The sequence below is a fragment of the Candidatus Sordicultor fermentans genome, from assembly GCF_012728195.1.
GTDB classification, from domain to species: Bacteria; Atribacterota; Atribacteria; order Atribacterales; family Caldatribacteriaceae; genus Sordicultor; species Sordicultor fermentans.
In genome coordinates, this window is record NZ_JAAYFP010000107.1 from 57,509 (window position 1) to 100,333 (window position 42,825).

The 42,825-nt window shown below is 41.2% G+C and carries 48 protein-coding genes (1 of these 48 running past the window's edge); 6 read left to right on the top strand and 42 right to left on the bottom strand.

Going from position 1 to position 42,825, the window contains the following annotated elements; translation table 11 throughout:
- The 14 genes from mrdA to GXZ17_RS05360 all read right to left on the bottom strand — a co-directional run.
- Positions 1–241: the beginning of a penicillin-binding protein 2 gene (gene mrdA, locus GXZ17_RS05295; protein WP_409376244.1), read on the bottom strand. Its footprint begins 1,514 nt before the window's first position; the window shows 241 of its 1,755 coding nt (coding positions 1–241); the start codon lies at positions 239–241; the stop codon falls past the left edge of the window.
- The gene (locus tag GXZ17_RS05300) at positions 231–719 is read right to left on the bottom strand and encodes a hypothetical protein (RefSeq protein WP_409376245.1); all 489 of its coding nucleotides are present in this window, start codon (positions 717–719) and stop codon (positions 231–233) included. The genes mrdA and GXZ17_RS05300 overlap by 11 nt, the downstream gene beginning before the upstream one ends.
- A complete protein-coding gene (gene mreC, locus GXZ17_RS05305; protein WP_409376246.1) occupies positions 716–1,531 on the bottom strand; it encodes a rod shape-determining protein MreC in 816 nt (271 codons plus the stop codon). Before mreC ends, GXZ17_RS05300 begins: the two co-directional genes overlap by 4 nt.
- 2 nt (positions 1,532–1,533) lie before the next feature.
- On the bottom strand, positions 1,534–2,517 hold the full coding sequence (locus GXZ17_RS05310) for an FAD:protein FMN transferase (protein ID WP_409376247.1): 984 nt from the start codon (positions 2,515–2,517) through the stop codon (positions 1,534–1,536).
- Complete coding sequence (gene amrS / locus GXZ17_RS05315; RefSeq protein ID WP_409376248.1) at positions 2,483–3,484, bottom strand: AmmeMemoRadiSam system radical SAM enzyme; 1,002 nt, start codon at positions 3,482–3,484, stop codon at positions 2,483–2,485. Before amrS ends, GXZ17_RS05310 begins: the two co-directional genes overlap by 35 nt.
- Entirely contained in the window at positions 3,481–4,044 is a 564-nt protein-coding gene (gene amrA, locus GXZ17_RS05320; protein ID WP_409376249.1) for an AmmeMemoRadiSam system protein A, read from the bottom strand. Before amrA ends, amrS begins: the two co-directional genes overlap by 4 nt.
- Positions 4,007–4,453 (bottom strand): hypothetical protein, encoded by a 447-nt coding sequence (locus GXZ17_RS05325; RefSeq protein ID WP_409376250.1) that lies wholly within the window; start codon positions 4,451–4,453, stop codon positions 4,007–4,009. Before GXZ17_RS05325 ends, amrA begins: the two co-directional genes overlap by 38 nt.
- 145 nt (positions 4,454–4,598) lie before the next feature.
- Entirely contained in the window at positions 4,599–6,365 is a 1,767-nt protein-coding gene (locus GXZ17_RS05330; protein ID WP_409376251.1) for an NADH-dependent [FeFe] hydrogenase, group A6, read from the bottom strand.
- Between the two features lie 19 nt (positions 6,366–6,384).
- Positions 6,385–8,019, bottom strand: coding sequence for an NADH-quinone oxidoreductase subunit NuoF (nuoF, locus tag GXZ17_RS05335; protein WP_409376252.1), 1,635 nt, complete (start codon positions 8,017–8,019; stop codon positions 6,385–6,387).
- Positions 8,020–8,029: 10 nt separating this feature from the next.
- Positions 8,030–8,494: an NAD(P)H-dependent oxidoreductase subunit E gene (locus tag GXZ17_RS05340; RefSeq protein ID WP_409376253.1), complete on the bottom strand. Its 465-nt coding sequence runs from the start codon at positions 8,492–8,494 to the stop codon at positions 8,030–8,032.
- Positions 8,491–11,577 (bottom strand): NADH-quinone oxidoreductase subunit NuoF, encoded by a 3,087-nt coding sequence (nuoF, locus tag GXZ17_RS05345; protein ID WP_409376254.1) that lies wholly within the window; start codon positions 11,575–11,577, stop codon positions 8,491–8,493. Before nuoF (GXZ17_RS05345) ends, GXZ17_RS05340 begins: the two co-directional genes overlap by 4 nt.
- A gap of 5 nt (positions 11,578–11,582) precedes the next feature.
- Positions 11,583–11,963, bottom strand: a complete 381-nt coding sequence (locus GXZ17_RS05350) for a (2Fe-2S) ferredoxin domain-containing protein (RefSeq protein WP_409376255.1) — start codon at positions 11,961–11,963, stop codon at positions 11,583–11,585.
- Entirely contained in the window at positions 11,950–12,510 is a 561-nt protein-coding gene (locus GXZ17_RS05355) for an ATP-binding protein (RefSeq protein WP_409376256.1), read from the bottom strand. Before GXZ17_RS05355 ends, GXZ17_RS05350 begins: the two co-directional genes overlap by 14 nt.
- Before the next feature lie 4 nt (positions 12,511–12,514).
- Positions 12,515–13,009: an NAD(P)H-dependent oxidoreductase subunit E gene (locus GXZ17_RS05360; RefSeq protein ID WP_409376257.1), complete on the bottom strand. Its 495-nt coding sequence runs from the start codon at positions 13,007–13,009 to the stop codon at positions 12,515–12,517.
- A gap of 191 nt (positions 13,010–13,200) precedes the next feature.
- On the opposite strand from GXZ17_RS05360, the gene GXZ17_RS05365 reads away from it, so the two are divergent.
- Together GXZ17_RS05365 and GXZ17_RS05370 are read left to right on the top strand one after the other, a co-directional pair.
- The gene (locus GXZ17_RS05365; RefSeq protein ID WP_409376258.1) at positions 13,201–13,746 is read left to right on the top strand and encodes a manganese efflux pump MntP family protein; all 546 of its coding nucleotides are present in this window, start codon (positions 13,201–13,203) and stop codon (positions 13,744–13,746) included.
- A gap of 15 nt (positions 13,747–13,761) precedes the next feature.
- Positions 13,762–14,520 carry a radical SAM protein gene (locus GXZ17_RS05370; RefSeq protein WP_409376259.1) on the top strand — a complete coding sequence of 253 codons (759 nt, stop codon included), beginning with the start codon at positions 13,762–13,764 and terminating at the stop codon, positions 14,518–14,520.
- Here the strand turns inward: GXZ17_RS05370 and GXZ17_RS05375 are convergent.
- Complete coding sequence (locus GXZ17_RS05375; RefSeq protein ID WP_409376260.1) at positions 14,504–15,397, bottom strand: homocysteine S-methyltransferase family protein; 894 nt, start codon at positions 15,395–15,397, stop codon at positions 14,504–14,506. The two genes, GXZ17_RS05370 and GXZ17_RS05375, sit on opposite strands and share 17 nt — an antisense overlap.
- A 413-nt stretch (positions 15,398–15,810) precedes the next feature.
- Here GXZ17_RS05375 and GXZ17_RS05380 point away from each other — a divergent pair, with 413 nt between their 5' ends.
- Genes GXZ17_RS05380 through GXZ17_RS05390 form a run of 3 tightly spaced genes read left to right on the top strand, consistent with a single transcriptional unit; the run spans position 15,811 to position 19,217 of the window.
- Entirely contained in the window at positions 15,811–17,340 is a 1,530-nt protein-coding gene (locus GXZ17_RS05380) for an FGGY-family carbohydrate kinase (RefSeq protein WP_409376261.1), read from the top strand.
- Positions 17,341–17,354: 14 nt separating this feature from the next.
- Positions 17,355–18,032: a flavin reductase gene (locus GXZ17_RS05385; protein ID WP_409376262.1), complete on the top strand. Its 678-nt coding sequence runs from the start codon at positions 17,355–17,357 to the stop codon at positions 18,030–18,032.
- 18 nt (positions 18,033–18,050) lie between these two features.
- A complete protein-coding gene (locus GXZ17_RS05390; RefSeq protein WP_409376263.1) occupies positions 18,051–19,217 on the top strand; it encodes an iron-containing alcohol dehydrogenase in 1,167 nt (388 codons plus the stop codon).
- On the opposite strand, the gene GXZ17_RS05395 is transcribed toward GXZ17_RS05390, so the two are convergent.
- Positions 19,200–20,372, bottom strand: coding sequence for an MFS transporter (locus GXZ17_RS05395; protein WP_409376264.1), 1,173 nt, complete (start codon positions 20,370–20,372; stop codon positions 19,200–19,202). The genes GXZ17_RS05390 and GXZ17_RS05395 overlap by 18 nt on opposite strands.
- 103 nt (positions 20,373–20,475) lie before the next feature.
- Here GXZ17_RS05395 and GXZ17_RS05400 point away from each other — a divergent pair, with 103 nt between their 5' ends.
- Positions 20,476–20,844 (top strand): metallopeptidase family protein, encoded by a 369-nt coding sequence (locus GXZ17_RS05400; RefSeq protein WP_409376265.1) that lies wholly within the window; start codon positions 20,476–20,478, stop codon positions 20,842–20,844.
- Positions 20,845–21,152: 308 nt separating this feature from the next.
- Here the strand turns inward: GXZ17_RS05400 and GXZ17_RS05405 are convergent, their stop codons facing one another.
- From GXZ17_RS05405 to GXZ17_RS05530, 26 genes are all read right to left on the bottom strand, one after another.
- Positions 21,153–21,734 carry an RNA polymerase sigma factor gene (locus GXZ17_RS05405; RefSeq protein WP_409376266.1) on the bottom strand — a complete coding sequence of 194 codons (582 nt, stop codon included), beginning with the start codon at positions 21,732–21,734 and terminating at the stop codon, positions 21,153–21,155.
- 10 nt (positions 21,735–21,744) lie between these two features.
- On the bottom strand, positions 21,745–22,932 hold the full coding sequence (locus GXZ17_RS05410; RefSeq protein ID WP_409376267.1) for a tetratricopeptide repeat protein: 1,188 nt from the start codon (positions 22,930–22,932) through the stop codon (positions 21,745–21,747).
- Positions 22,932–23,606, bottom strand: coding sequence for a tetratricopeptide repeat protein (locus tag GXZ17_RS05415; RefSeq protein WP_409376268.1), 675 nt, complete (start codon positions 23,604–23,606; stop codon positions 22,932–22,934). Before GXZ17_RS05415 ends, GXZ17_RS05410 begins: the two co-directional genes overlap by 1 nt.
- An 8-nt stretch (positions 23,607–23,614) precedes the next feature.
- Positions 23,615–24,700, bottom strand: coding sequence for an LptF/LptG family permease (locus GXZ17_RS05420; RefSeq protein WP_409376269.1), 1,086 nt, complete (start codon positions 24,698–24,700; stop codon positions 23,615–23,617).
- A 147-nt stretch (positions 24,701–24,847) separates the two neighbouring features.
- Positions 24,848–25,327: a ribose 5-phosphate isomerase B gene (rpiB, locus tag GXZ17_RS05425; RefSeq protein WP_409376270.1), complete on the bottom strand. Its 480-nt coding sequence runs from the start codon at positions 25,325–25,327 to the stop codon at positions 24,848–24,850.
- A 120-nt stretch (positions 25,328–25,447) separates the two neighbouring features.
- Positions 25,448–26,812, bottom strand: coding sequence for a magnesium transporter (gene mgtE, locus GXZ17_RS05430; RefSeq protein ID WP_409376293.1), 1,365 nt, complete (start codon positions 26,810–26,812; stop codon positions 25,448–25,450).
- Positions 26,813–27,478: 666 nt separating this feature from the next.
- A complete protein-coding gene (locus GXZ17_RS05435; RefSeq protein WP_409376271.1) occupies positions 27,479–27,790 on the bottom strand; it encodes a hypothetical protein in 312 nt (103 codons plus the stop codon).
- Between the two features lie 12 nt (positions 27,791–27,802).
- Positions 27,803–29,221: a DUF342 domain-containing protein gene (locus GXZ17_RS05440; protein WP_409376272.1), complete on the bottom strand. Its 1,419-nt coding sequence runs from the start codon at positions 29,219–29,221 to the stop codon at positions 27,803–27,805.
- Positions 29,222–29,233: 12 nt separating this feature from the next.
- Positions 29,234–29,995, bottom strand: coding sequence for a sigma-70 family RNA polymerase sigma factor (locus GXZ17_RS05445; RefSeq protein ID WP_409376273.1), 762 nt, complete (start codon positions 29,993–29,995; stop codon positions 29,234–29,236).
- The gene (locus GXZ17_RS05450) at positions 29,973–30,215 is read right to left on the bottom strand and encodes a hypothetical protein (RefSeq protein WP_409376274.1); all 243 of its coding nucleotides are present in this window, start codon (positions 30,213–30,215) and stop codon (positions 29,973–29,975) included. Before GXZ17_RS05450 ends, GXZ17_RS05445 begins: the two co-directional genes overlap by 23 nt.
- 2 nt (positions 30,216–30,217) lie before the next feature.
- Complete coding sequence (locus GXZ17_RS05455; RefSeq protein ID WP_409376275.1) at positions 30,218–30,694, bottom strand: chemotaxis protein CheD; 477 nt, start codon at positions 30,692–30,694, stop codon at positions 30,218–30,220.
- A gap of 1 nt (position 30,695) precedes the next feature.
- Positions 30,696–31,292: a chemotaxis protein CheC gene (locus GXZ17_RS05460; RefSeq protein WP_409376294.1), complete on the bottom strand. Its 597-nt coding sequence runs from the start codon at positions 31,290–31,292 to the stop codon at positions 30,696–30,698.
- A 36-nt stretch (positions 31,293–31,328) separates the two neighbouring features.
- Positions 31,329–32,117 carry a CheR family methyltransferase gene (locus GXZ17_RS05465; RefSeq protein WP_409376276.1) on the bottom strand — a complete coding sequence of 263 codons (789 nt, stop codon included), beginning with the start codon at positions 32,115–32,117 and terminating at the stop codon, positions 31,329–31,331.
- A complete protein-coding gene (locus tag GXZ17_RS05470; protein WP_409376277.1) occupies positions 32,118–33,176 on the bottom strand; it encodes a chemotaxis response regulator protein-glutamate methylesterase in 1,059 nt (352 codons plus the stop codon).
- Positions 33,145–33,819, bottom strand: coding sequence for a flagellar brake protein (locus GXZ17_RS05475; RefSeq protein WP_409376278.1), 675 nt, complete (start codon positions 33,817–33,819; stop codon positions 33,145–33,147). Before GXZ17_RS05475 ends, GXZ17_RS05470 begins: the two co-directional genes overlap by 32 nt.
- 11 nt (positions 33,820–33,830) lie before the next feature.
- Positions 33,831–35,879 (bottom strand): flagellar biosynthesis protein FlhA, encoded by a 2,049-nt coding sequence (gene flhA / locus GXZ17_RS05480; protein ID WP_409376279.1) that lies wholly within the window; start codon positions 35,877–35,879, stop codon positions 33,831–33,833.
- Positions 35,872–36,951: a flagellar biosynthesis protein FlhB gene (flhB, locus tag GXZ17_RS05485; protein ID WP_409376280.1), complete on the bottom strand. Its 1,080-nt coding sequence runs from the start codon at positions 36,949–36,951 to the stop codon at positions 35,872–35,874. Before flhB ends, flhA begins: the two co-directional genes overlap by 8 nt.
- Before the next feature lie 78 nt (positions 36,952–37,029).
- A complete protein-coding gene (gene fliR / locus GXZ17_RS05490) occupies positions 37,030–37,797 on the bottom strand; it encodes a flagellar biosynthetic protein FliR (protein ID WP_409376281.1) in 768 nt (255 codons plus the stop codon).
- A 3-nt stretch (positions 37,798–37,800) separates the two neighbouring features.
- Positions 37,801–38,070, bottom strand: a complete 270-nt coding sequence (fliQ, locus tag GXZ17_RS05495) for a flagellar biosynthesis protein FliQ (RefSeq protein WP_409376282.1) — start codon at positions 38,068–38,070, stop codon at positions 37,801–37,803.
- A 15-nt stretch (positions 38,071–38,085) separates the two neighbouring features.
- A complete protein-coding gene (fliP, locus tag GXZ17_RS05500) occupies positions 38,086–38,913 on the bottom strand; it encodes a flagellar type III secretion system pore protein FliP (protein ID WP_409376283.1) in 828 nt (275 codons plus the stop codon).
- Positions 38,840–39,298, bottom strand: a complete 459-nt coding sequence (locus GXZ17_RS05505) for a FliO/MopB family protein (protein ID WP_409376284.1) — start codon at positions 39,296–39,298, stop codon at positions 38,840–38,842. Before GXZ17_RS05505 ends, fliP begins: the two co-directional genes overlap by 74 nt.
- A gap of 1 nt (position 39,299) precedes the next feature.
- Entirely contained in the window at positions 39,300–40,289 is a 990-nt protein-coding gene (gene fliY / locus GXZ17_RS05510) for a flagellar motor switch phosphatase FliY (protein ID WP_409376285.1), read from the bottom strand.
- Positions 40,290–41,270 (bottom strand): flagellar motor switch protein FliM, encoded by a 981-nt coding sequence (fliM, locus tag GXZ17_RS05515; protein WP_409376286.1) that lies wholly within the window; start codon positions 41,268–41,270, stop codon positions 40,290–40,292.
- Positions 41,271–41,279: 9 nt separating this feature from the next.
- Complete coding sequence (fliL, locus tag GXZ17_RS05520; RefSeq protein WP_409376287.1) at positions 41,280–41,753, bottom strand: flagellar basal body-associated protein FliL; 474 nt, start codon at positions 41,751–41,753, stop codon at positions 41,280–41,282.
- A gap of 14 nt (positions 41,754–41,767) precedes the next feature.
- Complete coding sequence (locus tag GXZ17_RS05525; RefSeq protein WP_409376288.1) at positions 41,768–42,487, bottom strand: OmpA family protein; 720 nt, start codon at positions 42,485–42,487, stop codon at positions 41,768–41,770.
- Positions 42,488–42,492: 5 nt separating this feature from the next.
- Positions 42,493–42,825, bottom strand: a 333-nt coding sequence (locus GXZ17_RS05530) for a motility protein A (RefSeq protein ID WP_409376289.1), incomplete at its 5' end; no start/stop codon positions are given.

Below are 42,825 nucleotides of genomic sequence, written 5' to 3' on the forward strand. Positions count from 1 at the left end.
AGCGGAAGCGAGGGACATCTTCAGCTAATACTTGATTATTGCGATCATAAATGCTACCTCTAATGGGAGGAAGAGAAAAAATTCTTACTCGGTTTTGTTCTGATTTTTGTTTGTACCAATCCCCTTGCAAAACACTGAGATACCAAAATCGAAAAGATAAAAGTATGAGTATAATTAAAAACAAGCGAGAAAGATAAGTAATTCTCTGGTTCACCCGCTCCTGTATTTCGTCATTCCACATACTCTAAACCTCGGCGTGTTTCTCTTTTTTGCCACCAGTAAAACAAAAAAATATTAAGAGGAATGCTCAGCAATTTAGCTCCCAAAAGAGGAAGAAAGGGCAAAGTTGTTTCTCCCAGAGCAGCCACTACCCATTCCAAGCCCAATTCTAAAAGAGGAAGGCAGAAGAAAATAACTGAAAGAGAGACAAAGCTGGTAGAAAAAAACTTCACCCACAAATAAGTAAAAAGAGCAAGGCTCGACAAAATAAAAAGATATGCTCCCCAGGGGGAAAAAAGTAAAAGGTCAGAAGTTATTCCTAAAAGCAAAATAAGGAGAAAATCCAGAGTACTTTCTTTTCCCTCCCAAAACAAAGAAACCATCAAAAAAGAAAAAATATGCAAATGGCTAAGAGGAAACCAAAGATACACCAGAAAGGAAGAACTTATCCACTCCCATAAAAGGGGGAGAAAAAAAAAGACACCAATTTTCTCAATCATTCCAATTTCTCAGAGAGAGCTTTAATTACAAAAACCTTGTCCAATAGAGAAAAATCACAACTGGGTTCTACTATTACATCCTTGAAAAGACTGCCATCATCCTCCCCTATCTGAGACACTCTTCCCACAACAACTCCTCGAGGAGTATTTTCTCCCCAACCCGAGGTTATAACTATATCTCCTTCTCTAAGGTCGGAAGTTCGATAAATATATTTCATGATGCACAAACCTTCTCCGTTTCCAGTAACTACCCCTAAATCCCGGGTTCTTTGAACCAAGACTCCTACCGATAGAGAAGGGCTTAAAAGAAGTCTTACCACTGAATGATGGGGGTAAGCTTCCTCTATTTTGCCCACCATACCCTGGTAGGTAACTACTACCAACCCCTCACCCACTCCTTCTTCTTTTCCTTGATCAATAATGGCTTTACCCCACCAATCGTAAGGGTCACGTCCTATCACCTGAGCCGGTATCACCTCAAAAGGTAGCTTTTCTTCCATTGCCCCAGCTTCTATTTTTATTTTCAATTCCTCTATCCTCTCCTGTAATAAAATGTTATCAGCTCTAAGTTTCTCTAACTCTTCTTTGAGCTTCTGATTTTCTTCTCTCAGAGATTTTTGGTCCTGGAAAAATTTCCCCCATCCCCAAAAAATATCTTTTATCCACTCACTCCCTCGATAAAGAGGAAGAAAAAAAGAGTGGAGATTCTCTATTTTATTATCCTCAGCTCGAACTGCCCAGATTAAAATCTGAGATGATATCACCACTAATACTATCAGTATCAAAAGTTTTTGGTTTCTGTTTCCATTCATTTTCACTCAGTAAAAAAAACTTTCTCCATAGAAGGAGAAAGATAAACATTACCTCCCTCTTCTACCGCTAAAATTTTTATCTCCGGAAAATTTTTCTCTACCACTACTAGGGCCTCTCTTCCTCCTGCCATAATAACAGTGGAGAGAATATCAGCAAGAGTTGCCTTTTTGCTAACCACTGTCACACTCCAAAAGTCTCTTCCCGGATAACCGGTGAAAGGATTTAAAATATGATGATAACGCACACCTTCTTCCTCAAAAAACCGATAATAATCTCCAGAGGTAGATACTGCCTCATCCTTAATTATAATATAGCCCAGAAGTTTTTCCTCACGAGGATGACGGACTCCTGCTTTAATTTCTTTTCCCAGGGCAAAAATTTCTCCTCCTGCATTGATTAATGCTTGAGAAACTCTCTCCTTCTGCAGCAGAGAAACTATTTCATCTATCAGGTAACCTTTAGCTATACCACCTAAATCTATCTGGCCTTCTCCTTCAATAAATACTCTTTTACTTTCTTTCTCCAGATGCAGTTTGCTCTTTCCTATTTTATCCACTGTTTCTTCTATTTCTTCTTTTCCAGGAATAGAAGGTTGCCCAGGGAAACCCCACAAATCCAAAAGAGGAGCAATCAAGATATTGAAAAACCCCTGAGTTTCTTCTCCTCCCTTTTGTGCTTCTTCTAATATTCGAAAGGTATCCTCATCCACTGAAAGAGGAAAGGAAGAGTGGTTTATTTTAAAAACCATACTCCGAGGAGAAAAACGATTCCAGAGTTGATCCAGATGAGTAACTAAAGAAGAAATCCGGGGGAAAAGAAGAGCACTATCCTGAGGAAGTTCCACTTCTATCCAGGTATCAAAACCAAAAAAAGTTTTCTTTTCCTCTTTATCTCGAAAGGAAAATCCCGAGAACAAAAAAATAAAAAACAAAAAAACTAACAATATTTTTTTATGTTTCATGGTAAAAGGGCAAAGAAGAACCACAAAAGCGACAACGATTTCCCAAAAGCCCTGAGGTGTCTACTTGATATCCTCTCCTTATCACCACCTCCCTTCTACAGGTGGGACAAAAAGTAATATTTCCTTTTCCTCCTCCTATATTACCCAGATAAACAAAAGGTAACCTCTCCCGAGCAAAATGGTAAACTTCCTCTAAAAAAGAAACCGGAGTGGGAGGATTATCAAGTTTGTAAGTTGGAAAGTAGCGGGAAAAATGCAGAGGAATACTGGGATTCAAATCATAAATCCAGCTCACCAGCTTTTCAATTAGATCCCAGCGATCATTTAAGCCCGGGATTATTAAATTGGTTATCTCCACATGAGTGCCCTCTCGAACAGAAATTTCAATGGTCTTCAAAACAGGCTGAAGAGTTCCTCCACAGTAACGGCGATAAAAATCATCATCCATAGATTTGAGGTCCACATTCATAGCATCTATCCAGGGTAACAACTCTCGGAGAGGTTCTTCTTCCACATAACCATTGGTAACCAGCACATTTTTAAGTCCTTCTTTTCGTATCAGCTGAGCTGTATCATAAACAAATTCCCACCAGATGAAAGGCTCGTTATAAGTATAAGATAAACCTATAGAACCATCTCTTTGAGCCCGGCGAGCTAAATCTTCCGGACTTATCTCTCGTAAAGAGAAATTATCCGGGTTAGTTTGAGAAATCGACCAGTTCTGACAAAAAGAACAATGAAGATTACACCCCACACTCCCTACTGAGAAAATGTTTCTTCCAGGATAAAAATGATAGAGGGGCTTTTTTTCTACAGGGTCTAAGGCGAAGGAAGAGATTTTCCCATAAGTCTGAGCATACAATACTCCCCCATCATTTTTTCTCACCCGGCAAGTTCCATTTCTCCCTTCAGCAATTATGCACCGGTGAGGACAGAGAAAGCATTGTACTCTTTTATTTTCTAAGTCAGTGAAAAAGCGAGCTACTTTCAATCTTCTTCCTCATACCTATCCACGGTAAAGCGATAAATAGTAAATTTCTCTTGAGGGGAAATTCCTGCTTTAGCCAGAGCAATACGAATTTGCTCATCTACGGTATCTACTCCCTCAATGTCGGGAAGCAATAACCCCCTTTTCCAACCTTTTTCCACGATAACTCCATATTTTTTAGGGTCTAATTCTTCTAAACTATTCACTTCTTCGGGATAAGATAAAATATCTACCGACACACTTACAAAAGGCAACTCCTCCTCCTGAAGAGGGGGAAAGCGGGGGTCTTGAGTGGCAGCGCTAACTGCGTTATGAATTATTTCTTGTGCTATATTTTCATATCTGGGAATATAAGTGCCAATACAGCCCCGTAATCTTCCTTTCTTTTTCAAAGAAACAAAAACCCCTCGCTTCTCACTGATAAGATAAGAAGGAAGCCCGAGGGGAAGAGGGAGATATTTCCCTTCTTTCAGATAATATTCTATAGCTCTACGGGCCAAAGAAGGAATAACTTTTCTTAATTCACTATTTTCTTCCATTTTTTTCACTCTTTTTCTGATCAAGATAACGTCTTCCTATCACCACTGCCTGCCAATCATCGAAAGGCGCATCGGGATAGAGAAAAGAAAGGGGAACAATCTTTCTCCAACCCCGAGGGGGATGAGCCCGAAAATACAATTTTCGGGCTTCTTCAGAGCTATTACGCTCATCTACCAAAGCAAACGCGAGACCCATTTTTCTCAAGATCTCCAGAATTTTCTCTTTACCAGTGCTGTCTCCCACTACTATTTGAGAATATCCATACTGCTTCTTGAGAATCTGAATTTCTTCCTCTACTTCTTCTTCCGTTAATATCTTCCGAAACCAGACCTCTCCTTGCGATGAGAGAACCGCCACCCCTACTTTTTCTTTTCCCGGGTCGATGGAGAGAATCACCTCTTCTTCGGAATTGTAGTTAACTGCAAAAATCATATTAATAACACCCTTTTTAGTTAATAATGGGGGATTCCCCTATACTGAGTAAGATTCTTTTCCTTCCTCAGTAGTATTCAAATTTTTTAAGTTTCTTGCCTTTCCTCCTTTCGAGGGTTATAAGGGGTGCTGCCCCTTTATAGTTCTACATTTTCTCCCGAGGAAGATAATGGGTATGTAGCAATTGATGGGCTTTTTCTCCATTGGGCTCACCCAGAAATTCCTCATACAATTGTTTTATTGCCGGGTTTTCATGAGACTTTCGCAGAGAAAGATTTTTATCTACCTGGTAGATAGCCTCAATTCTCTTCATTCTAATATCCAGATCGGTGGGTATAGGTTGCCCTCCTCCACCGATGCATCCCCCCGGACAGGCCATGATCTCAATAAAATGGTATTTGGAGTTTCCTTCCTTAATTTGGTCCAAAATTTTACGGGCATTACCTAAGCTGTGAGCTACGGCTACACCTACCTCTAAACCATCAATATTAACTGTAGCTTCCTTCACTCCTTCCATTCCCCGTACATCATAGAAATCCAGACTCTCTAAAGTTTTACCACTAACTATTTCATAAACTGAGCGAAGAGCAGCTTCCATCACTCCTCCTGTAGCACCAAAAACCGCTGCTGCCCCGGTAGAAATACCCAGGGGGTCATCAAATTCTTCTTCCGGCATCTCTCTTAAATCGATACCTTTTTCTTTAAGCATTCGGGCTGCTTCTCGAGTGGTGAGAGAATAATCTACATCCTGACAACCACTGGATTTCATCTCTTCCCGCTGACATTCAAATTTTTTAGCCGTACAGGGCATAATGGAAACCACTACCATATCCTGAGGATCTATTCCTAATTTCTGAGCATAGTAAGTTTTAGCTACTGCTCCAAACATTTGCTGCGGAGATTTACAGGTAGAAACATTCTCCATTAGCTCAGGATAAAAATGCTCCATAAACTTTATCCATCCTGGACTGCAAGAAGTTATGAGAGGTAATTTCCCTCCCTTTTGCAAACGATTGATAAATTCCGTCCCCTCTTCAATAATGGTGAGGTCGGCAGCAAAATTAGTATCAAACACCCGGTCAAATCCCAATCTCCGGAATGCTGCTACCATTTTACCAGTAGTCACTGTTCCCGGGGGTAAACCAAAAGGTTCCCCAATACTTACTCTTATAGCTGGAGCAGTTTGCAAGATTACAAATTTTTCTGGATCTTCTAAGGCTTCCCATACCATTTCCACATGAGAAACTTCAGAAAGTGCTCCTGTGGGACAGGCCAGAATACACTGTCCACAGTTAACACATACGCTCTCTCCTAAGGGAAGCCCCAGCGAAGGACTGACTAAACTATCAAATCCTCGATTAGCAAAATCGATGGCAAAAACTGCCTGTATTTCCTGGCAAGCTCTGATACAGCGACCACACAGGATGCAGCGGTTAGCATCTCTCTTAATTGAAGGGCTGCTTCTATCCACCTCGTAAGTCTTTTTCTCTCCAGGAAAGCGGATTTCTCGCACACCAAACTGATAGGATAAATCCTGTAACTCGCAAGAACCATTGCGGTCACACAATTGACAATCCAGAGGATGATTAGAAAGCAAAAGCTCGAGATTAGTTTTACGAGCTTCTCTCACTTTTTTAGAGGAAGTTTTGATTTTCATACCTTCTCGCACGTCAGTAACACAGGAGGCCACAAGATTAGGTTGTCCCTCTACTTCCACCATGCAGATTCGACATCCTCCCCAGGGAGTTAATCCCTCAAAATAACAAAGGGTGGGAATTTTTATACCTTCCATATTGCAAGCTTCTAAGATACTAACCCCTTCTGGTACCTTCACTTCTCTCCCATCTAAATAAATAGTAACCAACTTTTTTTGACCCGTTCCTTCTTTCATTTCCTCTACTATTTTAGCCATGGGCTCTTCAACTCCTTATTCAAATCAAAATTTTAGTTTTAGTTTTCATAGAACAAGTATCCACAGGACACCTTTTCTCTTCCAGGTGAGCTCTAAATTCCTCCTCAAAAAAACTTAAAGAGCGCAAAAGAGGATTAGGAGCAGCCTGTCCTAAACCACAAAAAGATGTACTTTTTATATGTTCTCCCATATAGCGTAGATTTTCAAGATCGGAGGGTTCTCCTCTGCCTTCACTTATTCTATTTAGAATTTCCACTATCCTCTTAGTCCCCACCCGGCAGGGAGTACATTTCCCGCACGATTCATAAAGAAAAAACTCCATAAAATTTCTAACCACATCTACGATACAGTGAGTATCATCTATTACCGTAAGTGCTCCCGACCCTAAAGCCGAATCGTAACGGGAAAGAGTATCAAAAGCCATCGGAACATCTAAAAGGTCAGGAGTCATAGTACCACCTGAGGGACCACCAGTTTGAACTAATTTCAGGTTATGACCCCCCCGGATACCTCCTCCCACCTCAAAAATCAGTTCCCTTAAGGTAATACCCATAGGAACTTCGATTAAGCCCAGATTGTTTACATTACCAGTCAAGGTAAAAACTTTAGTACCTGTACAGGTGGGAGTTCCAATAGACCGAAACCAATCTGCGCCCTGTAATATGATAGGAGGAATATTGGCCAGAGTTTCCACATTGTTAATTACTGTTGGTTTCCCCCATAATCCCTCTTGAGCAGGATAAGGAGGCTTGTTTCGAGGTATTCCTCTTTTCCCCTCAATGGACTCTAAAAGAGCAGTCTCTTCTCCACATATGTAGGCTCCTGCCCCTTTACGAATACGCACTTCAAAACTAAAGGAGGAACCCAATATATTTTCCCCTAACAAACCATATTCTCGGGCTTGCTCAATGGCTATTCTCAAATGGTTAATACTCTGGGGATATTCTCCTCGCACATAGATGTAACCCTCTCCAGCTCCTACTGCATAACCGGCAATAGCCATGGCCTCAATTATGGAATGAGGGTCACCTTCTAAAATAAGTCGGTCTTTAAAAGTTCCTGGCTCTCCCTCATCAGCATTGCATACTATATATTTTTCCACTCCTTCTGCATTTTTAGTAAACTCCCACTTTAAGCCCGTAGGGAAACCTGCTCCGCCTCGACCCAGAAGACCTGACTTTTTAACTTCTGCTATTACTTCCTCAGGAGTCATCTCAGTCAAAACTCGAGAGAGAGCTAAATATCCGTCACGAGCGATATATTCTTCAATGTTAGTGGGATCAATCTGACCGCTATTGCGTAAAACCACCCTTTTTTCTTTAGTCAGTGGAAAATAAGGTAAAAAAACACCAATTTCTCTCCGTTCTGAAGGAGAGAAAATCAAATCTCCCACTGGTCTTCCTTTCCAGAAATGCTCTTCTACAATCCTTTTTACATCGCTCACTGTAACCGGAGCATAAACGATGTTATCAGGGTAAACCACCACAAAAGGAGAGGGAAGGGCTGCCCCAAGGCTACCAGTTTCCAGAACTTTAATTTCTTTATCTAAACCTAACCTTTCAATTTCTCTCTCCAGTCTCTCTTTAATTTGAGCTGCTCCCCGAACCAGAGAATTACTGGTCATCTCCACTAAAACATGACTGCGATAAAACATACGCGTCCTCCTACCGGTAAAGGGCTAAAATCTCTCGGATTCTGTCTTCTGAGAGATTGCCATAAGTTACATCGTTAATCATCATAGCGGGAGCAACACCACAAACTCCCAAACAGCTGGTCGTCTCCAGAGTAAATTTGCCATCTCGGGAAGTTTCCCCTTCTTTAATACCTAACTCCTTTTGCAAGGTTTTCAAAACGTCCACAGAACCATTAACATGACAGGGAGCATTGCAACAAACTCTGATGACGTATTCACCTGCCGGTTCTGTTTTCAGAAAGGAATAAAAAGTGGCTACTCCCCATACCATACTGGACGGAACATCTAATTTCCGGGATACATATCCTAGAACATCCCCGGGGAGATATCGCCATCTCTCCTGTATCTCTTGCAGAATAGAAAGAAGAGGAGTTTTCTCCTCTTGATGTTTCCCGATAATTTCATCTATCTCCTCATAAACTGCTAATCCAGTCATTGAACCTCCTCCTCAGCCATAACTATTTCCTGGTATTTTTTCAATACTTTTTCCAGATCGCAGCGCAAACATCGTTCTGCCTCCCGACGAGCGTCTTCCTCTTCCAGACAGAGCTTCACTTCCGAAAAAGAACACACTCGCTCTCTTACAGGTAGCTCCGGTGGTTTAACTCGAGGGATTTCTTGTAAAACTGGTGGCTCCTCCAGAATTTTGGGTCGCTCTGGCCGGATTATAACTTCTTCTTCCTCAGGCTTCAAATCCCGCAGATACTGGTGAATACTAAAGGCTGCTTTTTTACCCAGAGCCATAGCATGAACCACGGTAGCCTCTTCACCTATAGCATCCCCTCCAGCAAAAACTCCAGGAAGGGAGGTAGAAAGAGAATAACGGTCCACTAAAATATTACCTCGATGGTCCACAGATAACATCTCTCCTAAACTCTCCACTTCCGGAATTTGACCCACTGCTTCCACCACCATATCGCATTCCCAGAAAGCTTCTGCACCTTCTACAGGGATAGGTCTCCTTCTTCCACTACGGTCAAATTCTCCCAGCTTCATCCTTTGCAACCTGATACCTTTTACTTTGCCATTTTCTCCTATCACTTCAAGTGGAGCCATCAAAAAGTGGAAAATAACGCCCTCTTCTTCTGCAGCTTCTACTTCTTCGGAAATAGCAGGCATTTCACCTCTGGTACGCCGATAAACTACGTTTACCTCCTCTGCTCCCAGACGAAGAAGAGTACGAGCAGCGTCTATGGCTGCATTTCCTCCTCCCACCACCACTGCTCGACGGGGAACCTCAACATAGCCTCCTAAATTAAAGTCGCGTAGAAAGTCGAGAGCGGCAACTACTCCAGAGAGATTTTCACCAGGAATACCTAAAGGAGCGCTCTTCCAGGCTCCTATACCCAGGAAAACAGCATCAAACTTTTCCCGTACTTCCTTCCAGCTAATTTCTTTACCCACCGCTTTATTGAGCTCTATCTTTACTCCCATAGCCTTAATTTGATTAATGTCATATTCCAGAGCCTCTCGAGGCAAACGATAAGGAGGAATACCTGCAGCTAACATTCCTCCCGCTACAGGAAGAGCTTCAAAAATGGTTACCGAATAACCCAGCCGGGCCAGATAATAAGCACAAGTGAGTCCCGCAGGACCAGAACCCACCACAGCTACTGATTCATCTCGTTTTCTATCCATAACCACTGGCAAGGCTATCCGATTTTGCCGGGCATAATCAGCCACAAAACGCTTTAAATCATCAATAGCTACCGGCTCATCCATATCTCCACGCCTACACTTACTTTCGCAAAGCCGATGACAAACCCGCCCACAAACTGAAGGAAGCGGGTTATCTTCCCTGATAATCTGTAAAGCGCCCAAATAATCGCCCTCTTTAATACAAGAAATATAACCGGGAATATTTATACCCAGAGGACAGGCATGCTGACAGGGAGACACAAATAATGGCCGGCACACCACTGCTGGACATTTTTTCTCTCGAATATGAGCCTCGTATTCGTCCCGAAAATAATGAATAGTACTCAAAACCGGATTGGGAGCAGTTTGCCCCAGACCGCACAAAGCGGTGGTCTTGATCTGGTTAGCTAAATCTTCCAAACGCTCTATATCTCCTTCTCTTCCTTCTCCCTGGGTAATCCTCTGTAAAATTTCTAACATCCTTTTAGTGCCTATTCGGCAGGGAGTGCATTTCCCGCACGATTCGTCTTGAACAAACTCCAGGAAAAATCGAGCCAGATCCACCATGCAGGTATCTTCATCCATAACTATGAGACCACCCGAGCCCATAATGGCTCCTAACTCTTTCAGAGAATCGTAATCGATTTTAACATTGAGATACCCAACCGGGATACATCCTCCTGAAGGCCCTCCAATCTGCACCGCTTTTAGTTTTTTGCCTCCCCGAATACCTCCTCCTAAATCATAAATGACCTCTCCCAGGCTAATACCCATAGGCACTTCTACTAAACCGGTATTATTTATATCTCCAGCCAGAGCAAAAACTTTAGTACCTTTGCTATTCTCTGCTCCAATAGACCGGAACCAATCTGCCCCCTGTAATATGATGGGGGGAATATTGGCATAGGTTTCCACATTGTTAATCACTGTGGGTTTCCCCCATAATCCTTCCTGAGCAGGATAAGGAGGTTTAGGGCGAGGCATGCCCCTTTTTCCTTCTACAGATGCAATCAAAGCTGTTTCTTCTCCACAGACAAAAGCTCCCGCTCCAATACGAATCTCGACATCAAAGTTAAAACCACTGTTGAGTATATCTTCTCCCAGAAGACCATATTCTCGAGCTTGATTTATAGCATATTCCAGTCGCTCTACCGCTAAAGGGTATTCTGCCCGAACGTAAACATAGCCTTTTTCTGCTCCTACTGCATAGCCGGCGATAGTCATGGCCTCAATTACGGAATGCGGGTCACCTTCTAAAATACTTCTATCCATAAAAGCTCCCGGGTCTCCCTCATCAGCATTACAAATGATAAACTTGGGATAGCCTTTAGCTTGCCGGGTAAGCTCCCACTTTAAGCCCGTAGGGAAGCCTGCTCCGCCTCGACCCAGAAGACCTGACTTTTTAACTTCTGCTATTACTTCCTCAGGAGTCATCTCAGTCAAAACTCGAGAGAGAGCTAAATATCCGTCACGAGCGATATATTCTTCAATGTTCAGAGGATTGATGAAACCACAATTTCGCAGAGCAATTTTTAGTTGCTTATCAAAAAAATCAATTTCTCGCAAAAACTTTTTTCTTTCTTCCTGGGGCGGCTGATATAGTAACCTCTCTACCACCCTCCCTTTAAGAAGATGTTCCTCAACTATCTCTTTTGCGTCTTCAGGAGTTAGTTTCTGATAAAAAACCCCCTCCGGGTAGATAATGGCCAGTGGTCCTAAATTACAAGGACCCACACAACCAGTCTCGATCAACCTTACCTCATTATCCAAGGCATTTTTCTGAAGCTCCCTTACCAGAGCTTCCTTTATTTTTAAAGCCCCAGAAGAAATACAAGCCGCACCAGCACATAGAAGTACCTGACATCTTTCCTGTTCAACCATCCACTTTACCTCCTCGCCCTGCCTTCAGCATGCACTACCCAATCTCCTACAATCTGGCCATTAACCAGGTGAGAAGCTATGATTTGTCGAGCCCTGTCCGGGGTAATATCACCATATAAAATTCGCTCCTCCCCCTTTTCCACGCTCACCAGAGGTTCTCGATCACAGAGTCCGATACAACCGGCCTGGGTAACCATAACGTTAGTGAGACCTCGTTTAGCAATTTCATCCAGAATGGCTGACATTACCTCTCTCGCTCCTGCTGCTATACCACAGGTCCCCATATGCACTACCACTCTATAATCAGCCTTTCCTTCTCTCAATAAAGTTCTTTTTTGCGCTTCTTCTTTAATCCGTCTTAAATCTTCTATACTACTTATCTTCATTCCCAATTCCTCCCTTCAATATTTCTTCTTGATACTCAATCCACTCCCGAATAGCAGGCAAAAGTACACCCCGGTTTTCCTCGGTTAAATCTAATTCTTCCTCTATCTTTTTACTGTTAAATAACCACTGGCAATCATCTATTCGGTGGATAAATTCCAGCTCCACTTCTGGATGAGAAGCCATAATCACAAAAAGAGTATCAGCCAGTTTTCCCAGAGGGGGTAAATCAAGATTATCTCTTTGAAAAGTTGCTCGCACAGTGGTTCCTTTACCTTTTTCCGATAATATCTCTAAATTCCCCTCGCATTGCCTGGTTAATTGATCTAAGAGAGGAATGCCCATTCCCACCTTCTTACCCTGTCCAGAAAAAAAAGGGTCCCTCACCATTTTTAATGTTTCCTCATCCATGCCTTCTCCGTCATCCTCAATAACCAACTCCAGACGATTTTCCCGGGTATCCTCCAGGATAGAAATCCTTACTTTTTTTGCTTTAGCCCGGAGAGAATTTTCCACTACATCTAAAATGTGTAAAGAAAGTTCCTTCATAAAATTAGGAATAGCTCTTAACTATATCCATAATTTGAGCAGGGTTTACCCTCTTATAAATATCGTTGTCAATCTTAACTATCGGTGCTAAACCACAAGCCCCAGCACAACGCATTACTTCCAGGGAATACAATCTGTCTTCGGTTACCTCTCCTACTCCAATTTCTAAATCCTCCTCCAAACGATTGAGAATTTCTTGTCCTCCTCTCACATAGCAAGCTGTTCCCAAGCAAACCTGAATAATATGTTTTCCTCGAGGCTTGAGAGAGAAAAAGTGATAAAAAGTAACTATCCCGTAAATTTCGCTTAAGGGAATGTCCAGAACATGGGAAACCTTTTTCAAAACCGGGGGTGGTAGATAACCAATCAAGTTCTGGGCAGCATGCAAAGCCTGAATTAAACTACCTGGTTTCCCTTTGAATTTCTGCAAAATCAGCTCCAGGGCTTCTTCTTGGTCTGGAGAAATTATTTCTTCATCAACCGAAAGGTTAGCCATCATTTTTTCCTCCCTGTAATTATTTAAATGTATTATAATTCATTACAAAAAGTAGTTCAATTGAATCGGTTTTTCGGACAAAAACTTTTTAAAATTAATCTGTGAATGAGAATAAATATTAAGTTTCGATATCTCTTTAAAAAGCAAAAGCCTTTATGGTATAATCCACCAGGTTTTAAAAAGGAAGGATCTCATTGTTAGAAACATTTATTATCGCTATAGGATTAGGTTTAGACGCCTTCTCTTTAGCTACAGCCTTCGGGATGTGCCAGAAGGCCTGCCCGCGAGATGCCAGATTGCGTCTCTCGTTTTCCTTTGGTGCTTTTCAGTTTTTCATGCCACTCGTGGGTTTTGGAGTGGGTCGACAAGTAGCACGATTTATCAGCTCTTTTGACCACTGGGTAGTTTTAGGAATACTATCTTTAGTGGGAGGGAAGATGATTTATGAAGGGTGGAAAAGAGATAGCGACACACCTCTTATAGACTTCAGTCGAGGCTGGCCTCTCTTTCTTGCTTCTTTAGCTACCAGTATCGACGCCTTAGCAGTAGGATTCTCTTTTGCCCTTATGGGTAAAAATATCTGGTTTTCCGCTCTGATTATCGGAATAGTAGCACTATTTATGACTTATTCAGGAGTTTCCTTAGGACATAAAATAAGAGGAGTTTTTTCCTCTCCCGAGGTAATGGGAGGAATAGCTATTATATTAGTGGGGTTAAAGATTTTCTTAGAAGATTTGTAGAGAGAAGGAAAACTTATGGCAAAAAAATGTATTTTTGGACCCATATTATCACGAAGATTAGGCAGTTCTCTGGGAATCAATCTCCTCCCTTATAAAACTTGCAGCTTGAACTGCATATATTGTGAATGCGGAGTGACCACCAATTTAACCACAGAAAGAAAAGAATATATTCCCACTCAAGAAGTGATAGAAAGTCTCAAAAAATATGCTTCCTCTTCCCAATTTCGCAGCGCGCCTCCTTATTGTATCACTTTTGCCGGCTGGGGAGAGCCCACGCTTCATTCTGCTTTAGGAGAAATCGCCCATTTTATCAAAAAACTCTTCCCCGAGCAAAAATTAGTCCTAATCACCAACGGAACTCTTTTTGCTTTCTATGAAGAACTTTTAGAAGAAATAAAGGAAATGGATATCATAATTCCTTCCCTGGACGCTGCTTCTCCTCAAGCTCTCCAAGCCATTGACCAGCCTCATCCTCGGATTACTCTAAATTCTTACATAGAGAGCTTAATTAAACTACGTAAACATTTCCCGGGGGAAATATGGTTAGAGGTTTTTATAGTAGAAGGGATAAACGACTCAGAAAGAGAGCTAAATTTTCTCAAAGAGAAAATCGCCCTCGTTTCTCCTCATCGGGTGCAAATTAATGCTCTGGATCGAAATCCTGCCCGGGAAGGAGTAAAATCCCCTCCTTTTTATAAGCTGGAAGAAATAGCCTCTTTTTTAGGAGGGGAAACAATTCTTCCCTCACCGAGAAAGTCTAAAGTTGTGGTTTGAAAACAGACACTTCTTGAATAGCTTTTTTGATGGCAGCAATATACTTTTCATCTGTTCCACAACATCCACCAATTATGCTTGCTCCCAATTGAAGTAATTGTTTAGTTCCTCTTTCAAAATCTTCCGGAGTTTCGGTATAAATTACCTCTCCTTCCACCACTTGAGGAATACCAGCATTAGGTTTAAAAGAAAGAGGCCCGGGATAGCTTTCTCGATATTGACGGGCAATTTCTATTATCTCCTTTATCCCTCCTCCACAGTTAGCACCCAGAGCAGCGATGGATTCATCTTTAAAAATTTCCACTATTTGATGGGGGCTTTCTCCCATTAAAGTGGTAAAATGTTCCTCGCCCCGCTCCTCAAAGGTAAAACTAACTATGGCTTCACCACCAGAATTTTTAATTGCCTCCAAGGCTAAAAGAGCTTCGGAAGAAAAACTGAAAGTCTCTAAGTGAAATATCTTTATTCCCTCTTCTTGTAAAAGCTCGACTTGTTCCTGAAAAACTTTTTGAGCTTCTTCTGGAGAGAGGTCTCCATAAGGTTCAATAAATTCTCCCAGAGGTCCTATTGAGGCAGCCAGCAGCACTCCTTCTTTCAGTGTACTTTTAGCTATTTCTGCTGCCTGGTGGATTATTTCCTTAATTTTCCCCTCCAGGTGGTAACGCTCAAGACGAATACGGTTGGCGCCAAAGGTATTGGTTTGAATAAGGGTAGAACCTGCCTCTACATAGCTTCGGTGCACCCGGGCTATCTCTTCAGGATGGGAAAGGTTCCATTCCTCTGGAGGATGGCCTGCCGGAAGACCCAATTTCTGTAAGCGAGTTCCCATTGCTCCGTCAAAAATTATTACCTCTCTTTTTAATATCCCAGACAGCATACTTTTCCTCCTCTTTTTAAGATAAATTTAAGATAAATATATCATAGAACAGACTATAAGAGAGTGCTGCCCCCCTTATAAGCCCCTGGAAAAACCGTAAAAGTCTAAAAAAACAAATATTATTGAGGAAGAGATCCTCTTATAAACCTCAAAAAAACGTAAAAAGCAAATACGACTGGTGAAAAAAATCATCCACCAGCACAAGGGAGCTTCCCCTACTATCATGACCGGTTTTGCAGAACACTATAAATCCCGAAAAAGAAGTGAACTTCCCTTTTTACAAGTCTGGTATTTACCTTCTTTCTCCTACAGGAAAAGTAATAAAGAAAAGTCCCCTTTAAAAAAATAGATTTTGAGCAATTCGTCAAGGTAGGGTAAAATAGTAGAAATTAAAGCCGAAGGGGTGAATAAAAATGTATCTTTTGGGAACAGATATTGGTACACAGGGAACCAAAACAGTCATGGTCAACGAAAAAGGTGAGTTTATAACTGATGCTTTTCAAGAGTATGAAGTCATCACTCCCCGACCTTCCTGGGCAGAACAGTGGCCTGATGTATGGTTAGAGGCAGTGGTTAAAACTATCTCTGAGTGCGTAGAAAAATCCAAGGTCGATCCTCGGGAGATTGCGGGGTTAGCTATCAGCGGTCTTTATGGGGGTTCAGGTATTCCAGTAGACGAAGAGATAAAACCTCTCTATCCTTGCTTAATCTGGATGGATAGAAGAGCACGAGAAGAAACTCAGTGGGTAAAAGATCATGTTCCCCAGGAAAAAATTTTCGGAATTACTGGAAATTATGTTGATTCCTATTACGGCTTTACCAAAATGATGTGGATTCGTAATAACGAGCCAGAAGTGTGGAAAAAAATCTACCAGTTTGTCACTCCTAAAGACTATGTGGTCTATCATCTAACCGATGTTTTAGCTACTGATTATTCGTCAGCGGGAAACATTGGAGGAGTTTTTGATATTCGAAAGCGCACCTGGTCGGAAGAAATGTGTGAAATTTTGGGGATTCCTAAAAGAATGCTCCCTGATAAAATTTTAAAATCCTCTGATATAGTAGGAAAACTCAATGCTAAATTTGCCAGAGAAACTGGCCTGCAGGAAGGGACTCCAGTCGTATCAGGAGGAATTGATGCTCCAGTAGCTCAGCTTTCCGCCGGGGTGCTATCTGAAGGAGAACACGTAGCTATGGCTGGAACTTCAATGTGCTGGGGAACGGTGCATGGAGGACAATATCTGACTCCCCTATTAGTTAGCTTTCCTTATGTAGTTTATGATGATAAGTTGATTTATACTTTTGGAGGGAGTGCCACCTCTGGAGGGCTGGCCCGCTGGTTCAGGGATCAATTTGGAAAATACGAGAAAGAAGTAGAAAAAAATACCGGCATATCAGCTTACACCCTATTAGAACTACAAACTCAAGATATTCCCCCAGGAAGCGAAGGAGTGGTGGTTTTACCTTATTTCATGGGTGAGCGCTCACCTATCTGGGATCCCGATGCCCGAGGAACTATTTTTGGATTGTCTCTTTACCACAGTCGAGCCCATGTCTATCGAGCAATGTTAGAAGCAGCGGCTTACTCCTTGCGCCACAATATGGAAGAAGGAATAAAAGCGGGCTTGAAGCTTGATCCGGAGTGCTGGATAGTAGGGGGAGTCGCTCGCTCTTCGTTCTGGGTACAAATTTTTGCCGATATCACTGGCTTCGATATGAAAAGACTTTCCAAAGATGTAGAGGCTCCCTTTGGTGATGCTTTCCTGGCCGGGCTGGGAACGGGAGTAATCGATAAACCAGAACGAATCAAGGAGTGGGTAGACTTTCGTCCAACAATTAAAGTAAACCAAGATAACCATCACATTTATGACCAATATTACTCCATTTATAGGGAGCTTTATGAGAATACTAAAGCAACTATGAAAAAGTTAGCCGATATATAGAAAGGAGAGCAAACTTGAATTTAGATGCTCTTTATGCTCTAAATTGCGGGATGTACATTCTATGTTCGGGATGGGAAGGAAAATTCAACGGTCTTATCGTAAATGCTCTAACCCAGGTAACCGCCTTCCCTCCTCAACTGGTGGTGAGTGTAAACAAAGAAAGTTTAACCTCTACCTATATACAGAAAAGTGGCTATTTTTCAGTATCAGTTCTGGAAAAAAACACTCCGCTACCTCTCATTGGCCTCTTTGGCTTCCGCAGTGGTAGAGATACTGACAAATTATCTCAAGTTAAACACCGCCTGGGTAAGACAGGAATGCCCATCATCACTGAACATACAGTGGCTTATTTAGAAGCCAAAGTGGTTAATGAGTTAGATGCTGGTACTCACTTTGTGTTTCTGGGAGAAATATTAGAAACCGATTTTACCGAAAAAGGTGGAGAACCAATGACTTATAGTTACTATCGAGATATAAAAGGAGGCAGAGTCCCTCGCACCGCTGCCACTTACCACGAAGAAACCAAAGAAAAAGAGCGTTATCGATGTCAGGTTTGTGGCTATATCTATGATTCTTCTTTTGGTGACCCCGATTCAGGGATAAAGCCTGGAACTCTGTTTTCCGACCTACCTCCTCAGTGGGTGTGTCCCATCTGTGGAGCAAGTAAAGATCAGTTTGAAAAAATTCAGTAAAATTGAGGAGGCACAAAATTGAGAAATTTTGATTACTGCAATCCCACCAGAATAATTTTTGGTAAAGGAGAAACTGACCGGGTAGGGAAAGAATGCCAGAAGCTGGGGAAAAAAGTTCTCTTTATATATGGGGGAGGAAGCATTAAACAAAATGGGTTATACGATAGAATAATGAAACATCTGCAAGAAGAAAAACTTGTCGTTTATGAGTTAGGAGGAGTTAAACCCAACCCCCGTATTGATAAGGTAAGGGAAGGAGTAGCTATATGTAAAAAGGAGAAAATCGATCTGGTTTTAGCGGTGGGAGGAGGAAGTGTTCTTGATACCGGAAAAATTGTAGCTGCAGGTGCTATCTATCCGGGAGACCCCTGGGACTTTTTTATCGATGAGCATAAAATCCCGGGTAAAATACCTCTGGTTACTGTTTTGACTTTAGCTGCTACTGGTTCAGAAATGAATCACAATGCCGTCATCACCAATGAGGAAACTCTGGAAAAACTCGGAACTCACAATCCTCACCTCTATCCCACCCTTTCCATTCTTGATCCGGAAAATACCTACACCGTTCCTCGAGATCAAACCGTAAACGGTATCGTCGACATGATGGCTCATGTTTTCGAGCAGTATTTTCACCCTTTTCCTGAAACCCCCCTACAGGACCGGTGGGCAGAAGGATTGATGAAAACCATCATTGAATACACTCCCCGGGTTTTACAAAACCCCACTGATTATGATGGGCGAGCAGTAATTATGTGGTGTGGTACTATGGCTCTCAACCATCTTTTAGAAGAAGCAGGAGGAGGCGGAGAGTGGACCTGCCACCCTATAGAGCATGTTTTGAGTGCAGTTTATGACATCCCTCACGGAGCAGGATTAGCTATAATTTTTCCCCAGTGGATGAAGTATGTCCTGGATGTTATCCCTCACAAATTTGCTCAGTTTGCAGAAAGAGTCTGGGAAATTCCTCGAGCCAATAAAAGCGACCAGGAATTGGGACTGGCAGGAATTGAAAGAACCCGAGAATGGTTTCGAGAAATTGGCGCTCCCACTACTTTAAGAGAAGCAGGAATTGGCGAAGAAAAATTAACAGAAATGGCCAGAATGGCAGTCAAATCAGGAAATTTAGGGGTAACAAAAGTTTTAGATGAAAAGGACGTGGAAGAGATTTTAAGAATGTCTCTGTAAAGAAAAATGGGGAAAGAGCAAAAGAAAAATTAAGAAACTTAGAGCTACAAACAAAGAAAAAAACCTGATAGAGGAACTAATTCCTATCCGGTCGGCTACTAAACCAAAAAGACCAGGAGCAAATGCATTAGTTAAAGTGGTAGCAGCCATCATCAAACCAAAAATTTGCCCTTTCCCCTGAGAAGAAAAAGAAGAGAGAATATAGTTCTGGGCAGGCATAAATCCTAACCAGCAACTCCCCAACAAAAAGAAGAGAATCATCAAAAAAATAGCGTTTTGTACATAAGCGAGAACCCATATGATAGGAATGGTAAGAGCAGAAATCCATAGTATAAAAGGGAAAGGTGGAAAGCGGTCTACTAACCTACCCAGAACTAAAGTAGCAAGCATTCCCCCTAAGAACAATACACCAGTAACTAAATTGGCAGAAGAGGGAGAAAAAGCTCTTTCTTTAACAAGATAAGTAGGAGCAAAATTTACTATAGCGGTTATACTTAAAATTCTCAAAGCTAAAGCCAGAAAAAAAAGGATTTGGACTCCCAAAGAAAGAGAAGATCCTGTTTCCCGAGGAGAAGAAGAGAAATGAGATTGTTTTTCTTTTCCTGGTCTGGGAAATATCTTGAGAAAACAATAGCCAATTATTATTCCAGGAAAGGCAGTAACATAAAGAATTCCTCTCCAACTTATTTTCTGCAAGAGAGCTCCATAGAGAAGAAACATAATAAAAATTCCCAAAGCTCCCCAGAACTCAAAGTTTCCTAATTGAGTTCCTTTTTGTTTATCGGTACTATCACTTACTAAAGCGTAAGCTGCCGGATGATAAGTACTCACTCCTGAAGCGGCGACAAAAAGAAAGAAAATAAAAACAAAGACATTACCTGCCCATCCTAAAAGGAAAAAGCCTAAAGAAGCTATCAAAAATCCCCCTCCTATGAGAGTGAAAGGAGAAAGAGAATCAGTAAGTTTTCCAAAAATAAAAGAAAAGAGAGCAATAGCTCCTAAATAAAGGGTAAGAATGACACCAGCTGATTTATAGCTCAATCCAAATTGTTCTAAAAGAAGCGGCAAAATAGAAGGTAGAACAAACCAGTAAATGTCATTTACAGCATGGCTCAGACCCCATTGGCTAATAAAATGGTGATTTCTAGTATCCATTCTTTTTCTTTAAATCTCCCTGGTTCTCAATTATATCAGATTATCCATTCCTTATGAGGTATAATTTTAATATTCTGATAGAGAAAGGAGGAAAAAGACTACCATGGCAATAGATAAAGAGCAACTTTCCCTCTTAATAGAAGAAATTCTGGAAGAGCTCCCTCCCCTTTTCAAAAATAGTATAAGTAATGTAGAATTTGTAGTCGAAGATTACCCGGATCCCGAGATTCAAAAGCAGTTTGGGTCTCGCTTTTTACTAGGACTTTATCAGGGTATTCCTCTTCCTCGAAGGAATAGAAGTTACAACCTGGTTATGCCCGACCGGATAGTAATTTATCTAGGAAATCTGGAAAGAGTAGCCGGTAAAAATTGGCCAGAGGAAGTAAAGAAGGTTCTGTGGCACGAAATCGGACATTATTTTGGCTTAAGTGATGAGGAACTCTGGAAATTGTCAAGCGAGGAAAAAAAGTAAATAATTTTTCCTGATACCTGAAAGAAGATTAATACCTGAGTTTATGTTAAATTTGGGGTATGAGAGTATTCCGTTATTTGTCTCGATAAGAAAAAGCCTCAAAGAAAGAATACCAAAGTAAACTAAACTGGCCTAGAAAATTCTTTTCAGTGATTCCTGCATTGTAAATAAATGACTCGTCACTTCCATCACCTCTTGTACTGTAATCAAAATAGCTTTCAATCTTCGTCTTAGCTTTGGCTCTCTCCTATTATTCCAACTAGCTCATTGTGGTCCATTCTGCAGCCTGCTAGACCACTTTCCCTCGCTTAATCCAGATATTCTTTTAACTCTTTTTGGAGTTTTTTACGAGCGCGATGAAGATAAGTTTTTACCGTACCCACCGGTAAATTGGTAATTTCAGAAATATCGCTATAAGATAAACCTTCTAAATGACGCAAGACTATTACTTCTTTGAATTTAAGAGGAAGATTATCAATGGCTTTTTCTAATTCCCTCCGTAATTCCCGGTTATCCAATTCTCCATCAGGGTCAAGAAAGGAGTTTTGCTCTATCAATTCTCCCCATTCTGTTTCTTCTTCTTCCCCCACCGGGGTATTAAGAGAAAAAAAGAGAATTTTTCTTCGCCGGAAGTAATCTCGACAAACATTAAGGGCAATCCGAAAAAGCCAGGTAGAGAACTCATAGGAATGATTATATTGATGAAGAGCAAAAAAAGCCTTGGTAAAAGTCTCTTGAGCCAGGTCTTCTGCTTCTTCTTTCTGCTTTACTAAACGATAGATATAATTTAAAATTTGCTTTTCGTAACGGCGCACTAAGAAATAAAACAGGTCATCATTACCATTCAATACCTCGGTAATGATTTCCCGATCACTTTTTTCTTCATACATGTTAGTTAATCTACAAAATGTTATTTTTAAGCCATTCAATACGAAACTGAACGTTCTTAATTAAAGAGCTACCATCGGCCCACTTGGCTCCGGGGTACTCCCGGATAATTCGAAGATAAATGTTGTAAGCTTCTTGATATCTGCCCAGTTTTTCCAGACAAAGCCCTTGATTAAGAAGGGCTGCTGGAGCAATGAGAATTCCATTGTACCAGGTTCCCTGTGGATAATTATTAACGCAATTTTGAAAGGCTACTAAGGCTTTACTGTATTCTTCAGCCTTATACCAGGCAGCGCCGACAAAGTATTGAGCATCATCTGATATATCGGTCTGAGGATAGAGCTCTACGTATTTGGAAAAAAGAAGCGCCGCCTCCGGGTAATTTTCCAATTTATAGAGACAATGAGCAGCAGAATAGAGAGCCTTCCTTCCTGCTTCACCACCATAGCTCTGAGCTTTATCATAATTAGAATAGGCTTCTTGATAAAAACCTAAAATGTAATAACAATCCCCCATCTCAAAGTAAGCTACGCCTAAAAATTCACTTCCTGGATAATTATTCACCAACCATTCGTATTCTGTGATAGCGCGTCCATAGTCTTTTAGCCCTTCGCCAAAACTTTTAGCTAAGAGATACTGTGCATCATCAGAGAATTCATTATTCGGGTAATTGTCTCTAACATAAGACAAAAAAGAAATGGCATTCTGGAAATCCCCCAGGTAATAAAAGGAAGCTCCTTTAATAAAAAGAACCTGAGGTAGTGAATTTCCTCCTGGATAATTAGCAAGGAACAAATCCGCCTGAGAAAGGGCTCGCTCATAAAAACCCAGACTATAGAGCTCAATAATATAATTATTAAGGCTTTCCTCATCCTCGGGGACTAAATATACCCTACCTTCCTGACTAATCTTTCTCGTTTCTCCAGCTTTTACTTCCGCCTTTATCACTTTACCCGTATACTCAGGATAGGAAAAGAAAAAGTAATGCTCTCCAGACGACAACCCCTCTATAAGGAACTTCCCCCCCTCACCAGTAAACACTGTGCATCCTCCTCCTTCTACCACTGCTCCCACAAGAGGCTCGCTTTCTCCCCAAACTTCCCCTTCCAGGGAACCTTTCTCTGTAACCGAAAGACAGCCGGAAAAAATACCAACCACTAAGACTAAACTTACTCCTAAGAAGATAATTTTTTCCCTCATCAAGATTCCCCCTTCAATTCTTTCAATTTTTCTTCTGCCCAATTATACGCTATCTCCTCTTTAGAAGATTCTTCTAAAATATAAGTTAATTCTTCCTTAGCCTCCTCTTTCCTTCCTTCTTCAATCAATGTAGCAGCTAAAAAATAACGAGCCTGGAAATTTTTAGGGTTTTTATTCAGGATCTTTCTAAAAGCTTCCTCAGCTTCCTCACTGTCTCCTTTTTTATAGTAAACCCAACCCAAGTGGAGGAGGTAAAAAGAATTAGAAGGAGAAAGCTCTACCGCTTTCTCCAAAGCCTCTTGAGCTTTATCCCACTCCTTGGAGTAATCACTTCTAACCTCATAAATATAACCCAGTTCCCACCAGGCGCTATGATCTTCAGGATGAGCTTCCAAATACTCTTCATAAGCCTTTATGGCTTTCTCAGAAACAGAGATAGCTCGCCGATATTTTCCCTGCTCCAGGAGTATTTTCCCCATCTCAAAGTAAGCTCGATGCACCTCTATTCCTTCTTCTACACACCGCTCTAAGATTTTCAGTGCTTTTTGATTCTCTCCTCTTCCCCGGGCTTCTATGGCCTGGTCAAAAAGGTTTTTTTCTTCAGCTCTTAACCATCCTCCACTACAGGAAATGACCAGCACCAATACCATCAGATAAAAAGAGATCTTTTTCATTTTATACCTCACTTCCTGTCCACCGTCAAATATAGGATAAGACCAGGCAGACCGAAAATAATATTGGGCATCCAGGCTGCTATCATAGGCTCCATTATCCCTCCTCTTCCCAGAGAACGAAAAATGGAGAGCAACATATAATAAGCAAAGGCTAATATAACGGTAACGATAACTCCTATGGTTCTTGTATCTTTAGTACGTTGAACTCCTAAAGGTATTCCCATCAACATAAAAACCAGAGCAGAAAAAGGAATAGAATACTTAAGATGATACGCTACTTCAAAGTTTTCAGTTTTAGCCCCTGCTTCTTTCAGAATATCAATCTGTTTTTTTAATTCTCGAGAAGGCATCTCTTCCGGACTTCTCTGTTCGGTAAAAAAGCTTTTAAGTTCTTCTTTCATATCTATAATCATCTCAGAAAATTCAATCTCCTGAGTGAGCAGGCCTCTCTCATCATAACGATGTACCACCCCTTCTTTCAATAACCAGCGGTCTTCTAACCATAGAGCACTTTTAGCCAGAATCACATCAGGAAAGGAACGACCTTTACCTATTTCATAAACTATTACATCTTTCATCTCCCAAGTTTCATTATCCAGTTCGTTAACATAAAAATAGCGGTTCTGGGCATCTCGGAAAAACACATTTTTCTCAATTTTTGGAGGGCCTTCTTTATAGACATATTCCCGGATTAAAACCTGCGCTCGGTGATTGGTCTCGGGAACTACTACATCGTTGAGAGCGAAAGAACCCACGCTTACCAGAATAGAAAAAATGATATAGGGTAAAATAATTCTTTTTAAGCTTATCCCGCTGGCCTCCATGGCTATCAATTCGCTATCCCGGGAAAGACGTCCTAAGTTGAGTTCCGAAGCTAATAAGCCAGAAATAGGAAAAGTCATCACCATATGAGCAGGAATGTAAAGAAGGAGGATTTCCAAAACAATGAGAAAAGGAACTTTTTTATTAACAAAGAAATCAGCCAGTTCAAAAAGAGTTTGTACCAGCATTATAACGGTTACCGCTCCCACCCAGGTGAACATGCCACTAGTGCTATCTTTGATCAGATAACGATCCATTATTTTAAGCAGCAATGTTTTTCACCTTCTCTATTTTACTCTTTACTGTATCAACTTTCAGCTCGGCGTGCCGGCCTCTTCTCATTTTATCCCCTATCATAGCTATCTCCCAAAGTTAACAAACACTTCAACCCATCTAAAAAAAACAAGGATGTCACTTTTTCAAGCAAAGCGCTTCTCGAAAATCTTCCCTACTTTCTTTTCAATCTCTTCTAAGTATTTAAGTCTTTCAGCATACTTTCCTCCAGCAAAAGGAGTAGAAAGAAAAATATTTACTAACTCCAGCGCCTGAGATAAAGCAATAGTACGAGACCCCATAACTAAAACATTGGCATCGTTATGACTGCGAGCCATACGAGCAGTAAAAGGATTAAAACAGAGTACCGCCCGGATACCCGGGTAACGGTTAGCCGAAATTGACATTCCCCCACCTGTTCCACAGATGAGAATACCCTTCTCAAAGTCACCACTTAATAACCCCTCGGCGACTGCCTGAGCGTAAGGAGCAGTGGCTACCGGATGTTCATCGTGAGTGCCTACGTCGACTATTTCATATCCCTCTATTAATAGCTTCTCCTTTATCGCTTCTTTAAATACAAAACCGGCGTGATCAGAACCAATTCCTATCTTCAAACCTCTCACCCTTTTCCTTCAGTCTCTGGAAGAATAAGCTTCTTCTCCACTTCGTTATTTTATCACAAAAGGTTCTATCATTTCCTTTATCTATGTTGTAGCACCAATTCAGGAATGACTTTAATCGTTTTACAGTGGTAAGATTTTCTGTGCTATCTCTAAATACATGAAAACCCCTATAATGTCCACTATCGTAGTAATTACTGGTGTAGCAGCAATGGCGGGGTCGAGTTTCATTTTTTTGAAAAGCACCGGCAAAAATACACCCACAAGATTGGAAATAAAAACAATTATCCATACCGAAATTGCCAGCACCAGACCAAGAAGTAGTGATTCTCGAAGAAAAATGACCCGTGCAACAGCAACAATTCCTAGAAGAATCCCCAAAATTCCACCGATAAGAGCTTCAGAGAAAATCATCTTCCAGAGAGAAGGACCTTCAATTCTCCCCAGAGCCAGTTCTCTCACTACAACAGCAGTGGATTGGCTTCCTACGTTTCCACCGGTATCGGTAAGCATAGGAATAAAAAAGGAGAGTGCTACAGCAGCCTGGAGAATACCTTCAAAGCTTTGCATAACAAAGCTCGTGAAAGTCCCCATGATGAGAAGAATAGCGAGCCACAAAAAGCGACTTTTAATTTTTTTCCCCAGAGGAGCACGGAGATATTCATCTTCGGTAGTCACAATAGCAGCCAAACGATGTAAGTCTTCCGTAGCTTCTGCCTCCATAACATCAATAACATCATCAATGGTTACCGCTCCCACCAATCGGCCTTCCCGGTCAACAACCGGTACAGAAAAAAGATCATATTTTTGAACGATTTGAGCCGCCTTTTCCTGATCATCATCAGTGAAAACAAAAACAAAATCCCGACTCATGATATCTCCTACTCGCTCTTCCGGGGAAGCAAGAATAAGATCTCGCAAAGTCAATATTCCCAGAAGGTGACGCTCCGCATCAATAACATAGGCAGTATAAGCAAGTTCTTCTGGTGGATTCAAACGCCGAATCCGGCTTAGAGCTTGTTCTACTGTGTAAAATTCTTTTAAATCGATGACATGGGGACTCATGATCCTGCCGGCACTATTTTCTGGATATCCTAACATGCTAGCAGCAATATTACGCTGTTCCGGCTCTAAGAGGTTCAGAAACTTTTTGACCACTTTAGCAGGGAGTTCGTCAAAAAGCTCCATTCGGTCATCAGGAGACATCTGATTCAAAATTTTAGCTACCCACTCATCGGTAAAATGGTGAAGAAGATTTTCCTGTTGCTCAAAGTCAAGTTGTTCAAACACTGCAATAGCCTGATCTTTTTTGAGAAGACGGAAAAGAAGCACCTGTTTCTGGACATCAAGAGAAGCTATAATCTCAGCAACATCCACAGGATGAAGAAGGCTGACGCGTCTCTTTACCTCACTATACTTTCCTTCTTCAAGAAGATCAGCAATTTCTCCGGTGAGAACGTAAACGTCTTTTTTGATTTCCATTTCCATATTTTTCACCTCTTTCCCTCTTCAAAGAAATTGTAACACAGATTAAAAAGATAGCTCAAAACGTCTTCGCGTAAAAGCCAATAAATACTATAACTATCCGGCACCTCTATAGCCCAAACCGGGGAAAAGAGCGGCTTGTGATATTTTCCTGTTCTGTCACCGAAAGAACAATTCACAGCTCGAGATTGAAAAACACAAAAAAACTAAAAAAACGACTGAGAGAAAAAATCTTCCTCACACAAGAAGGAGAACTGCCCTCTATAATCCCAAAAAAACTAAAAACATAAAATATGGTGTAAGATTAAAGAAAAGAGATTAAAAGCAAAAAGGATAAAATTATGTTGGAGGAAAAACACTCCAACGTTGAGGGAGAAAGCAGAAAATCTACGATGTAAAATATTTAAAAATAAAAATACAAGCAAAAAAAGAATTTAAAACCACACTGGAGAAAGAGCACTCAAAAAAAAGAAAAAGATTAAAAACGTAAAAGATGAAAACCACTGGGGGAGAAAAAACATTTTCTCAGTATAAGGAGCATCCTTCTATAATTCCTCTTGAAAAGCGAGATGAAAAATGCTTCACTGCTTTCTACTGCAACCCAACCGGCGGCATCCAGCACTGGAATAAATTGAGGGGTTTCAAGGGAAAAGGAATAATTAGCTATTTTTATACTCTAATATCAATTATGTTTCCTTTTTCCTCTTTTACATCTAGCTGTTTTTCCTGTTTTTTCTTTTTCTCAGCATCTGCTGTATCTACTACGTCTCCTTCTTTTCTCTTTTTCCCTTCCTCTTCCCTTGTATAACGGTCGGTTTCTGGAGAAGGAATTACTTCCCTCTCTACTTTTTGAGCTTGACCCTGTATTTCTTGAGCTAAAGCGTAAGATGATAAAGTGGAGGCGTCATTTTCCACTTTCTGAATACGTGCTACCTCAGGAGAACGAATTACTACATTTTGCATACTTACCGGATCTACCATAAAATCACCCTCTTAGCTTCGAGGTCTCTCGAAGCTTCCCATTACCACCTCCTGATCTTTTTTGTAAAAGGAGGCATAAGGAATTTCATCTCTCACAAGATACGCAAGATTGCCCACCGTGATTCTTACCTGAGGATAGACTTTTTCCTCTATCAAGACCTTCCCTTCTCCTCCAGAAATTATTTCTTCCAATTCTTCTAACCGTTCTTCACAGAACTTCTTTTTTTCTTCAGCCAACCGGCAGGTTTTCTTGAGTCTCTCTAAAATTTCAACCATCCGACGATCAAGATTCTTCCCTGCATTTCGCTGCTCCTCAATAGCCTGGAAAGCTTTTTCCCCTTCTGCAAGTTGTTTTTTTGCCTTTTCTAACTCTTCTAAGAGATAATTATACTCATCCCGGAGAGCAGGGTCTATGCCTACCATCACCTCTGTACTGGTACCCATAGGTGACCCCAGAGTTTTTACCCACACTAAATTTCCCGCTTTTATCCTTCCTCCCACCGCGAGACCCTTCCGACCATTTACTATCACTTTTCTCCCGGCAGAAACCTGGCTGTGAAACACTGCTTCTCCTACTATAACATCTTGACCTGCTTCTACTATAGCATTCTCTATTACTTTAGCTTTTACATCTCCTCTTGCTCTCACCAACCCTTTTTCTCGCCCAAATATTCCCCCCCTTATTATGACGTTTCCCTGTGACTGCACAGTAGCCGCTTCTACGTTACCCCAGACTTCTATATCTCCTTCTGCCTCTACTTTAAAGCCACTACGTATTGTTCCTCGAACTATTATAGAACCAACAAAAGAAATATTACCTATCGAGACATCCACATCTCCATCTACTTCAAAAAGAGGCAAAACCGATATGGTTTTACCCACCAACACCGGTCTTCCCGCCACTTTAGCAATGGCTTTAGTGCCTTCTTCTATTAACTCCACATTCTTTCCCACTCTTATTTTAGCCGGCCTACCCGGCAAAGCAGGAATTTCTTTTCCAAAAACATCCTGACCCGGTATGCCTTCTCTCGGAGGGATAAGCTCCGCCAATAAGTCTCCTTCTTTCACCTCTGGTATTTTCACAAAATCAAATAAATCTACTCTTCCGCTCTCGTCTTCTTCCCACCTCTTTTCCAGTTCCTGGGTAAACAAAACTTTTACTTCCCCATCCTTTCCCCTCTGTGGTCTTTTCCCTTCAGCAATAAGGTAACGACCTTCTTCCTGAAGAAGCTTTTTCCCCTCTTCCAGTACTTCCTCTTTTATTCCTGCGACTATTCCCCTGCTAGCCAAAAAGTCTTTTAACTCCTCATAAGAGGAAAGTTCCTCTTCAATAAGGGGTTTCTTAACCACTAATTCTGCCCGTAAGCCATCACCAGAAATAAAAAGCTGAATCCGATTATCCTCTTCTAATAGTTTAAGAGACTTGAGCAATCGTACCTCCTTTTACTTCCAATCGGAAAGTTTTGCTTTTAATTTTAAGAGAGCACGAGAAATGATTTGAGAAACTCGTGACTCTTTCACCTCCAAAATAGCACCAATTTCTTTGAGAGTTAAGCCTTCAAAATAATAAAGAGTAATACTCAATCTTTCTCTCTCTGGTAGCTCTTCAATAGCTTTTCCCAAATAATCTAACAGCTCTTCTTTTTCCAGAAGAGCTTCAGGATTAAACATTAAGCGTTTTTCTTTCACTCCGTCAATAAGTTTTTCTCCCTCTTCCTTTTCTTCATCTAAGGAAAAGAAAAAGGCAGACTTACCTCGCTCTATTATCCAGGTTACCTCTTCTACAGAAACCTCTAGCTCTTCTGCTATTTGTGATAATGTCGGTTCTCGCCCTTTTTCTCCTTCCAACTTTTGGTAAGCAGCCATAACCTCTTTCCAGCCCCGGCGCTCTCGGCGAGTCAAGGGGTCTAAGCTTCGCAAATAATCTAACGCTGCTCCTCTAATTCGAGAAAGAGCAAAAGTCTCGAACCTTAAACCCTTCTCTGGTTGATAACGATCTAAAGCCTGGAGTAAACCAATTACTCCGTAGCTCTCTAAATCCTCCCTATCTATATGAGAGGGGAGAATATAAAGTAGTCTTCCCAGAGCTATTTTAACCAGATAGAGATAATGTTCTGCTAATTTTTCCCGTTCTACGGGGTCTTTAGTCTTAGAATAACTATCCCAGATTTTATCTATGTTTTCAATCTCTGGAGTCAGATTCATCTCTTATTTCCATTTCTTTATTTCCACCAAGAGAAATAATCCATAAAGAATAATAAAATATAACTATATAAGTTACAGAAAAAAGCAAAAACCCCCTCCAAACCAGGGTTAAAAAGCTTAAATTACGCCAGAAACCCCAGATGAGATATGCTACAAGCAAGACCCAGGACAAAAAAAGAGCAAAAAGACGCGCCAGATTTTTGTCTCGTTTAACCTCCATTTTTACACTACCACAGGTTTTTGTCCGATGGTTTTTATCTCCAACCTTCCATCCTCAAGATAAAACATAATGCTCCTTCCCCGATTTCCTCCCGTATCATCCGCTCGCAAAGGTATTTTTAATTTCTGAAGTTCTGCTTTAACTGCCTCAACATTTCTTCTTCCAATATCAAAAAGAGAGTCCGTTCCCGAAAACATTTTTGCTCCTCCTGAAATCTTGGCAAAAATATTCTCTGGCGAAGCACCTTCGCTTTTAACTTTTTCCCACAGAGCAGGAACTGCGGAATCAGCAAATTTAAAAGGATTACTCTGACCTGGAATACTCTCAGGAAGGAGAATATGAACCATGCCACCAATTTTTTTGCGGGGATCATAAAGACACAAACCTACGCAAGAACCAAGCCCCAGGATACAGAGAACATCCTCAGGATTACTACTTACCCAGTACTCTGCCATTCCCACTACTACTCTATTGTACATTTCAGATTACTCCTATAGCCTGCAAGATTATCTCCAGGGAGCTAGTATCTGGTATGAGCATAAAATACCCTTTTATTTTATTCTCCTCTTCCACAAACTCCGTTTCTATAAGTAAAGCATAATCGCCTCTTTTAGAAATTTCAATCAGTATCACGTCCACAATAGCACCAGCCATGTCAATAGCTAAAGCGGGAACCGAATGATTCAGTCGCAGACCGGTAAAATCGGCTAAAGCAGACAAGTAAGAAGAAGAAAGGATATTCCCTATTTCCTCCATTGCTGACCGTGCTATTTCATCCATATCCAATACCTGTTCTCGAGAAGGAGTGAGGTCTCCCAAAAGAATGTTCATGATTTTCAGGGCGTCTTCAATAGTCATAACAAACAGAATGTGGCCATTCGCAGCTCCAGACATAGTCAAGTAAACCCCTAAAACTTCTTTCTCTGGCCCTCCCAACCAATCAGGAACATCTTTAAGGGGTAAAATCTTAACCAGAGGTACTTCCATTTTTACCCTTTTTCCCACCACTTTAGATAAAGCAGTAGCAGCATTACCTGCTCCAATGTTACCTACTTCTCGAAGGGCATCCAGCTGCATTTCATTCAATTTTTCAAAAGAAATTCCCACATGCACTCACCTACCTTTCTGGTAAAAAAAAGGCAAAACATAGCGCAATCCTAAAGAGGAGGGGTCAGCAATCCGTTCGGTGCTTCCTATCCATAAATACCCTCCTTCTTGTAAAGCGTTACTCATTTTCTCAAAGGCCATTCTCTTAGCCTCATCCTCAAAGTAAATAACCACATTGCGACACACCACCAAAGCGAAAGTTTCTTTTACCTCATCTTGCAAAAGATCATGTTTTTCAAACACGATTCTTCGCTTCAGACGAGGAACAACAGCGTATTTTCCCTCTCCCAGAGGCTGAAAATATTTTTCAAGATACAAGGGAGGGACACTACAGATAAAGTCCTCAGAATACACACCCTCTTTAGCTTTATATAAAGCATCCTCGTCTATATCAGTAGCCCAGATGCGATAAGGTTTATGATGAGGCATTTCCTCTAATATCATAGCTAAAGAATAGGGTTCACTTCCCACAGAACATCCTGCACTCCATATTTTTAAAACTAAACCCGTCCCTTTCATAAGTTCTGGTAGAATTTTGTTTTTCAAGTCTTCATATCGCTCGGGATTACGAAAAAACTCCGAAACATTGATAGCAAAACGATTTTTGAAATCTTCTAAAACCTGGGGATCTTTATCTAAAAGCTCAACGTATTCTTCCACATTTTGGGCTCCAGCTCTACTCATAATAAAAGGAAGACGCCTTTGCAGTTGTTTTTCCTTATAGTAAGCAAGGTCAATCCCTGTCTTTTCTAACACTTTATCTCGCAAATATTGGATATCTTCTTTCTTCAACATTTAGCTTTTCTTCCTATTGGAATCCCACTCCAAAATTGCCGGAGGAATATCCTGTAAAGGTAGTACTTTATCGGCCAATCCTTCTTCTATTACCGCCCGGGGCATACCAAAAATAAGAGAAGTCGACTCATCTTGAGCAATAACTGTCCCTCCCTTTTTTTTGAGAACCCGGCAACCCTCGAGGGTATCTTTTCCCATTCCAGTCAGAACCACAGCTAAAATATTCTCCCCTCCAAAGACATTTACTGCTGAAAGAAGGGTAATATCAGCACAAGGCTTCAAACCTTTTACTGGAGGGTCATCACTGAGACTAACCTCCTTTTTCTCATCTACTAAAAGATGTTTTCCCCCCGGAGCAAGGAGAGCCCGATTAATAACCAATTTATCTTTGTTATCTGCTTCTTTGATGGGAAAAGGAGCAGAATTATTTAGTCTTTCTGCTAGGCTTTTAGTAAAACCACTAGGCATGTGTTGAACTATCAACATTCCACTTTTTTTCAAAGGAGAAAGGTTATTAACAAGAGTATGCAAAACCCTGGGACCCCCGGTAGAGGCAGCTACAAATACTAAACAAGGGCATTCTTCTCCCTCTTTTTTCCGAACAGAAATTTTTTTTCTTCCCCGGTCTTGAGTGGCAAACTTCTCCACTTGAGAGAGGGGAATAGCACTTGCCGATTTAACTTTAGCAATTATTTCTTCCTTTTTTTTCTCGATATCTAAGGATATACTCCCGGATGGCTTGGGAATAAAGTCCAGTGCCCCCTTATCTAAAGCTTGCATGGTGATTTCACTTCCCTCTTGAGTCAAAGCACTGAGCATCACTACCCGCCGAGGACGCTCCTCAAAAATTTTCTCGAGCAGTGCCAAACCATCCAAACGGGGCATTTCTACATCTAGGAGAATAACATCAGGATCTAAATTTCTCAGCTTATCCCAGGCATCTAATCCATCCCGAGCGGTAGCTATCACCTCAATTTCCGGGTCAGAATTCAATAAATCACTAACTACCTTACGCATAAAGCTTGAATCATCTACCACCATAACTTTGATTGTTTTCATGTAGCAAAAGTCCTTTCTTCCTTAGTTCTATCTGCTGTTTAAAAATATAACGGATAATTTCTTCTCTGTCCTGGTCGGTTATTTCCACAAACTGGAAAGCATAAGAATAAGGATCATCTTTTCTCGCTACTTCGGCTTTACCAATGATATTTATATCGGGAAGAGAAAGGGAAAATACTATTTCCTCTCCTACCTCCAGAAAAACTCTCTCCCCGCTAAATGAAGCTAACATTCCTCCTCCACTCAGGTTTTTGGTATAGCCGAAAAAAGATTTACCGTCTTTTTTAATTAAGAGTGGTTGAACGACATCTATTCTTACATAATTTCTTCTCTGTTCTCTTTCTACCTCCCGAGGTAAATTCAAAATGAGGAATGCCATATTCTCTTTTTTCAGCCGACTTTTGGCCTCCCCCTCAAAATGAAAAATCTCCTTCTCTCCCAGAATATAAACAGATAGTTTCTCTCCTACTCCTATCGGAACCAAAACACCTTTTTCTTGAGGGGCAGCCACCCAAAATTCTTCTTCTCTAACCAGCTCAATACGACTGGGATAATAAGAGACTACTTCTTCTCCTTTTTCATTTTTCCTCTTTATTCCTAAACTTACTCTTCGATTAGGCCGAAAAACCCGAGAGATTTCCATATTTCCCGACTTCACATCCTTATAATTCCCTCCACTTTTACTTCCACATCTCTGGGAATCTCCTCAAATGCCAACACCACCACCTGAGGTAAATAACCACTGACGAGGTCACGAAGACCCTTCCTAATTTTACCAGTTGTAGCCAAAATTGGGAAATGTCCCAAACCTACCATCCGTTCCACACTTTGACTCAAGTGTTCTAAAAAAGAACGGAAGAAATCAGGCTCTAAAGTTTCCTCCCCCTGCAAAGCTCGTTGCAATAAATCTTCTAAGCTGGCATCTAAAGTGAGAATATGAAGCTTTCCGTCTTCTTCCAGATATTGTTTTACTATGCTTCTACCCAGTTTTCTTCTCACCATTTCGGTTAAATCCTCTATATTTCTTGCCTGGGGAGCATAATCAGCGAGAGTTTCAAGAATAAGAGAAAGGTCTCGAATAGGCACTCCTTCAGCTAATAGGTTTTGTAAAACTTTTTGCACTTCTCCTATAGACATTGTCTGAGGAATCAATTCCTCCACCACCGCTTGATTCACTTTTTTTACCTGATCAATTAGCATTTGCACATCTTGTCGGGTCAATAGAGAAGGAGCATTAGCCTTGATCACTTCTGAGAGATGAGTAATGAGAACTGATTCCGGGTCTACTAGGGTAAATCCAGCCATTTCTGCTTCCTCTTTGTTTACCTCACTTACCCAGTAAGCTGGAAGATTGAAAGCTGGCTCTCTGGTGGGAACTCCCTGAATCTCAACCTCTTCTCCCGGTGGACTAATGGCCAAATAATGACGAGGCATTATTTCTCCCCTTCCCACTTCTACTCCTCGAATTTTTATTATATACTCATTAGGACGGAGGCGCAAATCGTCTCTAACCCTGATAGGAGGAACCACAAATCCCTTTTCTCGAGCCATATTAATTCTCATTTGAGTTATTCGTTCTAAAAGTGTACCCCCCGCTGAGGCATCTACGAGAGGTACTAATCCATAACCTATTTCCAGTTCTATAGGATCTACTTCTATAAGTTTCAATATTTCTTCTGGACTGCGAGGCAATTCTTCTTTTTTCTCCGGTAAAGCAACAGACTCTTCTGCCTTTTTTCCTTCCTTTTCCTGCACATAATAAAAAACAAAGGCAATCGAAGCCAGAAGGAAAAAAGGTAATTTAGGTAAACCGGGAATTAAACCCAGAACCAAAAGTAAAACAGCAGAAAGGAGTACTACCCGGGGAACCTGGATTAATTCTCGGGTCACCTCTTGACCTAAATTATCTTCTGAAGCAGCACGAGTAACGATCAAACCGCTGGCGGTAGAGATTAAAAGAGCAGGAATTTGAGCTACCAACCCATCTCCCACGGTTAGCAAGGCATAAACAGAAAGTGCCTCTTGAATACTCAATCCTCGCTGCAAGCTTCCCACTATGATTCCTCCTAAAAAGTTCACCAGGGTAATAATTAAACCAGCAATAGCATCTCCTCTTACAAATTTGCTAGCTCCATCCATAGCCCCGTAAAAGTCAGCCTGTCGCTCTATTTCTCGCCTCCTTCGTCGTGCTTCTACCTCATCTATGAGCCCGGCATTTAAGTCAGCATCGATGCTCATCTGCTTTCCAGGCATAGCGTCTAGAGTAAAACGAGCCGCCACCTCAGCAATACGACCTGCTCCGTTAGTGATAACTACAAATTGAATGATCACCAGAATCAAGAAAATTATGAAGCCTACTACATAGTTTCCTCCTACCACAAACCCACCAAAGGCAGCGATCAATTTACCCGCGTATCCTTGTAAAAGAATTAAACGAGTGGTAGAAACATTTAAAGCCAGACGAAACAAAGTGGCAAAAAGCAAAAGAGAGGGAAACACTGAAAATTGCAAAGGGTTAGTAATATAAGTCGTGGTAAGAAGAATCATAACCGACAGAGCGATGTTGCAACTTAAAAGAAAATCTATAACCGCAGGAGGTAGAGGTATAACCATCATCAAGATGATAAGAATAAAGAGAAAAGCAAAAAGAAAGTCGCTATTCTTGAGGCCTTTTTCTAAGGTTTTAGCCAGAACTTCATTCACTTCTTCTTCCTCCATAAGTGGCTTTTAGCTGATAAACAAAGGCTAATATTTCTGCCACTGCCCGATATAGAAAGCTGGGAATTTCTTGCCCTATTTCACAGTGCTTATAGAGCTCCCGGGCTACTTTTTTATTTTCCACTATGGGAATTCCGTTTTCTTGAGCAACTTCTTTGATTTTTTCCGCTATCAACCTCTGCCCTTTGGCCACCAGGACTGGTGCTCTCATCTTACCTCGCTCATAGCGAAGGGCACAAGCAATATGAGTGGGGTTAGTTACCACCACCTGAGCTTTAGGAATTTCTTGCATCATCCTCCGCCGGGCTATTTCCCGCTGACGGCGCCGGATATGGGATTTTACTATCGGGTCTCCTTCGGTTCTTCGATATTCTTCTTTCAGTTCTTCTCTGGTCATTTTTATACTTCTCTCGTATTCAAAACGTTGATAAAAAAAATCAAAAAATCCCACTCCCAAAAATAAACCCCCCAAATAAAGCCCCAGTTTTTTCGCTATTTCCCCGACTACCTCTATTCCAGCAGGGAGCTCCATATAAATAAGGTCAGTAAGGTGAGGTAGGGCATCCTTCACCACTACATAAGCTAGTACTATTCCCAGAAAAACTTTAACAGATATTTTCAAAGCTTCCACTAAAAGACGTAAAGAAAAAAGTCTTTCTAACCCTCGCACCGGGTTAATGTGCTCAAACTTGGGTTTGAGTCTCTCTCCCGATACTACAAAACCAGTCTGTAAGAAACCCAAAAATAAAGCCAAACCAGCAGCTACTGCCACAAAAGGAAGCACTCCCCGAGCAAAGTAACTTACCCCAATTCGAGCCAGATGAAAAACCCATTGAGAGTCTACCTCTCTTAAGTAGTAGCTTCCCGTCCATATTTCTTCCATTAAATTCATCATTTCCCCACTCAAGGAGGGGAAAATAAAAGTTGCCAGAAGAAAAAGCACAATAAATGTCAAACCACTCGTAAAATCTACACTAATAGGAACCTGCCCCTTTTGACGTAATTCTTCCCGGCGACGAGGAGTGGGTTCCTCAGTTTTATCCTGCTTAGGAGGCATACCTCACCTCTTTTTAGAGTTTAATGATTGTACCCCTTATTTTCAGGATAAAAATTCTTGCCAAAGTAGCCTCTCAATTTAAGGAGAAAATATCTGGAAAAAACTGCGCAAAAAAAGGTCTATCACCCCATCGACATAGGGTAAAAAGTAAGGAAGAGTCATTAAGCTCATAAATAAACCTAAACCAATATTGAGAGGTAACCCCACAATAAAAACGTTCATCTGGGGAACTGCCCGGGAAATAATGGCTAGAGTCAGATTAGACAAAAAAAGGGTGGCAATAACCGGTGCTCCCAGCGCGAGAGCAATAGCCATCACTTCTCCCACCAACCCCACAAATGAGACGGGAGCATTTAAGCCAAGCTTAAAACTACCGAGGGGAATGAGAGAAAAAGAACGAACTAAACCCTGTAACGTAAGACGGTATCCCCCTATACCCAGGTAATAGATTACAGTCAGTAAAAAATAAAACTGTCCCATTACCGAAAATCTTAAATTAGAAAGGGGATCTACCACGTTAGCATAACTGAAACCCATTTGAAAATCTATTACCTCACCAGCAATCTCAATGCAGGAAAAAACCAATCCTGATAACAACCCTAATACCAGCCCCACCAAAATTTCAGAAACAAGAGCTAAAAGGTAATAACCATCCAGTAAGGTAAAAAAATCTTGAGAGGTAAGGGAAGGAAGCAAAGTTATTGCCAGAAGAAAGGAAAGACCAACTTTAGCAAGAAGAGGAATAAGGGGGCTATTAAATACTGGAGCAAGAAGGAAAAGTCCTAAAAGTCTCATCCAAACCAGAAGAAGAGTAAGAAAATGAGAAATGAGAAAAGCAAAATTCATGGGTTAGCGCAAAAAAAGAGGTAAATTCCAGAAAAGATTACCGGTAAAATCTAAAAGAGTACGCAGCATCCACGAACCTAAAAGTGCCACTACGAGAATGGCAGCCAGAATTTTAGGAACAAAGGTCAGGGTGAGCTCATGAATTTGAGTCACCGCTTGGAAAATACTCACGAGAATTCCCACTATAAGGGTTACTCCCAGAATAGGCAAAGCTAACTTTAAAACTACAAGTAGCGTCTCTCTACCTATCTCTAACAATAATTCTTCACTCAAATCTATCTCCTCCTCTCACCGAAAACTGAGTGTCAACCCCCGAGCGACCAGATCCCAACCATCTACTAAAACAAAAAGAAGTAGCTTAAAGGGTAAAGAAATCATAACCGGAGGAAGCATCATCATTCCCATAGACATCAAAATACTGGCTACTACCATATCAATGACCAAAAAGGGAATATAAATTAAAAATCCCAAAGTAAAAGCAGCTCTCAACTCACTTAAAATAAAAGCAGGGATGAGAACATGGGTAGGAATATCACTTCTGGTTTTGGGACGGGGAAGGTCAGTAAAAGAAACTAAAAGAGCCAGATCTTTTTCCTGAGTCTGGCGAAACATAAAATTTCGCAAACTATCTACTCCTCGATCCAGAGCTTCTTCCTGAGTGATGTTACCCGCAAGATAAGGAGATAGAGCATTCTCCTGAATCTCACCGAAAGTAGGAGCCATAATAAAAAAGGTTAAAAACAAAGACAGGCCCACTAATACCGCAGTGGGAGGAATTTGAGGAGAGCCCAAAGCATTACGCGCAAAACCTAAAACTACCACAATGCGAGTGAAAGAAGTAACCATAATTAAAATGGCCGGTGCCAGGCTTAAAATAGTTAGAAGAAGCAGAATTCTTAAAGACAAAACCAGCTCTTGAGGTTCATCCACTTCTCCTGCCTCTATAGTGATTTTTGGCAAAACAAGAGGAGGTTCTTGAGAAAACGCTGAAGAAGAAAGAAAAAGAAGAATTAAAGATGCTAAAATTAAAATGACTGCTTTTTTAGCCATCTTTCTTCTCTTTTTTCCTCCCAAACCAGCTATCCAGATAGCCGGAAAATCCTTCAAAAGATGCATTTTCTTCTAACTCATCTTTACTGAATTCGGTAATTTCCCTTATAGTATTACCACTCTGGGCAATCATAACCACCCGCTCTCCTACTTCCACTAAATAAAGAGAGAAATTGGGTTTAAGATTCAAAAAATCTACCAGCTTCATATATTGCGAAGAAGAAAAGCGAGGATTTTGGCCGGCTAATTTCTTCATCAAGTAATAAAATCCCCACAGAATAGCCACCACAAGCAGGAAAGCACCTATAAAGCGCAAAATGCTGCCTCCACCATCAGAAAAAGCAGGAGGCTGAATTTCTGGTAAATTCAACTCTTCTTCCTGAGCAAAAAGTTCTCTTCTTGCCATCGTCATAAAATTAAGAAAAACCAGAAATTTATAAAAGTTTTTCACGCTATATTCGAGCTTCCTTTAAATTCTTAATCCTATCTTCCGGGCTCACAATTTCAGTTATTCGAACTCCAAAATTTTCTTCTATTACTACTACCTCTCCCCGAGCAAACAACACGTCGTTAATGTAAAGATCGGCTGGCTCTCCAGCTAATTTATCCAGTTCCACTATCGAACCCGGACCCAAATCTAAAATCTCCCTAATAGAAAGCTGGGTTCTACCCAGCTCCACCACAAGTGGCAGGTTAACATCCATGATGAGCTGGATATTAACCCGGGAAGGAGTTTCTTCTTTCTTTTTAAATTCAGCAAACTCCACTGACTGAGCTTTAACTTCTTTTTTTTCTTGTTTCGGGGAAGATTCAGTTACCAGACTTTCTTCTTCTGGGGGGATAGACTCTTGTCGTTTGATAGCTAAAGAAGAAACCATAGCTCGAGAAAAAGAAAGAGGCAAAAGCTGAATCATGTTGCTATCTATGGCATCATCTACTACTAAATGGAAGAAGACCTCTACCAAATACTCTTCCTCTTGTCCTTCTAACCATTTTTCCTTGATAGCTTGCACTTCTTGTTCGATAATCTCCGGGGGGGAAATGCTAATTTTCCTTCTTAAAAATTCTGACATAGCAGTAGCTGCTGAACCCATCATCTGGTTCATAGCCTCTCCTAAAGCGCTAATCTCCATTTCTCCCAGGGGTGCTTCTGTGTCCCCACCACCCATCATTAAACTCACCAATATTCGAGCATCTTCTTCTTTTATTAAAAGAAGGTTTTCTCCTTCGAGCCCTTCCTGGTAACGAACCTTAACTACAATATGTTCCTCCGGAAGAAGGTCTGCCACTTCCTCTTTGTTTATCACTTCCACCCGAGGAACAGTAATTTCTACCCTCCGCCCTAAAATAGTGGATAGAGCAGTAGCCGCCGCCCCCATAGAGATATTTCCCAATTCGCCAATAACATCTTTCTCCTCAAGAGTCAAAGTATCTTCTGGCATTCACTCTTCCTCCTCCAATTCCGTAATTTTAATAGCCAATCTCCGACCCGACCTTCCTGGCATCCCTTTCATCTTTACCTTTTTTCCTACCAGAATATTCAAAGGCTCTCCTACTCTTTTATCTAACACCACTACATCCCCTACCTCCAAACTCAAAAGCTCCTTCAAACTTATAGTTGCTTTACCCAGTTCTACCACCACCGGCAAGCGAACCTGATTAATTTTCTTTTTCACTTTTTCCTGAACCTGGGGGTCGTTGGATTTACGACTGGCAAACCATAAAGAGGCGCTCAGCCTCTGAGTAATAGGCTCTACCACCAGATAGGGAATACAAACGGTCATCATCCCCTCTCGCTCTCCAACTTCCACCGAAAAAGTAAAAAGAATCACCATGTCATTACCAGAAACTACCTGGACAAATTCTAAACTTGATTCCAGAGCCTCTATTTGTGGTTCCACCTCCTGGATATTAGCCCAGGAGTCTTTTAAAGCACCCATGATCCTTTCTGCCACTTCCAGCATAATCCGATTTTCAATTTCAGTTAAAGGACGAGGATGAAAAACAGTACTTCCTGAACCCCCCAACAAGCGATCTAATATTAGAAAAACCATATCCAGATTCATCTGTAAAACACAACGTCCCTCTAAAGGAGGAAGAGAAAAAATGCATACAAAAGTGGGATTAGGAACCGAACGTACAAACTCATCATAAGTAAGCTGGTCCACTGAAACCAACTCTACCTGGCATCGGCTACGCAAAAAAGCAGCTAAACTGGTAGAGGTCAAACGTGCTAAAGACGAAAAAATCATATGAAAAGTACGTATCTGGTCTTTAGAAAACTTCTCCGGGCGCCGAAAATCATAAACCTTGAGGCGTCCACCTTCTTTTCCCTCTTCTTTAATAGCTTCTGCTTCCAGGCTTCCTGAATCTAAAGCTCTGAGCAAAGCATCAATTTCTTCTTGAGACAGTATATCGCTCATTTTTCGCTCCTACTGCATAACAAAATCGACGAAATAGACTTTAGTCACTTTCCCGGAGGTCAAAAAACTGTTGATACTATCGGCAATAAGCAACTTCAATTTTTCTTTGCCCTCCGTGGTAGAAAGGTCCTCGGAAGTTTGAGCACTGACCAAAGTAATTATAGCATCTCGAATCTCCACTGTTTTATTTTTGATCTCCTCTACCACTCGCTGGTCAGAAATTTCTACTCCCAGAGTCATCTTGAGATAACGCAATATGTCTTTATCGCTCAGGTTAACCAGAAAATTTTGCTCAAAAATATAAATAAAAGAAGAAGTTGCCTTTGCTTCTTGCGGAGAAGAAGCAAAGAGTTTATCCCACATCCCACTCTGGTGGAGATAGACAAAAATCATAAAAGCCAAAAGAGCCAGAGTAACAATCAACATTATCATTTGAAAAGAAAAGCTTTTCTTCTTTTCTAAGTCTTCAGTTTCTTCAGGCATAGTTTCTTCTCCTTTCAATCTCGTAAAATAACTATCTCCACTCGCCGATTCTTCTGGCGGTGTTCTTCATCTACATTGGGAGCCAGAGGCCGATATTCCCCATAACCCACGGCCATCAATCGCTCTGGAGGTAACCCTTTTTCCTCCACCAGATATCGTAACACAGCAATAGCTCGAGCAGCAGATAGCTCCCAGTTAGAAGGAAACTGAGAAGTGTGAATGGGTAAATCACAGGTATGTCCTTCTATTCTGATTGAGTTTTTAACATCCTTTAGAGCATCAGCCAGAGCATCCAGGATGGGAAATACTCCCGGTTTCAAATTCGCTTTACCAACATCAAAAAAAACGGCATCCAGAAAAGTAATCACCAATCCCCGTTCATCTATCTTGAAACTAACTTTATCCGGGGAAAGGTTGCCTTCTTTCATCAATTGCCTCTCAATCTCCTTCATGAGACCAGCCAGTTTCAGTTCTACCAGGCCCGAGGGGCTAATCTGAGTAGGGGGTTTAGGAACAGGAATATCAGAAGGATTTAAAACCCTGGGCCCACCTTCCAGAACCCCTAACGCTCCCTGAATAGAAGAAATTACCTCCTTAAACCGGGCCACATCGATAGTGGAAAGAGCAAAAAGCATTATAAAAAAACAAAGCAACAGAGACATAAAGTCTCCATAGGTCAAAGACCACAGAGGTGCTCCGGGGGGTGCTTCTTCTTCTACTCTTCTACGGGGCATCTAATTCACCTCGTGCTCTCGCTTTCTCTTTTTAGAGGAATCACTCTGCCTAGGTCTTCTCTCTCACGCTCTAATTCTTCTCGAATACTGGGAGCAAAGAAAGATTTAAGTTTTTCCTCCACAATGCGAGGGTTATCTCCTGCTTGAATGGAAAGAATCCCCTCGATAATAACTTCCTTCAGTAACACTTCTTCACTACTCCTAAGCTTTAATTTATTGGCTATAGGTAGACAAACCAGATTAGAAATAACAGCTCCATAGAGAGTGGTAAGTAGTGCTACTGCCATTCCCGGCCCCACTTTTTTGGGGTCATCCAAGCTAACCAGCATGGCTACCAA

Excerpts from the sequence above, each read along its gene's own strand:
- GXZ17_RS05330 (WP_409376251.1), bottom strand. The coding sequence starts at position 6,365 with ATGGCTAAAATAGTAGAGGAAATGAAAGAAGGAACGGGTCAAAAAAAG.
- mreC (WP_409376246.1), bottom strand. The coding sequence starts at position 1,531 with ATGAATGGAAACAGAAACCAAAAACTTTTGATACTGATAGTATTAGTG.
- GXZ17_RS05525 (WP_409376288.1), bottom strand. The coding sequence starts at position 42,487 with ATGCCCCGTAGAAGAGTAGAAGAAGAAGCACCCCCCGGAGCACCTCTG.
- nuoF (WP_409376252.1), bottom strand. The coding sequence starts at position 8,019 with ATGTTTTATCGCAGTCATGTTTTAGTGGAGATGACCAGTAATTCTCTG.
- GXZ17_RS05355 (WP_409376256.1), bottom strand. The coding sequence starts at position 12,510 with ATGAAGGAACTTTCTTTACACATTTTAGATGTAGTGGAAAATTCTCTC.
- GXZ17_RS05415 (WP_409376268.1), bottom strand. The coding sequence starts at position 23,606 with ATGAAAAAGATCTCTTTTTATCTGATGGTATTGGTGCTGGTCATTTCC.
- GXZ17_RS05360 (WP_409376257.1), bottom strand. The coding sequence starts at position 13,009 with ATGATGGCTAACCTTTCGGTTGATGAAGAAATAATTTCTCCAGACCAA.
- GXZ17_RS05325 (WP_409376250.1), bottom strand. The coding sequence starts at position 4,453 with ATGATTTTTGCAGTTAACTACAATTCCGAAGAAGAGGTGATTCTCTCC.
- GXZ17_RS05400 (WP_409376265.1), top strand. The coding sequence starts at position 20,476 with ATGGCAATAGATAAAGAGCAACTTTCCCTCTTAATAGAAGAAATTCTG.
- GXZ17_RS05395 (WP_409376264.1), bottom strand. The coding sequence starts at position 20,372 with ATGGATACTAGAAATCACCATTTTATTAGCCAATGGGGTCTGAGCCAT.
- GXZ17_RS05435 (WP_409376271.1), bottom strand. The coding sequence starts at position 27,790 with ATGGTAGATCCGGTAAGTATGCAAAATGTAGTAATTCGTTCTCCTGAG.
- GXZ17_RS05475 (WP_409376278.1), bottom strand. The coding sequence starts at position 33,819 with ATGGAAATCTCTCGGGTTTTTCGGCCTAATCGAAGAGTAAGTTTAGGA.
- GXZ17_RS05380 (WP_409376261.1), top strand. The coding sequence starts at position 15,811 with ATGTATCTTTTGGGAACAGATATTGGTACACAGGGAACCAAAACAGTC.
- GXZ17_RS05450 (WP_409376274.1), bottom strand. The coding sequence starts at position 30,215 with ATGGAGGTTAAACGAGACAAAAATCTGGCGCGTCTTTTTGCTCTTTTT.
- GXZ17_RS05455 (WP_409376275.1), bottom strand. The coding sequence starts at position 30,694 with ATGTACAATAGAGTAGTAGTGGGAATGGCAGAGTACTGGGTAAGTAGT.
- nuoF (WP_409376254.1), bottom strand. The coding sequence starts at position 11,577 with ATGGTTGAACAGGAAAGATGTCAGGTACTTCTATGTGCTGGTGCGGCT.
- GXZ17_RS05370 (WP_409376259.1), top strand. The coding sequence starts at position 13,762 with ATGGCAAAAAAATGTATTTTTGGACCCATATTATCACGAAGATTAGGC.
- fliP (WP_409376283.1), bottom strand. The coding sequence starts at position 38,913 with ATGCATCTTTTGAAGGATTTTCCGGCTATCTGGATAGCTGGTTTGGGA.
- GXZ17_RS05460 (WP_409376294.1), bottom strand. The coding sequence starts at position 31,292 with ATGCAGCTGGATGCCCTTCGAGAAGTAGGTAACATTGGAGCAGGTAAT.
- GXZ17_RS05410 (WP_409376267.1), bottom strand. The coding sequence starts at position 22,932 with ATGAGGGAAAAAATTATCTTCTTAGGAGTAAGTTTAGTCTTAGTGGTT.
- flhB (WP_409376280.1), bottom strand. The coding sequence starts at position 36,951 with ATGCCTCCTAAGCAGGATAAAACTGAGGAACCCACTCCTCGTCGCCGG.
- GXZ17_RS05300 (WP_409376245.1), bottom strand. The coding sequence starts at position 719 with ATGATTGAGAAAATTGGTGTCTTTTTTTTTCTCCCCCTTTTATGGGAG.
- GXZ17_RS05350 (WP_409376255.1), bottom strand. The coding sequence starts at position 11,963 with ATGAAGATAAGTAGTATAGAAGATTTAAGACGGATTAAAGAAGAAGCG.
- GXZ17_RS05405 (WP_409376266.1), bottom strand. The coding sequence starts at position 21,734 with ATGTATGAAGAAAAAAGTGATCGGGAAATCATTACCGAGGTATTGAAT.
- fliR (WP_409376281.1), bottom strand. The coding sequence starts at position 37,797 with ATGAATTTTGCTTTTCTCATTTCTCATTTTCTTACTCTTCTTCTGGTT.
- fliM (WP_409376286.1), bottom strand. The coding sequence starts at position 41,270 with ATGAGCGATATACTGTCTCAAGAAGAAATTGATGCTTTGCTCAGAGCT.
- GXZ17_RS05445 (WP_409376273.1), bottom strand. The coding sequence starts at position 29,995 with ATGAATCTGACTCCAGAGATTGAAAACATAGATAAAATCTGGGATAGT.
- GXZ17_RS05470 (WP_409376277.1), bottom strand. The coding sequence starts at position 33,176 with ATGAAAACAATCAAAGTTATGGTGGTAGATGATTCAAGCTTTATGCGT.
- GXZ17_RS05375 (WP_409376260.1), bottom strand. The coding sequence starts at position 15,397 with ATGCTGTCTGGGATATTAAAAAGAGAGGTAATAATTTTTGACGGAGCA.
- GXZ17_RS05465 (WP_409376276.1), bottom strand. The coding sequence starts at position 32,117 with ATGTTGAAGAAAGAAGATATCCAATATTTGCGAGATAAAGTGTTAGAA.
- fliL (WP_409376287.1), bottom strand. The coding sequence starts at position 41,753 with ATGCCTGAAGAAACTGAAGACTTAGAAAAGAAGAAAAGCTTTTCTTTT.
- fliY (WP_409376285.1), bottom strand. The coding sequence starts at position 40,289 with ATGCCAGAAGATACTTTGACTCTTGAGGAGAAAGATGTTATTGGCGAA.
- GXZ17_RS05340 (WP_409376253.1), bottom strand. The coding sequence starts at position 8,494 with ATGACTGGATTAGCAGTTTATGAGGAGATAGATGAAATTATCGGGAAA.
- mgtE (WP_409376293.1), bottom strand. The coding sequence starts at position 26,812 with ATGGAAATGGAAATCAAAAAAGACGTTTACGTTCTCACCGGAGAAATT.